The following is a 55,967-nucleotide window of genomic DNA, read 5'->3' on the forward strand; positions in this document are numbered from 1 at the left end:
CGTTGTCGCCGCTCAGCCTGGAAAGGTGGGCCATGCACGGCCCGGTCTGGCGTGGAGTCGGCCGTGCTGCCGACGGCGAAGGGGTTCAGCTGCCAGGGCGTGAGCATCTTGCGCAAGGCCTGCGCCGGAAGGCGAATGATGCAGATCAGCCCTTCGCGGTCCCACCGTTGTTCGATGGTGCCGGCCAGCTGCCACCGCACCGTGTTTTCGGCCACGCGAAGGCCGAAGGCGGGACGCGGTGGCGCAAGGACGGGCGGGCCTGCCCGTTCCCGCCATGTAAGGACCAGCCCGCCGCCCTCCCGCTGCCAGGCGAGAACAACCCGTCCTTGCTCCACCGATAGCGCACCGTGATGGCGCGCATTCGTCATCAGCTCGTGCAGAACCTGCGCAAGGGGTTGCACCACCTGGACCGAGAGGATGACGGCACGGTCCGTGCGCCATCACCTGCCCGGCACAGCCGCAGGGTTCCAAGGCGTCCTGCACGAGGTCGCGCAGCTCGACCCCGCTCCACCGGCCACGGGACAACAGCGTATGTGCCCGGGCCAGCACCGTCACCCGGCCCTGCGCCGCCGCGATCACGCGCTCCGGCCGGTCGCCGCGAGTCATCCGCAACAGCGACTGCACCACGGTCAGCACGTTGCGGGCCCGGTGATCCACTTCCCGCGCCAGATGCCGCTCCCGCTCCGCTGCGTGCTGCAGCTGAGTCACATCCATGACAATGCCGCTGAGCCGTGTCGCCTGCCCGGTAACGTCCCGTTGCACCACCGCACCCTGGCTTTGCAGCCAGCGCTCTTCGCCATCGGGACCGGTGACGCGGTACTGCACCTCGTAAAGCCCCGGTCCGTTGGGATCGAGTGCGATCTCCAAGGCAGCCCGCACCAGAGCCCGGTCTTCGGCAACAATGGCTTCAACCAACTGGCTGCGGGAGGCGAGCACCGATTCAGGAAGGTTGTAGAGGGCCGCCCTCCCGGCGGAACCGGTCAGGCTATCGGTGAGGCGGTCCCATTCCCAGGTTGCAAGCCGGGCAGCGCTGACGGCGCGGGCCAGTCTCGCCTCGCTTTGCGCCAGCTCCTCGTCCCGCCGCAGCAGATCGCATTGCGCTTCCATCAAGGCCTGCCCCACTGATCGCAGCTCCAGCACGGGGAGGTCCGGTGCCGTCACCCGGCCAGTTCGGCCCAGCTCCCGCGCCGCGCGTGCCAGGGCCTGGACCGGCTCTGCGATGCGGCGCGCGAACAGCATGGCAAGCCCCAGCGCAAGAGCGGCCAGAGCCGCGGCCAGGATGGCGAACCACAAAAGCGACCGGCGAAGCGGCGCTTCGGAAATGCGCGTCGGAACCATGACCCCTACATGCCAGCCATGGCTGGGCAGTTGCATGTGGGCCAGCATGACTTCCTCGCCCGACAGGTTACGTGTCTTGCGAAAGCCAGGTCCCTCGGCATTGGCCAGCACGGCGGTCGGAGGGATCAAACGGCCAAGCGCTTCGGCGCCATGTTGCGAGCGGGCCAGAATACGCCGCCGGTCATCCACAAGGACCGCGATCCACCCCTCGGGGAGGCGTGCGCTGTGCAGGTGGTTCTCCAGCAAAGCAGGGTCGAGATTGAGGCTAAGGACCAGCGGCAGGGTACCGGATGGGGCAGCCGGCACGCTCAGCCGCAGCACGAAGCCGCTTCCCGAAGAGGCGGGCGAGAGGACAACCGGCGCAGGCGCGACAATGAACTCGGTGCCGGAAATGGGCGGGAACGTTGCATCGCCGGATCCCGCAAGCAGGACGCCGCGACGGTCTCGGAGCGTCACCTCGCCTTGCAGCAACACGCTGGCTTGGTGCGTCAAAGCGCCGAGCCGATCCAGATCGCCGTCGCGCAGCGCGGGCGTAGCGGCCACCACGCGCAGCATGGCAATGCGATGATCCAGATCCTGCTGTACAGCCCGAACAATGGCTTCCGCGTGATGCAGGGCTGTTTCGCGTAGGGCATCCTTGCGGCTGGTCACATAGGCCACGGCCAGAACAGCGGAGATGAGCAACACCGGCGCCAGAACAGCGGCGCAAAGCTGGCGAAGGTGGCAAGCGAGGCTAGGGCAGGCCGGCGGAGCCTTGCGATCGCTCAAATGCGCATCTGCGACGTCCGCTGACCATGACGTCAGATTTGCACTCCAGCGGCGTAGGCGTTTTGCCCTGCCTTCAATGTCGGGAGCCAGCGGCACCCCAGATCCTCCATTAGAGCCTTGCCATCTGCCGAAGCGGGGACGAGGGCAGCGGCTACGATCTGAATGCTGACCTTAGCCGATCATTACTGCAATCTTTCATAGAGGTTTTATCGGTAACACACTCGCGATGGTTGTCGTATCCATAGATCAACAATCAGACGGCGAGCCCAAATCAAGGATCTTGCGCTCGGCCTGCCTGGATAGCTGCCCGCATCTTTTCGATGGCTTTTGGAAAGCCATGAAACAACGCCGCGCCAACAAGAAAATGCCCAATGCTCACTTCAACTATTTGGGGAATGCCTGCGATATCACCTACGCTGTTGTAGTCCAGCCCATGCCCTGCGTGACAGGAGAGTCCGGCAGCCTCGGCAATTTCCGCTCCGCGGCGCAATCTCGATAGAAGGGGAGCCCGGGCCTCGAGCGCGGCATCCGCATAGCTGCCGGTGTGCAGTTCCACAGCCTGCGCCCCCAGCGCCGACGCGGCTTCAATCTGAGCCTCGTCCGGCTCCACGAAGATGGCTACTTCCGTTCCTGCCGCCTTCAGCCTGGCGATGGCTTCGCGGAGGAACGGGCCGGCGGCCCGAACATCGAGCCCGCCTTCGGTGGTCAGCTCGGCGCGTTTCTCCGGCACCAGACAACAGGCAGCCGGGCGCAGGGATGTGGCGATAGCCACCATTTCCTCGGTGGCCGCCATCTCGAAGTTCAGCCGCAATCCCGGCTCGGCACCCAGGCGCCGCACGTCGTTGTCACGGATGTGGCGACGATCCTCGCGCAGATGAATGGTGATGCCATCGGCGCCTGACTGAAGGCAGAGCCGTGCAGCGTCCAGCGGATCGGGAAAATGGCCGCCGCGTGCGTTCCGCAGCGTGGCGACATGATCAACATTCACCGAGAGGCGCATCAGGAAGGTCCCTGTGTAGCGTGATGATGGTGCCTGCGGTGCTGCGCGATGCCGGCAGCGAGACGCAGCGCCGCGATCAGGCTCCCCGGATCCGCGATGCCCTTTCCGGCGATGTTCAGCGCCGTGCCATGATCGGGGCTGGTGCGGACGATGGACAGTCCAAGTGTCACATTCACGCCGCCTGCCATGTCCAACGTCTTCACGGGGATAAGCGCCTGATCGTGGTACAGGCCCAGTGCCACATCATAGCCTTCGCGTGCGTGCGGCGTGAACATCGTGTCCGCCGGAAAGGGACCGCGTGCATCAATACCATCGGCTTGCAAAACCTCGATGGCGGGAGCAACGATGTCCCGATCTTCCGTTCCCATGGTCCCCTCCTCCCCGGCGTGGGGGTTGAGACCGGCCACGGCCAGACGGGGTGCGGGGATGCCGAAATCCTGCCGCAGCCCTGCGGCGGCGGCCCGCGCGATGCGGATGATCAATGCCTGATCCAGCCGTTCGATTGCTTCCCGCAGCGAGCAGTGAATTGTGACCGGCACCGTGCGCAACCCCGCGGCCGCGAGCAGCATCACTGGCGGCCCTTCGCCCGGCGCCAGGTCAGCCAGAAACTCTGTGTGGCCCGGGTAAGGAAAACCGGCTGCCTTGAGCGTTGCTTTCTGGATGGGGTTCGTTACCACGGCTCCGGCACGGCCTTCCACCGTCAGTGCCACGGCCTGCCTGATGGCATCAATCGTGGCGGAAGCGTTGGCCGCATCGGGAAATCCGGGCCGGGCCGGGCGAGCCAACAACAGCGGCATGATTGGCAAGGCCCGCGGAAACACCAGCGGCACATCCTCGGGCCCTTCCACGGCCTGCCAGGGGATGCCAGGCAGCAGACCAGGATCCCCGATCAGAAAAAAGGGTGGGCCATTCTGGCGAAGGGCGGACCAGGCCTTGGCTGCAATCTCGCCGCCAATGCCGGCAGGCTCGCCCATGGTGAGGGCCAGGGGCGGCAATGCGCGTTGGAAAGGAGAGGGATCGGTCATCACCCTTCTTTAAACTAGGCCGAGATGAAGGGGAGCGCCGACATGCCCAGCCTCAGCGCAGTCCTGCGAAAGTATCGCACGCAGCCAGCTCGCCACGTTCCAGCCCGGTGCGGAACCAGCGGACCCGTTCGGCCGAGGAGCCGTGCGTAAAGCTTTCGGGCTGCACATGGCCCTGCGATCGGCGCTGCAGCCGGTCGTCTCCAACGGCGGCGGCGGCATTCAGCCCTTCCTCGATGTCGCCGCGTTCCAGGATGCCACGCGCGTCGTGCGCCTGCCGTGCCCAAAGCCCGGCCATGCAATCGGCCTGCAGTTCCACCCGCACCTGAATGTTGTTGGCCTGCGCCTGGTTCTGCGCCTGCTGCTGCAGGTTGCGCGTCAGCTCCAGGATGCCAAGCTGGTTCTGCACATGATGACCGACCTCATGCGCGATGATGTATGCAGCGGCGAAGTCGCCGTTGGCGCCCAATCGCTGCTGGAGTTGCCCCATGAAGTCGAGGTCGATGTATACACGCTGGTCTGCCGGGCAGTAGAAAGGTCCCACCTGAGCTTGGGCTGCGCCGCAGCCGGATGTGGTGCCGCCGCTGTAGAGCACCAGCGGCGGCTCGCGGTAAGTGCGGCCCAGCTTCTGGAACTCGGCATGCCACACCTGTTCGGTATCACCCAACACCAGCGCGGCGAACCGACGGCCGGCATCATCCGCCGGAACCTGCCCTTGCTGCTGCTGCTGCGGCGGCTGCTGGTTCACACTGCCATCGTCCAGCAGCACGGAGGGGTCAACTCCAAGGAACAGGCAGATCAACAGGATCGCGACGCCCCCGAGGCCGCCCACGGCGATGCCTCCGCCACGCCGACCCATCCGCGTGCCGCGCCGGTCCTCGATGTTGCGGCTTTCCCGTCCACCCAAGCGCATAGCGCAGTGCCCTCCCGGCCTCTTGCTGGCACAGCCCCCCTTTCAGGCGACTCTTCTTGCCCGCTCGCAGGCTTCCAGGCCACGGTCAAGCGGGGGCACGGCGTTTGATGGCATCATCCCACGATCGTGTTCGCCGCTTCGTGCTTTCGGCTGTCCCGCCTCTGCGCGGAGGCCGTCTCGCACCATCGGGCGCACGACAAGATCTTAGCCCCCAAAGCAGGCCAGTTCTGTGGATGCGGCCTTCTTCGATGACTGAGCACGCCTAGGTCGACCAGCCACCCGGCGTAGATCGCTGTTTGCCGAGTTGCATGACACCCTTGTTCAATGCCGGCCTTGTTCCGCGCTGTTCCTCCGTGATCGCCGTGCACTGACGGTGATCGAATGTCCAGCCTTTCGCACCTGCCAAGAGCGATGTGTCGAGCCCCCTGCGCGCCATGCAAGAGGCTGGCTTGTTGGACGCTGCTCGGGGAGGGCCCGGCTACGCGCCGGGGTTGCTGCTGTTCGAATTGGGCCGGTGCTATCGACGCGCAACTCAGCTGGCTAGCGGCCGGGCAGCAATGTGCCGCACCTGCAGGTGACTGGGTGGCTCTGGCAGCTTCCGCGAGGGTGCGGAGGTAATCGGCCTGGACGTTCAGGAAAATCCGCCATTGGATCGGATCGGGGCGGCTGTGGGCCTGCGTCTGCCGGACGCCCCTTCAGCCACCGACCGCCCAGGCGAATGGCCTGCTAACCTTTTGAAGAAAACTTGTCGCATCGGCTCTGCGGCCATTGCGGACGAAACGAACTTTGGGGCCGTCAGCTCCATGGCAGGCGATGACGAGCCGCTGCTGTGTGTGGTGTATCCGGCGGCAGCAGTGGATGTGCAAGCAATGCAGCGCATCGCCGATGCGCTGCCGGCCGAGGCATGGTGGATAACAAAGTCTAGGCCGTTCTGCGGCTTGATGGCCCCGTTCCAGGGCTCGACGGCGTAGCGAGCCCACAGCCGAGCATGACCAGTTGCAGCGCAGTTTGTGTGGCTGCCTGTCGATCCTCCTCCGTGAGCGCAGGCCGGGCCAGCACCGCTTCCACCTGGACGCAGACATTGGCGTGGGTTTGCGTCATCGCCCAGATTGCAAAGAAAAGATGAGCGGGATGACCGGCCGCATCCGCCCCTGATCCATCCAGCCCTGCAGCACCGCCGATTTCTCGGCCGCCCGTCTTCGCAGGGGACCTGCCAGGTGGCTGCGCAGGTACTGTGCCCCCGTGCAGCACTTCATTGGCGGAGACCCGCGAGGCCAGCGGACGGATCCAGGACATTGCATCTTGTCCCGGATGTAGGATTCGAGCGCAAAGGCAGGATCGGCCTCTGGCCGGATCGGCGCGGTGGCCGAGAGCCAGAGCGACAGGATGTTATCCAGCAACTCGGTGTAAAGGGCTTCCTTGGTGCCGAAGTAGCAGTGCAAAATGGCTTTGGGCAATCCGGCGGCGGCCGCTATGGCCGCCATGTTGGCGCCCCGGAAATCCGCCTGGGCGAAGACACCCTCCGCTGCGTTCAGGATCTGCGCGAGACGCTGCTGGGCGCGACGGCGAGGCGCAGGCTCGCAAGGCATGTCGTTTGCCGATTTCCGAGGCATTCACACACCTCTTCGTTATTCCTTCGACGATCTCCCGCCACGTTCAACATTGTTGACCGATCGTTCAGGATTCTTCTAGCGTCAAGAGCCGTGGCGCCAAGCCCGGTCGTCCGAGAAGGCCCCGCCACCAATGAATGGCTTGAATCGACTGCGCGACGGCAAGGCCGGTGTTCCGCGCCCGATCATCCTTACCTCCCATCCGCAACGCCGTTCCGCCACAAAGCCTTCGCTCCGCTGGGGGGAGGCCGACCCACAGCAACGCGGCCCGGTCATCGCCACCCTGGCCGACCCGGCACTCCGCAATGCCATCGGCACCCACGCCGGCTCCTACGCCCTGTACCGCGCCTTGGCCGTGGCCTCCGGCCAGTTGCGCGCCGATCACCGTCCGGATTTTCGTGATACCCGTCCCGCGGCGGGCATCGGCCCCTTTGCGGCCTGGAGCGATGCGTCAAAGATTGTCTCGCTGGATCCCTGGGGCCATCTGGCGCCAGAGATCTTCGCCACGGACATTGCTGCCGGTCACGACATCCGCCCCAGCATCGCCGTCACCCGCGCGCACATCAATATGCCGGAATTGGCGCAAGCTCTACGTGAAGGACGGCTGCTTCCAGACGGCGAGGTGTTGCTGCCCAACGGCGATGTGCGCGTCACCAAGATCGCCATCGAGCCTGTCTGGTACCTGCCTGGCATCGCCGCCCGCTTCGGCATCGGCGAGACCGAGTTGCGCCGCGATCTGTTTGAGCAGACTGGCGGCATGTTCCCAGAGCTTGTCACTCGCCCGGACTTGCGGGTGTTCCTGCCGCCCATCGGCGGCATGACGGTGTACCTTTTCGGCGACACCGACCGGCTCGGCTCTGAGGAGACGCAGATCGCCTGCCGCATCCACGATGAATGCAATGGATCGGACGTGTTCGGCTCGGACATCTGCACCTGCCGCCCTTATCTCGCGCATGGCATCGAAGCCTGCATCGGCATGGCGCAAGAAGGCGGCCTGGGCGTCATTGTCTACAATCGGAAGGAAGGGCGCGCGCTGGGCGAGGTGACCAAGTTCCTGGTCTACAACGCGCGTAAGCGGCAGGTGGGCGGCGACCGTGCAGAACAGTACTTCCAGCGCACTGAATGCGTGGCCGGCGTTCAGGACATGCGCTTCCAAGAGCTGATGCCGGATGTTCTGCACTGGCTGGGCATCCGCCGCATCGACCGCCTCGTTTCCATGAGCAACATGAAGTTCGCTCCCATCATCGACAGCGGCATCCAGGTGGTTGCGCGCGTTCCCATCCCTGATGCGCTGATCCCGGCCGACGCCCGCGTCGAAATGGATGCCAAGAAGGCGGCCGGCTACTTCACCGACGCGGTGCCCGATGCCGCGGAGCTCGCCCTGATCAAGGGGCGGGCGCTTTGACCAGCGCCCCCGCCGTTGCGCTGCTGCGCCGCCCGGAAACCGTGCGCGACCGCTGCCAGCGATTTCTGCGCTTGGCGGAAGAGGATGCGCTGCCGCACTTCATGTTGCGGCCGGAGCGGCTCGCCGGGGCCGCTGAGTACGTCACCGACACGATCCGGCGGAACTATCCAGAGCTGCAGATTCCATACCATTCCCGCTGGCGGCACTTCGCTGCCGGCCAAGTCGATCGCTGGTCAGCACTACAGCAAAAGCTGGAAGGGCTTGGCGAAGGGGAAATGGCGCGGCGGCGGATTGATCTCTGCGTGGTTTCCGTGCTGCTGGATGCCGGTGCCGGGCCGGACTGGCGGTTCACCGAAGCCGATGGCATGCAGCTTGGCCGGTCCGAAGGGCTCGCGGTCGCGAGCCTGCACGGTTTCGCCGCAGGGCTTTTCTCGTCCGATCCCAGAGATCCGTTGCGGGTCGATGCCGCGGCACTTTCAAGTATGAGTGTCGAGGCGTTGGGCGCTGCCTTTCAGGTCGGCCCGTCCAACCCGTTGACCGGGCTGGACGGGCGCGTCGTGCTGATGCGCAACCTGGGAGCGGCCCTGACGGCACGTCCCGACATTTTCGGCAGCGATCCGGCGCGGCCGGGGCGCCTCCTGGATCACCTCGACCGCCAGGCGGCTTCCGGTGGTCTGCCGGCCGCCAGCATCCTGGTTGCCGTGCTGGAAGGGCTTGCACCGGTATGGCCCTCGCGCATCACCCTGGAAGGCCAGAATCTTGGCGACGTCTGGCGTCATCCCCTTGCGGCGCCGGAGGGACCGGCGGAAGGCCTGCTGCCCTTCCACAAGCTGTCCCAGTGGCTCAGCTACTCCCTGGCCGAGGTGCTGGAGGAGGCCGGTCGGCCAGTTCTGGCAGTGGACGCGTTGACCGGCCTTGCCGAGTACCGGAATGGCGGCCTGTTCATCGATCTGGGCGTGCTGCGCCTGCGCGACCCCGCGCTTGCGACTCAGCCTCTCGCCATGGACCACCATGCGATCATTGAATGGCGTGCGCTCACCGTGGCACTGCTGGACCAGCTTGCCGTGCTGGTGCGTCAGGATTTGGGGCTGGACGCCATGAGCCTGCCCCTCGCCCGTGTGCTGGAAGGAGGGAGCTGGGCCGCCGGGCGCCGCATCGCGCATACTCTCAGGCCGGATGGCGGTCCTCCGCTGCGACTGATCAGCGATGGCACCGTATTCTGAGGAGACGCCCATGCCCGATATCGCGATGCCACCCAGCCTGACCGTGATCCGTCATCCCCTGGTGCAGCACAAGCTGACTTTGCTGCGGCAGAAGCAGACCTCCACCGGCGAGTTCCGCCGGCTGGCGCGTGAGATCAGTCTGCTCATGGCTTATGAGCTGACACGCGATCTCCCGCTGGAGAGCCTCGCAATCGAGACGCCGCTCGAGCCCATGCAGGCTCCCATCCTGTCAGGCAAGAAGCTTTGCATCGTGTCCATCCTGCGGGCCGGCGACGGCATCCTGGAAGGAATGCTGGATCTCGTTCCCTCGGCACGGGTAGGCCATATCGGCTTGTACCGCGATCCCGACACGCTGGTCCCGGTTGAGTACTACCTGAAGCTGCCGGAGGATGTGGCGGATCGCTTGGTGATCGTGGTCGATCCCATGTTGGCCACCGGACATTCCGCCGCTGCCGCCCTAACTCGGCTGAAGGAAGCCGGGGCCGAGCAGTTGCGCTTCGCTTGCCTGCTGGCGGCACCGGAGGGTGTAGAGGTGCTGACCGGTGCCCATCCGGAAGTACCGGTCTTCACCTGCTCCGTGGATCGCGAGCTGGATGAGCATGCCTATATCCGGCCAGGCCTGGGCGATGCAGGAGATCGTCTCTACGGCACCAAATAGGACATCCGGCGCAACGATCTCCACCGGCAGGATGCGGTGACCGGTGGCTTGCTTTAAGGGTGCCGGCATGCCCGCTGTGAAAGCCTTGCTGCGTCGTCGCTGGTTCGGCCTCCTCCTGCTGCCGGTTCTGGTGGTGGGGGGCGGCGTGGGTGCATCAGCCTGGCTGCAGGGACGGGACATCCTGCTGAGCGCCGAGCCCCCCCGCCGTGCCACGCGGGTGGAGCTGCCGGCGCGGGAAAGCGTCATGGCCTTACGCCTGCGGTTGCCCTTCGACCTGCTGCAGAACGCTGCCGGCCGCGTGTTGCCCGCCGAGTTCCGCCAGCAGGGCGAGGGCAGCGGCATGCGATATGACCTCGCGGTCCGCCGTGCCGAGCCTGTCGTGCTGGAGGAGGTGGACGGCCGCTTGCGGGCGACGGTCGACATCACGGTGAATGGCTCGGCCGGGCTGAGCGGCAGCCTGGCGGGCCTCCTCTCGTTGGGGGTCAAGAACATCGACGCTGCGGCACGAGTCACTGCCGATCTTGGCCTTTCTCTCGATGAGGGGTGGTGCCCGGCGGTGGAGATGGTCCTGGACTACCGTTGGACCCGCAAGCCGCGCCTCGAGATCATCGGAGGTGTCTGGATCGGGATCGAGGAGCAGGTGCGCGCCCGTGTGGAGGAGGCGATGCGCACACTGCCAGCGCAGCTGCGGAGCGCCATCCCTTGTGATCAGGTGCGGGAGGCGGCGCTTGAGTTGTGGCAGCCGCAGACCATCGTGGTGCAGCTGCCGGCCGCCCCGCCCCTGCATATCGGCATCACCCCCGAGGCGATCGGCCTGTCCGAGCTGGCGGTCCGGCCGCAGGATATCCGCGTCGTGCTGGCGCTGCGGGCCCGCACTACGGTTTCGTCCGATCCGCCCCGCCCGGCACCGCCCCGCTTCCTGCCGCCCCTGCGCCAGGTGCCGGATCGCGGGGGGCGGATGCGGCTCTCCATTCCGGTGCGCGCCGGCTACGACATGATCCGGGACTGGCTGATGACCGAGCTCGGTTCGCGCGACCTGCCATTCGAAACCCCCCTTGGCTTGGTCACGCTGCGCATTCGGGACCTGTTCATCTACCCGTCCGACCCCGCCATCGCCGTGGCAGTGACCTTCAGCGCCGAGCTGCCCGGTTTTTGGCCAGACACCACGGGGCGGGTGGTGTTTTCGGGCCGGCCGGTGCTGGAGGGAGGCGGCAGCCGCATCCGGCTGGAGGATCTGCGTTTCGCCCGAAATCTCGACAGCGCCCTGTGGTCGGTGGTCACACTGGCGCTGGAGCCGCAGATCCGGGCGGCGCTGAGCGACCTGGCCGTTTATGATCTGCGGGACATCATGAACGAGGCGGTTTCCGAACTGCGGCGACGGCTTGCCGACCCTGCCTTCACCGGCGGATTGCGGGTGTCGCTATCCGAACCAACGCTGCGGCTGGAAAGGGTGGCACCGGAGAATGATGCCCTGACCGTGCTGGGCGCCCTGGAGGCGGGGATCGATGCCGAGGTGACGGCGCTGCCCTTCTGAGTGGCCGGCATGCCCCGTCGGCGTCGGAACGCACGCGAAAATATCCCGCTTTCGCCCCATTCTGCGGCACTGAGAGATGCCCTAGCATCGGACCATGTTCGAAATAGCCATCGTGCTCCTTCTTGTTCTGGTCAACGGCGTCTTCTCCCTGTCCGAGTTGGCCGTGGTTTCCGCCCGCAGGCCGCGGCTGCGGGCCATGGCGGCGGAAGGCCGGGCCGGGGCGGCCGCCGCCTTGCGACTGGCCGAGGATCCGGGCCGCTTTCTGTCCACCGTGCAGATCGGCATCACCCTGGTGGGCGTGCTGGCGGGCGCCTTCTCGGGCTCAACGCTGGGAGGGCAGCTTTCCTTAGCACTGCTGGAGGCTGGCGTTCCGTTGCGCTTCGCCGACCCACTCGGCTTTGGCCTGGTGGTTGCGTTGGTCACCTACCTGTCCATTGTGGTGGGGGAATTGGTGCCGAAGCGCCTCGCCCTGCGCAATGCCGAGGCACTCGCCTGCTTGGTGGCGCCCCTGATGCGCATGGTGTCCAGGATTGCCGCCCCCGTCGTCTGGCTGCTCGACACCTCGACCACCTATATCTTCCGTCTTCTGGGCCAAGGCGCGGAACAGGATGAGCGTGTCACCGAGGATGACGTCCATAGCCTGGTGGCCGAAGCCGAGCAGTCCGGCGCCATCGAGGGGACGGAGCGCGAGATGATCACCGGGGTGTTGCGACTCGGCGACCGGCCGGTACGCGGAATCATGACCCACCGCAACGAGGTGGACTGGATCGACCTCAACGCACCGGAGGAAGCGACGCATGCGCTCCTGATGCGGACCCAGCATTCCCGGTTGCCGGTCGGCGAGAGCACGGTGGATGCCCTGATCGGCGTGGTACAGACGCGGGAGCTTCTGGCGGCGCATCTGTCCGGCCGCCCCTTCGACATCCGCGCCGCTATGCGCCCCGCACCCGTGATCCCCGATGCCGCAGATGCCCTGGATGCGCTGGATGTTCTGCGCCAGCACGAGGTTCCGATGGCTCTGGTGCATGACGAGTACGGCCATTTCGAGGGGATCGTCACGCCGGCCGACATGCTGGAGGCCATCACCGGAAGCTTCCGTGCCGATGAGGGCGATGGCGAGCCCGGCGCCGTGGAGCGCGCCGATGGCAGCTGGCTGCTCGCCGGCTGGCTGCCAGCGGACGAGATGGCAGACCGGCTTGGCATCAAGCTGCCGGAGCCGCGCAGCTATCATACCCTGGCGGGCTTCCTGCTCGCCGGCTTCGGCCGCATCCCGGCAGTGGGCGAGTTCCGCACGCTTCTGGGCTGGCGGTTCGAGGTCATGGACCTGGATGGCCGACGCATCGACAAGGTGCTGGCCGCACCGGTCGCCGCCGTGCCGCTGCTTGGACGCCCCGGGCGCGGCACGTTGCCGGGCTGATCAGGAGGCGGCGGCATGATCGGTCGGCGGAGCAGAACTTCGCCGGCCGCCGGGCATCCTCATTAAGGGTCATAATCCGGTCACTACATGATGCGATAACGTTTGTTGTCCGCCGGCCGGGGCCAGGGCGGACCGCTCGCGACATGCCCCTCAGATTTCTCTTCCATGCAAATGCTTCAAGTTTACGCCCGGGTTCTTGGCCTGCTTCGCCCGGAATGGCGCCGCTGCGCCGTGATGCTGCCCTGCGGCCTGGCCATCGCAGGGATCGGCTTCCTGGAGCCTGTGCTGTTCGGCTGGGTGGTCGATCTGCTGTTCCGCGCCTCCGGTCTGACTTCAGGACAGCTCTGGGCTGAAGCGGCCTCCTTGCTCGGCCTCTGGGCGATGGTGGGGCTGACCGGCATTGCCGCCGGCATGGCGGTTGCGCTGATGGCCGACCGCATGGCGCACCGTGCCCGCATGCGGGAGATGGGCCACTTTTTCAGCCACGCCCTGACGCTGCCCGCCGCCTTTCATGGCCGTGTTCATTCCGGTGCCTTGATGCGCATCCTGACCACGGGAACAGAGTCGCTCTTCCAGCTCTGGCTGGGCTTCTTTCGCGACCATTTCACCGGCTTCATCAGCCTGCTCGTGCTGTTGCCGATGACCATGGCGCTGAACTGGCGTCTTTCGCTGGCCTTGGTCGCGCTGGTTCTGCTGTTCGGCGGTCTGACTGCGCTGGTGATCGGCCGCACCCAGGATTTGCAGCAAGGCGCCGAGGCCTGCCACACGCGGCTCGCTGCGACAGCCCAGGACGCCTTCGCCAACATTGCCGTGGTGCAGGCCTTCACCCGCCTGGCCGCGGAGCGCCACAGCTTCGCCGCCCTGCAGGGCGAGGCCCTGTCCCGGCAGTATCCCGTGCTGAACTGGTGGGCGCTGCTTTCGATCCTGACACGCAGCGCCAGCACCCTGGCCATCCTTGCCATCGTTGTGTTCGGCACCTGGCTTCACCTGAACGGCCAGGCGAGCGTCGGGGACATCGTGTCCTTCATGGGTTTTGCTGCGCTGCTGATTGGCCGGCTGGAGCAGATGGTCTGGTTCGTTTCCAAGTTGTTCGCCCAGGCACCGGTTCTTGCGGAATTCTTCGCCGTTCTGGATGCCGGCAGCGCCGTTCCCGAAGCGACAGGCGCCATGACACTGGCTCCCGGCGCGGGCGAAGTGATGTTCGAGGACGTTTCCTTCGCCTACCCCAACGGCGCTGCAATCCTGTCTGCCGTCAGCTTCACCGCCCGGCCTGGCCAGGTGGTTGCCCTGGTTGGTGCCACCGGCGCCGGAAAATCCACTGCCATGAGCCTGCTGCAACGCGGTTGGGATCCGACCGCCGGCCGCATCCTCATCGACGGGCAGGATCTGCGAAGCCTGAGGCTGGACAGCCTGCGCGGGGCGATTGGCGTCGTGTTTCAGGACAGCCTGCTGTTCAACCGCTCCATTCGCGAGAACCTGCTGGTCGGCAGGCCCGATGCCACCGAGGCGGAGATCGAGCAGGCCTGCCGCCTGGCCGAGGCACATGACTTCATCCTGCGCCAGCCCCAGGGATATGACACGCTGATCGGCGAGCGTGGCGGCACTTTGTCGGGAGGGCAGAAGCAGCGCTTGGCTATTGCCCGTGCCCTGCTGAAGAACCCACCCATCCTGATCCTGGACGAAGCCACCTCAGCTCTTGATGCCGCGACCGAGCTCAAGGTGACCCGGGCGCTGAAGGCGCTGATGGCCGGGCGCACTACCTTCGTGATCGCGCATCGCCTGTCCACCATCCGGGATGCGGATGAGATCCTGGTGTTCGAGGGCGGCCGGATTGCCGAGCGTGGCGCCTTTGAGGCCCTGGCATCCGCGGGCGGCGTGTTCGCCGGCTTGGTGGAGAGCCAGATGGCGCCGACTATGACTACCGTGGTGCCCCTACCCCGGGCCGCCTGAAGCGCGGCCTCTCCCATCCGCCCGCGGTTGCGTGCTGCGGCGGAAGGCGGGACAAACCGGCTTTCGCAGCCGCAAAGGAGCCGCCCTGCCATGTCCCTGGTCCCGACCTTCGCGACTGCGCCCAGCTTTCTGGGCGCCCCCTGGCGGGCATCGGACCCTGCCTCGACCGGCTTCACCGTGGCCGGCATTCCGCTCGACATTGGCACCACCAACCGCGCCGGCGCCCGTTCCGGCCCCGCGGCCATCCGTCAGGCCAGCCGCATGCTGGTGGATGGCGCGCACCCCACCCGCTGGACAGACCCGCAGGATTGGCCGCTCACCGATGCGGGCGATTTTGCCATCGCACTGGGCGACATCGAGTCCAGCCTGAGACAGATCGAAGCCCAGGCCAGCGCCATTCCGCACCTGGTGGCGCTCGGCGGCGAGCACGGCATCACCCTTGCGCTGCTTCGCGCCCTGTCGAAGCGTCTCGGCGCCAAGCTGGCCCTGGTGCATTTCGACGCGCATGTGGACACCTGGCCGGACAATTTCGGTCAGACCTACGGCCATGGGTCGGTATTCTTCCATGCCATCCGCGAAGGCATCGTGGATGCCCGGCGCATGGTGCAGATCGGCATTCGCTCTCCGGTTCAGCGGGACGTCTGGGACTGGACGCTGAACCAAGGCGTCACTGTCCTCAGCGGGCAGGAGGTGCAGGAGATGGGCCCTGAATCTGTGGCCCAGAAGATCCGTGCCGTGGTGGGTGACGCACCGGCCTACCTGTCGTTCGACATCGATGCGTTGGACCCTGCCCATGCCCCAGGGACCGGCACGCCGGAGATCGGCGGGCTGGCCAGCTGGCAGGCGCAGGCCATTCTGCGCCGGCTGGACGGCATTGCCTTTCGGGGCATGGATATCGTGGAGGTCGCGCCTGCCTTCGACACGGCGGAAGTCACGGCCTTAGCCGCTGCGACGATCGCCTGGGAGTACTTGGCTATGATGGTGGCGCAGGGTGAGGTGCGGCCGGCGGGCTGAGAGCCGCCGGCCGCACCGATCTCCGCGCGGCGGAGAAGAACAGCTCACCCCCGCACGGGGCCGGCCGGGACGATGCCGGGCACAGCCCCAGAGGGGGAACGATCCTCGACCACCGCGCGGCGCGAGGGAGAGGCCGGTCCGCCGGTCAGGCGGCGGCCACCTCCTCCGCGTATCCCGGGGTTTCCAGCAGGGGTGCGTCGTGCACCTCGGCCAGAAGAACGCGGTCGAAGCCGTTGAACGCCGTGCGCAAACAGCCGCCATAGGCGCCGAGCTGGCCAATCTCGATCCAGTCGCCTTCCCGGATATCCTCGGGCAGCAGGAACGGACCGCGCATGTAGTCGGCGCTGTCGCAGCTCGGGCCGAAGAAGCTGAACTCCTGCAGCGCATCGCTGGGCTGCGGCTGGCCCGGACGGATCAGCCGCACGGGAAAGCGGAAGCCCGGCACGCCGGCATCCGACAGGCTGCCATACACACCGTCATTCACATACAGCGCGTCCCCCCGCCTCATCTCCACCTGCACCACTACAGAGGCGCCGCCGGCGACCAGGGCACGGCCCGGCTCCGCCCAGAGGCGAGCCTGCGGCAGCCCGAGCTTTGCGAAGCCATCGGCAATGGCCGTGAAGTAGTCGCCCAACGGCGGCGGAGTGACATCGGGGTAGGAGACGGGGAAGCCGCCACCCACATCGACCACATCCACCACAACATCGGCGTCACGGATCACCGATCCGGCCAGCTCCAGCGCACGGGAATAAGCGGCAGGCTCCAGGCACTGCGATCCGACATGGAAGCTCACGCCCAGCTTCACGGCATGGCGGCGGGCTTCGCGCAGCAGCATCGCGCCTTCCGCCGCCGTGGCACCGAACTTGCCGGACAGGTCGTAGACCGCCGAACCCTTGGGCGTCGCCAGCCGCACCACCAATCCCAGATCGGCAGCATGGTTCGTCTCCTGCAGGATCTTGTGCAGCTCCTCCAGGCTGTCGAGCACAAAGTCGCGAACGCCATGGCGGGAATAGGCCTCGGCAATGGCGGCACGCGACTTCACGGGATGCATGAAGTGGATCTGCGCCTTGGGAAACATCTGCCGCACCAGACGGACCTCGCCCGCAGAGGCGCAGTCGAAGTGGCGCACTCCACCGGCCCAGAGCGCGCGCAGCACGGAAGGCTCAGGGTTGCATTTCACCGCATAGAGCACATCGCCGGGAAAGCTGCCGACAAAGCGGCGCGCGGCTCCGGCCAGCGTGGCGGGGCGCAGGCAGTGCATCGGCTCGGAGGGACGGTCGGTGGCCACAACCTCATCCACGCGTGGCAGGGTCAGGGCACGCTCTGCGGCAGGACGGCGGCGCAGCGGCGCGACAGCGCCACGGAAGCGGGTCTGGGACATCGGGCAACTCGCAACATCGCGGGGGAGGGGCGCCGGAGCGCAGGTGGAACGGCCGAGGCGAAGAGCCTCAGGCGATACTGGCGATGGCTGATGGTGCCATGCTGCGGAGAACGGACATTACGGCTTCCCTTCAGGACACCGGCCCACAGGCTGACCGGCTCGACCAAAAAGGACGCGTTACGTCGTTGCTTAGCCCCAACCGGGGCTCACGGCACGTGCGGTTGCGTCGTGCCGAGGATATAAGTCATGGATCAGGAAAAATCACGGGCAATTTGTGCCCAAGCCACGCGATCATCCGGCCACCGGGTTGCCCCACGCGCATGGCGGCCGGGATTTTTCAGCTGGACAGGATTTCGGTTGGGCAGAGCGCGCCAACTTCAAGACCGTTCCAGTTGCGCAGCACCGGCCTGACGAATGGCTCCAGCGTTGCCTCGGCACCGGGCAGGAACCGCAGCAGCAAGGCAGCAATGGCTACCTCTGCGGCGCGCGTGGCACCGTCGCCGCATTTCACCGCGATACCGAGGCCGACCGTGGGAAGGGCAGCGCAGAACACCCCTTCCGCGCCAACCTTCACGAAGGCCTGCTCACCCAGACCGGACATCACCGTTGTATCGAAGCGCTCGGAGCCGGCGACCATGAAGGGGTGAGCCGCCACGGCCTTCCGGAGGCGGCGGGCGGCGGCGGCACGTCCCGGAGCAAGGCCCGTGCCGGTTCCGATCCGTGCAAATCCCTGCGCCAGTGCGCGGAGCGGGATGGCATAGGCCGGGATCGAGCAGCCATCGATGCCGTGGCTTCCCTCCGCGAGCGCGAAGCCGGTGACGCCTTCCAGAGTGGCTTTCACCTCCCGCTGCACCCGGTGAGCAGGGGATATGTAGCCGCGCGGCTCCTCATCCAGGCCGCAGGCCAGGCAGACAAATCCTGCGTGCTTGCCGGAACAGTTGTTGTGCAGTGCGCTGGGCTCGGCGCCGGACACCGCCAGGGCCCGTCCGGCCCCAGCATGGCTGGGCCAGTGGCTGCCGCATTCGAGGCAGGACTCGTCCCGGCCTACGGCGGCCAGCATCCGCGCGGCCACCGCCACATGCCGCGCTTCCCCTCCATGCGAGGCGCAGGCCAGGGCCAGCGCCTCATCATCAAGTCCGAAGCGGTCCGCTGCACCGCTTTCCACCAGCGGCAGGGCCTGGATCACCTTGATGGCCGAGCGCGGAAAGACCGGCGCATCGATCGCGCCGCCGGAATGCACCGTCATGCCATCCGCATCCATGACCACAAAGGCGCCAGCGTGGCGGGACTCCACCCTGGCACCGCGCACCACCTCCACCAGCACCGGATCTCCCATGCCGCTCCCTCCCGCTGTTCAGCTCCCAAGCATCACGCCTGACGCGTCACACGGCAACCAGGCAGCACGGATGAGCCACCAGCAGGTCGAGCGCGGCCTCAGGCTCCAGGCGACGGAGCGTTTCCCGGGGCAACCCATCTTCTGCTGCCGCCTGGAAGCGGCGGCGTGCGGCTTCGCGCTGGACGAGCGTCGCCTCGTCGCGCCGCGCCTCCACATGGGCGATCCATCGCGCACGGTCCCGCACCCGCACGGGATCGTCCGCGGTGGGCATGGCACGCGCGCGTTCGAGGCTGATTTCGGGTGTCAGGGTCCGCTCGACATAACGGGCCAGGATCGGGTCGCGAGCGCGCAGTTCCACATCAGCGCCCGCAACAAGGCCAGAGGGATGATAGGCGAAGGCGCTGTCGATCCGCTCCAGCGCCGCGGCGGGTTCCTTGAAGGGAAACTCCGCCTTCTGAGGAGCGCCATCGGGCACTGCCAGGCGGGTGATGCCGTGGTCGTTCAGCGCTTCCAGCACCCGCACCGGGTCGGCGGAAAGAAACACTTCCTTGCGGGCGGGCCAGAAATCATACGCGCTGTATTCCCCGAAGCGACCGCCGGCATGAAAGAGATAGATCTCCGGGTAACGGGCGGGCATGGCACGACGTGCCGGATCGCTTTCGTAATAGGCCAGCACAGCCGCCTGGATCAGCAGGTTGGCGCCAAGCGCGCCAAGCATCTCCGTCACCACAATGCCGAAGCGGTCATGCCGTCCCCAGGCAGGGAAAAGCTCAGGCCATCTGGCCAACCGCCCTTCGATACCGATCGAGAAGTGTTCGGGTTTGAGATCAAAGGCTGTGTGCATTGCGCGATGTTTCCAGCGGCGCTGCCCGCGTTCTGCGCGTCATTGCGCGGAAGGACGGTAGGCGGCGGCACCGACCAAGCCGGTGTGCGGACGGATCACCTGGATCACCGGGATCGGCCGCAACACGGCCTCGAACCGGCCCTTGCCGTGCAGGCCGGATAACAAGGCCTCCACATCCAGCAAGGAACCGAGGCCGCGGCAAAGGCCGCCCATCACATAGATGCCGCCTTCGGCCAACAAGGCGAGGGCCAGGCTGCCGGCCGTTGCACCCAGGATGGCGCAGAAGTGCCTCACCGCCTCATGGGCGAGTGGCTCCCCGTTCCGCGCCGCCTCCGCCACATCCTCGGGATCATCCCAGGCCACGGCGACGCCCTGAATCTCGCCCATTATCCTGGCGATGGCGAGCAAGCCGGGACCGGAGGCCAGCCGCTCTGCCGAGACATGCCCGTGCCGCGCGCGTAACCGCTCCAGCAGCGCGTCCTGCATCGAGTCTTGCGGCGCAAAGGAGATGTGCCCGCCCTCACTGGGCAGGATGCGCGGGCCGGTAGGGCCGGGCTGCACGAAGGCGACACCGAGGCCGGTGCCAGGGCCTATCACCACGGCCGGTGCGTTCTCCCGCGCTTCACCCGGCTTCAGGATGCGCAGATCCTCGCCGGACAGCGCCGGAATGCTTGCGGCTTGGGCGACGAAATCGTTGATCACGATCAGGCGGCGCAGGCCAAGCGCCGCTTCGGCGTCGCGGATGGAGAAATGCCAGTCATTGTTGGTGAAGCGGATCGCGTCGCCACGCACCGGCGTTGCCACGGCGAACACCGCCTCGTCCACCCTGCGGCCGCCCAGATAGCTTCGCGCCGCTTCCACCACCCCGGCATGGTCGGCAACGGGCAGCTTGCGCTCCTCTTCCGGTGGTCCGCCGGCGATGCTGAGGGCGAAGCGCGCATTGGTGCCGCCAAGGTCTCCCAGCAGACGGATCACGAGACTACCTCCGGCACCGCGGCAATGCGGCGGCGCAGTGCCAGCACGTCTTCCCGCGCGGGATGCGCCGTCCCGGCCTGGGACACGGCGGCGGCACCGGCGGCAACGCCCCAGGCAAACGCATCGTCGGCGGGGCGTCCATCGGCCAGCGCCATGGTCATGGCGGCCACGAAGCTGTCGCCGGCACCGACCGCGCCGCGCACCTCGACATCCAGGGCCGGCAGGCGCAGAGGACCCTCGGGGCGCGCCAACAGGGCGCCTCCGCTGCCCAAGGTCACCGCCAGCATCCGCACCTTGCCCGCCGAGACAACCTCCATGGCGGCCCGCTCCAGCGCGCCGGTGCCTCGCAGGTCGCGGCCCAACGCCTTCTCGAACTCGCCGAGGCTTGGCTTCAGAAGGGTTATCCCGCCTTCTTCCAGCGCCAAGCGCAGCGCCTCTCCGGAAGTGTCGAGCACATAGCTCAAGCCTTGCTGCCGCGCCTGGGCTGCCAGACGGGCGTAGAAATCCTGAGGCACGCCCAGGGGCAAACTGCCGCTGGCCACGAGCCATCCGTCACTGACCTCCCGAGCCACCTCCAGTGCCGCGGTCCATTCCGCCTCGCTGACCCGGGGACCTTCGGCGACAAAGCGGTATTCCTGCCCGGTGGTCCTCTCCAGCACGGTCTGGCTGATGCGGGTACGGCCAGCGATGGACAGGGTCCGGCGCGGCACGCCCGCTTCGTCCAGAAGCTGTTCCAGGAACCGCCCGGTGACGCCGCCGGCCAGGATGATGGCGAGGGTGTCGCCACCCAGCTCGCGCACCACCCGAGCGACATTGACCCCGCCGCCGCCCGGATCCTGCCGCTCCGCCACGGTGCGGATCTTGCGCACCGGATGAACCGATTCTGCCTCGCTTGCCAGATCGATGGTGGGGTTCAGGGTCAAGGTGGTAATGCGGGGCGGCATGCGGCATGTCTCCTCGGTGCTGAGGGAATTATGAGGGCTCGCCCCGGAAAGTTGCAGGGCGCGCGCGCCTGTTCAGCGCATCCGCTCGCGCCAAGCCGCCAGCGCACGCGCGCTGCGCCATTCGATGTCGGAACGATTATCGGTCAGTGGTGCCAGCCCGGCACTCAGCGCCATCGTGTCCTGCAGCGTGGCGGCCATTCTGGCGGCGGGGCCAGCCGCCGGGGGCGGAGCCGCCTGCAGGCGCCGCCGGACCTGCTCAGCCGTTATCGGATCATTCCAGGCCAGCAGGATCGCGTTGCCGCTGTCCGCGCGCGCCATCAGCACCGCTGGAAAGACCTGGCGCAGCGTGGCTGCGATGGGCGCCGTGATGCCCCCGCCATCGCCGGTATCGAAGGCATTGACGGCCAGCACGCCTCCGGGCCTCAGGCGCTGCGACAGCAGGGAGAAGAACTCTTCCGTCGCTACATGCGGGGGCATCTGCGCCGTTGCGTAAAGATCGCTGACGATGATGTCGTATCGCGTGGCATCCGCCTGCATGGCACGCCGTGCATCGTCATGGCGGACCGGGATGTTGAGCCCGAAATCGCGCCGGGCGACCGCGGTGACGGCAGGATCGAGCTCCACGCCTTGGGCGTTCAGGCCAGGCCAGGCGCGTTGCGTGGCGCCGATCGCGGCACCGCCTGCCACGCCTAGAAACAGGGCCGAGCGGCCCTCCGCCAGGGCAGGCACGGCAGCCAGCAGGTCCCAGTAGGACCCGGCAAGGGTGCCGTCGTGCCGCTGCATGGATTGCACGGCCAGCGGCGAGTTCAACATCAGGTAGCGCGCGAAGTTGTCCTCCACCACCATGATGGTGTTGAACGGCGTTTCCTCGAAATGCGCGAAGCGAGCGGCACGCGCCTGCTCGCTGAACAGCCCCGGCAGCAGCGGCAGCAGCGCCAGCCCAAGCCGCCACGGCGCCAGCCCGGTGGCCAGCGCCGCCAGCCCGGCCAATGTCGCCGCCGAGGCGTAGCCCGCCACAAGCCCCATCTGCGGGATGGCGAAGAAGGCGGCAAAAAAGGTGCCGCCGATGCTGCCCAGGGCCTGACAGGCGGAAATTGCACCAGAGGCCGGGGCCGCGTGCCCGCGCTCCGCCAGCCGCGCCACGCAGAGCGGCGACACGGCGGCCAAACAGAAGGCAGGCGGACCGATCAGCAGGCAGGAGGCGCCCACTGCCCCCGAAACAGGCCCCAACGCCTGTTCGGCAGCGGCGGTGACGGCGCGGCCGATCCAGGGCGTCAGCGCTGCACAGAAGGCGGCCAGCCCCAGCAGGGAAGGCAGGGCACCCCGCCCCCATCCCTGGGCACCCAGCCTCCCTCCAAACCAGTAGCCAGCCGACATGAAGGCGAGCGCGGTACCGATGATGGCGCCCCATTGAAACAGGGTTTGGCCGAAAACCGGCGCCATCAGCCGCCCGTCCAGCATCTCCAGCGACATGACCGACCATCCGGCCGCAAAGGCGGCGAAGGCCATGGCCAGAGTGTCACGATGCGGCATGACGGCCTCCTCGGGGCGTGTGGGCCGTTTGCCATGCCGCATTGCTGCCGTCCGGCCAAGGGGAGGGGTTGATTTTCCCTCGGCGGCGGATGCGGTTATGCCTCTGCCGCATCCTGTTTCCCCATCCCGCGAGGCCCGAGATGTCCGAGACGCTCATCCCCGAAGCCGCGGCTGGCGATGCCGCCTTTCGCCATCTGCTGGAGGCGCCCGATTCTCCCTTGGCCGGGCTGGAGCGCCTGTCCGGCATCATGGCGGCGCGGATCGGCGAGTTGCAGGCTGCCCTGGCGACCGAGCGCGGCCGGGCGCTGGAGCTGGAGCGGCAGCTCGGCCTGGCCGAAGCGCGGCTGGCGGTGGAAGCGATGCATTCGGCCGGACTGGCGGCCCAGGCTGCGCACCTTTTGGGCCTGGGTACGGCAGCGCCGGAAGCGGCCGAGCCCAGCGGCGAAACTTATGTCGACGGCACACCAAAAAGCCGTCTGGCCCTGATCTACGAAGCCGCCTTTGACGCCCAGGGTCGCGACATGGGCATCGATGCCCCGGAGCGGTTTCGCGACGGCTGAGAGCGATCCTGCGAGAACAAACAGGGTCTTGAACTTCATCCACAGTTTTCGTGGATGAGGCTGTGGATAACCCAGGGGTCTTCCTGTGGAAGCGGTGCGCCGATGACAGCATCTTCGCTGCGCCACAAAGGCGGATCGTCGACGCGCCCGCGCGCCTGGGTCAGACCGTTGCGTCCTCGGCACGCATTGGCCGATAGGTGGTGGCTGCAAGCAGTTCCTGGCTGTAGGGCTGGCTCGCCTCCCCCCTGCGCAATTGTTGCACGGTCAGCTCCTCCACGATGCGGCCGCCATTCATGATGGCCAGTCGGTCGCAAAGGTGGGCCACGACCGCCAGATCATGGCTGACCATGATGTAAGTGAGGCGACGTTCGGTTCGCAGTCGCTGCAGCAAGTTCAGGATCTCAGCCTGAACCGACACGTCCAGGGCGCTGGTGGGTTCATCCAGCAACAGGATCTCCGGTTCCAGGATCAGGCACCGGGCGATGGCAACACGCTGCCGCTGGCCTCCCGAGAGCTGATGCGGGTAGCGGAACCGGTAGGCGGGGCCGAGCCCCACCGCGGCAAGCGCCTCGTCCACGCGCTCCTGCCGCTGTCCGAGCCCATGGATCGCCAGAGGTTCCAGCAGGACCTGGTTGACCATCTTGCGGGGGTGCAACGACGCATAAGGATCCTGGAACACCATCTGCGTGTGCCGGAAGAACGGCTTGTCCCGGCCATGCGACAATACGGTGCCGTTGAGCAGGATGTCGCCGGTGTACTCAGGGTTCAGACCGGAAATGGCGCGCAGCACCGTGGATTTGCCCGAGCCCGATTCACCGATCAGTCCATAGGCTTCGCCACGTGCCACCTTGAACGACACGTCCTGAACTGCGCGGTTGGCGCGTGCGCCGTGGCCGAATGTGACATTAAGGGCGGCGATGTCCAGCACGGGCGGGCTTGGGGCTGTCACGCCAAGGAGCCCAGCCGGTAAGCCGGGCCGTCACGCCAGGCAGGATCACGGGTCGGCACCGCCAGCTCGGTCACCGGTTCCTCCAGTCGCGGCAGGCTGCGCAGCAGTGCCTGGGTGTAGGGGTGGCGTGCTTGGTGAAGGTCGCGGGCATGCAGCTCCTCGACGATGCGGCCGGCATACATCACCAGCACCCGATCGCAGAATTCCGCGACCAGGTTCAGGTCATGGCTGATGAAAATCAGCGCGGCGCCGCGTTGGCTGACCAGCTCATCGAGAATGGCCAGAACCTGCCGCCGCACCGTGGCATCCAGGGCGGAGGTGGGCTCATCGGCGACGATCAGGTCCGGGCCGGTGACCAGCATCATGGCAATCATGATGCGCTGACCCATGCCACCGGAAACTTCGTGCGGAAACAGGTCGTACACGCGGGTCGGCTCGCGGATATGCACCGCCTCCAGCATCGCCATAGCCTTCGCGCGCGCCTCGGCCTTGCCGACGCGCTGATGTAGCCGGCAAGCCTCGGCGATCTGCGCACCGACGCGCATCAGCGGGTTCAGCGAGTATTTCGGATCCTGCATGATCATCGAAATGCGAGCGCCACGGATGCGGCGCATCTGCCGCTCGGTCGCTGCATTGAGGTCGATCCCGGCGAAACCCAGACGGGCTGCCTTCACCTCGGCCGTCTTCGGTGCCAGCTTCAGCAGCGCGCGTCCGGTCATGGACTTGCCGGAGCCGCTTTCCCCGACAAGGCCGAGCTTTTCACGGCCGACGTCGAAGGATACGCCGCGTACTGCCTCGACTGCGCCGTGGGGTGAAGGAAAGGCAACGCGAAGGTCGCGGACCTGAAGGAGCGGCTCAGCCATGGCGAGGATCCAGCACGTCGCGCAGCCCATCACCGAACAGGTTGAAGGCCAGGCTGGTCAGAAGAATGGCTGTGCCGGGAATGGCGGCGATCCACCAGCTTGTCATGACGAATTGCCGCCCCGTGGACAGCATCGCGCCCCATTCCGGGCTTGGGGGCTGAGCGCCGAGGCCGAGAAAGCCGAGCCCAGCGGCGGTCAGGATAATCGCCGCCATATTCAGGGTGATACGGACGATCACTGATGGGATGCACATTGGCATGACATGGTTGACGATGATGCGCAGCCGCGAGGCGCCTTGCAGCCGCACGGCCGCAATGTAGTCCGATTTGCGCACAGTCAGCGTTTCGGCGCGCGCCAGCCGTGCAATGGGCGGCCAGGCGGCGAGCGATATGGCGATGATGGCGTTCTCGATGCCAGGACCCAGTGCCGCAACAAAGGCGAGCGCCAGGATCAGGCTCGGGAAGGACAGAAAGATGTCCACGAGCCGCATCAGGATGGTATCGGTCCAGCCACCCAGATAGCCAGCCGTGGCACCGATCACGAGGCCCAGCGGTCCGGCGATCAACGCAGCCAGAAAGGCGATGTAGAGGGTGATCCGCGCGCCGAAGATGAGGCGGCTGAAGATGTCGCGGCCGAGATCGTCGGTTCCCAGCCAATTCACGGCCGAAGGCGGCAGCAGACGCTGCGACAGATCCTGGGCATAGATATCGTGGGTCGCGATCAGGGGCGCGAAGACGGCAATGGTGATCAGGATCAGCAGCATGATGCCGCCGGCCAGCGCCGGTGGGTTGGATCGCAAACGGCGCCAGCCAAGCCACGTGGCCTGCATGCGCGCCTGAAAGGGCGAGGCGGGAACCGGCGCGCGCAGCCACGTGCCGAGGGATGTGGAGCCGGGCATCAGCGGGTCCGCGGATCGAAGATGCGGTAGAGCAGGTCGGACAGCAGGTTCAATCCGACAAAGATGACGCCCACCAGCAGGGTACAGCCAACAACAGCATTCATGTCTCCGCCAAGCAGCGCATTGGTGAGGTAACGGCCGAAGCCTGGCCAGGCGAACACGGTTTCCGTCAGCACCGCGCCCTCCAGCAAGAACGCATAGGCCAGCGCGACAACGGTGACCACCTGCACGGCAACGTTGCGGAAGGCGTGCACCCATACGGTGCGTGTCCAGGACAGTCCCTTCACCCGCGCTGCGATGACGTATTCCTGAGCCAGCTGCTCCAGCATGAAGCTCCGCGTCATTCGGCTGATGTAGGCCATCCCGCCGAAGCCGAGGATGGAGGCGGGAAGGATGATGTGGCCGAAAACATTGCGGAAAATCTCCCACTGTCCAGCCATGGCGGTATCGAGTAGCAGCAGGTCGGTCACCGGCTCGATATCCCATTGGTAAGCAGTGTCGATGCGTCCCGGTCCCCCAACCCAGCCCAGTGTGGCGTAGAACAGCACCAGCCCCATCAGCCCGAGCCAGAAATTCGGCATGGAGTAACCCAGAAGCCCGAACACGCGGACGAAGTAGTCTATGGCGGAATCGCGATAGGCGGCGGCCAGCACACCCAAGGGAATGCCGAGCCCGGTCGCGATGATGATGCCTACCGTCGCCAGTTCAATGGTCGCCGGGAAAACGCGGCCGATATCCGTCAGCACCGGCTGCCCTGTGGTCAAGGCCGTGCCGAAATCGAGCCGAACCACGTCCCAGACATACCGGGCGAACTGGATGTAGAGCGGTTGGTCGAGGCCAAGTTGCTGCCGCATCGCCTCATAGGCTTCCTGCGTGGCGTTGTCGCCCAAGATCGCGGCGACCGGATCAAGCGGCAGCAGTCGGCCAATAAAAAAGGTCAGGGCCATCAGCCCGAACAAGGTCACGGCGACCGAGATAATCAGCCGCGCCGTGTTGCTTACCCAGCCGGGAAGCGCAGCGGTCCCGCCGCGCCTGCTCCGGCGTGCGGGCATCGCCGCCGCATCCGCCATGGAGGCGCTACTCCTTGCCAGCCAGTTCGTAGTAGCTCTGGAATCCGTGCCACGTCCAGTTCCGCAACGTGTTGCGGATGCCGGCCAGGTGCACGCTCTGGAACATCACTGCCACCGGGCCGCGCTGCATCATCTCGTGCTGTAATTCGTGGTACAAGGCTACCCGTTTGTCCTCGTCGCGTTCCAGCAGGGCCGCCTCCACCTTCCTGTTAACGTCTTCGGAATAGAAGGAATGGCGCCACGACGGATACTGAGTCAGCTTCGCCTCAGCACGGTTGTCGGGGTTGGCCATCTGCCGCGATGCATTCCCCTGAGCATCGGGAATGCCGGTCTGCCACGCGGCGATCACCGTCTCGAACTCCCGTCCGCGATGGCGCGCGAAGAGCTGCGCGTTGGCCATCTGTTCCAGTTTGATGCGCACACCGACCTTGGCGGCATTGGCCTGGATATGCTGCGCGATAGGCGCGGCATAGGGCAGGGTGCTGAAGATCATGCTGGTTTCGAAGCCGTTCGGATAGCCGGCCTCGGTCAGAAGCTGCTTCGCCTTGTCGGTGTCGAGGCTGAAGGGCTGGCCCTCCTTCTCATCCAGCGCACCGAAGGCGCCGAGCTGAACCAGACTGGCCCGCGGCACGCCATTATATGCCATCACCGTTCTGCCCAGCCCGGCATAGTCGATCAGGTAGCGCATGGCGAGGCGCACCTTCTCGTGGGAGAAGGCGGGATGGGCATTGTTGAAGGCCCAATACACGATCTGCGGCTTCAGCGTGCGGGCCAGCGTGATGCCGGGGATTTTCTCGATGGCCTGCATGTCCTCGGGCGTCAGGTCGCGAGCAATGTCGACATCGCCCTTCTCCAGCAGCAAACGCTGGGTTCCAGCCTCGGCCACGTGGCGGATGATGATGCGCCGCAGCTTGGGCCCCTCGCGCCAGTATTTCTCATTGGCTTCCAGCACCACGCTTTCCCCGGCATTCCATTGCCGAAGTCGGTAGGGGCCGACACAGGCTGTGCGGTTGGTAAGGTACTTGTTGCCGAGATCGCCATTCACCTCGTTTGCGGTGAGGGTCTTGCGATCCAGCATGACGGCGACGCGGTTGGCTGCGATGGCCTGGAGGATGAGGCCGGTCGGGTAAGGCTTGTCCAGCTTCAGCACCAGCGTCCGCTCATCCGGCGCTGTGATCATCTGCTCCACATTGGCCTTGGTGAAGCCATACTCGGTAAGGGAGGCGGCGTTGCCGAAGCCGAGCTTCACAACACGCTGCATGGACCAGGCCAGATCCTGCGCCGAGCCCTTGCTGCCGGACGGAAACACCAGATTGTCGCGAAGATGGAAGGTGATCTGCCGCCCATCCTCAGAAACGTCCCAACGTTCGGCCAGCGCCGGAACGACCTTCGCCTCGTCCTTGGGGTCGAAGCTGGCCAGCGGGTCGCAGGTGTTCTGCATCAGCTCGCTGGTGACGACCTCGCCGATCTGCGCGGGATCGAAGGTCGAGATCGCATCGATGTTCCAGGCCATGACCAGGGCATTTCCCGGCGTGGCGGCCTGCACGCCGCCGCAAAGGGCGGCGCCGGCCAGCAAAGCAAGGGCCAGACGACCTGCGGCACGACGACGATGGGAGAGGCGGTTCTTCATGGTGATTCCTCGCCGGTATGGTCTTTCCGGCGAGCGTAGCTCGCAATTCGCGTGCCATCCATGGGAAGCTTGCACCGGCGCTGGCGCGAATGCACGGAGCGGATTATCGCGAAGGGAAGATCAGGAGATCATGTCCATGGCCCTCCCGCATTCCCCCCTCGTCCAGTCCATTCCCGCCGGCGCGCCGGGGGAGGCAGATCCGGGCGGCTGGCCGTGCTGGGAGAATCCAGAGGCGGCGGGCTGGTCGACGGCGTCACTCCAGGCTGCCCTGGATCTCGCTTCGGGCCTGGACAGCGCGGCGTTGCTGGTGGTGGTAAAAGGGCGGGTGCTTCTGTCCGCCGGGCGCGTTGCCGCGCGGTTCAACACCCATTCCATCCGGAAGAGCCTGCTTTCGGCCCTGATCGGCATTCATGTCGAGGCGGGCCGGATCGACCTCGACGCGACGCTCGGCGAACTCGGCATCGACGACAAGCAGGGGCTGACGGAGAAGGAGAAGCTGGCAACCATCTATGATCTGCTCTGCGCGCGCTCAGGCGTTTACCATCCCAGCGGCTACGAATCACCCTGGATGCTGTCGATCAAGCCTGCCCGCCACAGCGCCGGGCCTGGCACCACCTGGTGCTACAACAACTGGGACTTCAATGCGTTGGGAAGCATCTTCCGGCAGTTGACGGGCGCAGACATCTTTTCTGACTTCGTCGCACGAATCGGGACGCCCTGTGGCCTGCAGGATTTCCGCCCGGAGCAGGATGGCAGCTACGTGGAGCTGCCCGAATCGCATCACCCTGCCTATCCTTTCCGCATGACTGCGCGGGATCTCGCCAGAGTAGGGCAGCTCTTCCTGGATGGCGGCAGGGCCGGCGGAAAGCAGGTGGTGCCGCGCAACTGGGTACGCAGCAGCGTTCTCCCGCTTTCGGATGCAGGGCCCCGCGGCGCCTACGGATACATGTGGTGGGTGGCCAGGGAGGGCGCGATGTTCCCGGGGGTCGTCATGCCGCCAAGGGCCTATGCCGCCTTCGGGACGCGAGGCCACAAGCTCCTGGTGCTGCCGACCCTGGACGCCGTGGTGGTTCACCGCGTGGATACCGACCAAGCGGGCACCGCTGTGTCCAACTTGCAGTTTGGCCGCATCCTTTCCCGCCTCCTGGACGCCGCGCCACGCGAGAACGGCATCCCCACGGCCTAGCGGTTCTGGATCGATCCGCTACGCGGATGCATAGTGCCGGAGGCGAGCCGGAAAGCCGGAATCGCCGCTTGAAACGAATTGCAAGGGCGTGCCGTATTGCAGATCACCCAGGAGCAGATCCGCCTGGCCGAAGCCCATGGCTGCCGGTTTGCCCCGGCTTCCCCGGCCCAGGCGCAGACCTTCGCCATGCAACGCCGCATCTTCTGGCACGAGGGCCAGCCTTGGGTCGCTCAGCGCGGCGATGGCTTCTACGAAACCGCGGCCACTCTTCAATCGCTGTTGAACTCCGCGGCACCCGCGGTTGCCAGCGTCGGCCAGCCGATCGAGCCGGAAGTCGCTTCCATCGAGCCGGCACCGCTGCCGGACATGCAGCCCGCAGTTGCAGGCGCGATGCCGCCATCTTCCCTGCGGGCACAGACCGCCGAGATGGTGACGGCGTTGCTTGCCAAGCGGCAGGTCGGAGCCCAGGACCTACCGGCCCTGATCCGGGCTGTTCATGGCTGCCTGACCCGGCTTCATCGGGCAGGGTAAGCTGACCGGTGCCTGGGCTTGAGCCTACCGCTTGCGCAAGGATCCTGCAGGGCGGTGCTGCCTGGCTAACGCCGCTGTCGCTTGCCGCAATCAGCAGCCTGCCGGAGCGTTGGGCGCCATGGGCTGCCTGGCGCAGATGGGACCGGGAAACTTCAAACCAAATCCCCCCGTGTCCCCTGGGTGCCGGGTGCAGAGGGGGATTCGACGAAAGCACCTGACCGACGCTCTGCGGGCTATAGCGGACTGGCAGGGGACTTGAGGGCAATGCCACTTCCTACGTGCCGCAGCAGAGGGCAGGCTGTCCTGTCACGTGCCGGAATGATGCGAAACCACGCATCCCGCCGAGCGAGAATGCTTGGTTCGAAGCGAGGCGCAGATGAGTGTTCCGCGTCCAATCGGTCATGCCGAACGTCTTCGGCCTCGATCGGTAAGGCCTGAAGGCAGCCTTGCACACGTACCACACCCGCCGCCCTAGCATGCTGCAGGTAGCGGGTCAGCCCTGGCATCATCTGCTGTCATCACCGTCGTGGAACGACCGCGCGAGGGGCATCTCTAGCTGCCCAGCTTCTATGTTATAAGCGGAATTATGTAAATTACGGGTAGGCAAAGCGTGTGAAAGGCACGGGCTCACCAGCAGGATGACCTCCCGGCGATGAAACAGCCTGCCGCATTCACCCAGTGCGATTGAAACGAAACACCCGGCTCCGTTGTGACACCAGCAGCAACTCGTCTGGCCTGGATAGCCAGAGCGCGAATCGGATGCGCGATGGACCGGCGACCCGTTCCGCCAGAGCCTTTCCTGGGCCAAGAGGACGAAGGGCCGCCACACTGCCCGGCAGCCCGGGGAGGACCAGCTCCGTGCCGTTCATGCCTTCGCGGACCTCAAGCGCCACCTCGCTGCCGAAGGCGGTTCCTGCCCAACGTCCCAGAAGACCTCGATCGAGGCGCGCCGTCGGATCGACCTTCCGCAGAAGGCAGGTGCGATGGCCCAGCATCCCGCTCAATCCTTCCGGCGTGGCCTTCAGCTGGAAAGGCTGGTGGGATTGCAAGCCGATGGCGTCTCCGCTCTCATGCTGCCAAAGTGGCTCCTGCGCACCCATCAGAAGGATGGCGTCGCCGCTGCAATCCACCCAGAACGGTCCCTCCTCCTCGGCATAAAGGCCGGGTGGCAGACTTGCGGCACAAGGCAAGGCGGTTCCAGTAAGCGTCGCCAGCACCGACAATGCGATCCTATAGGCAGATGCCTCGTCCCGGTTGCTCAGCACGACCACGCCGATCCGCAGATCGGGCGCCAGCAGCAGGTGATTCTTGTATCCGGGCAAGGAACCACCATGCCCCCAAAGGGCGGGACCAGGAAGGGCAACGCGCGAGAGGCCGAGCCCGTAGCCCGTTTCACGTCCGTCACTGAGCCTGCCCGATTCGGTGAGCCGGGGCCAAAGTCCCTCCAGACTGCCCTTTTCCTCCATCAGGTGCTGCGACCACCGCATCAGCGCCTCGGCGGAAGCGGCGAGGCCACCGGAAGCGGAAAAGTTCAGGCCGTAGCGGCCCCGGCGCCAGCCCTGCCCCGGATCATGCCAGTACCCGCCAGCCAGTCCCGGCACGGCATCGGAAGAATCCTCGGGGTAAAACAGGTCGTGATTCGGGAAGTGCCGCGCCAGCAATGATCCAAAGGGCGCCTGTAAGGCCGATTCCGCCAGCCGGTAGCCCGTGTTGCTGTAAGCGATGCTTTCGCCAGGCGTGAAGTTCACGTCCGGCAGGCCGCGCGCCAGAGCCAGCAAAGCCGTGCGGCTGAAATCGGCAGTGGCTGGAATGCCGAGCAGGCCAAAGCTATCGGCCAGGTCGGGCAAGCCGCCGGTCATGTCCAGCGCCCGGCGCAGGGGCACCGCCGCGAGGCCGGGCGCCAGCCCCGGCACCATTGTGCCGAGGGGCGCATGCATCGGCATGCCCTCCTTCAGCGCCACGGCGCAGAAGATGTGCTTGGTGATCGATGCGAGCCGCACCGGCGTCGCCGGTGTGAAGGGCAGACCATGATCCAGGCTGGCAAGGCCGCGCGCCTCCAAGAAGCGTGGACCGATGGAGTCGAAACCCAGCACCACTCCACCCGGCTCGTGTTCTTCCCAGCCGGCAACCATTTCCGCCGCCCGCGTCGCCGCCGCCTGCCATGGAAGAGCCATGTGCCTGTTTCCTCGTCCTGGTCCATCCGCCGACCATGGTGGACCGGCTTCGCCTGCGCGGCAGGATAGGCTATGCTCACGTCCCCGCGAGGTGAACCCCGCGACAGGAGTGAATGCATGGCCAGGATCCTTCCCGTAGCCTCTTTCGATGGCGTGGTGTTCGGCGCCACGGGTGACCTGACCATGCGCAAACTGCTGCCGGCGCTGTTTCACCGTTTTCGTGACAGGCAGTTCCCCGACAGCAGCCGCATCATCGCCGTGGCACGCACCGAGCTGGATACGGAGGGTTACCGGAAGCGGGCGGAGGCAGCGCTGCGCCAGCATGTCGATGCCGCCAGCCTGGACGAGGACATGCTGACCGCATTCCTGGATCTGCTGCGGTATCACCTGGTCGATGCGCTCGGTGAACAGGGCTGGCCTGAACTGGTGGCGAGCCTGAATGAACGGCCGGATCAGGTGCGGGCCTACTACCTGGCAACGTCACCCGACCTGTACGGCACCATCTGCCAAAGGCTGGCGCAGCATGGCGGCATCACGCCCCAATCCCGCGTGGTCCTGGAGAAGCCGATCGGCCGTGACCTGGCTTCCGCCCAGGCCATCAACAACGCTGTCGGCGCGGTGCTGCCGGAAAAGCAGATCTTTCGTATCGACCATTATCTCGGCAAGGAGACGGTGCAGAACCTCATGGCGCTGCGCTTCGCCAACCCGATCTTCGAGCGGTTGTGGCATGCCGACACCATTGACCATGTGCAGATCACCGTAGCCGAGACGGTCGGCGTCGAGGGCCGCGGCGGCTATTACAATGGTTCGGGCGCGTTGCGCGACATGGTGCAGAACCACATGCTGCAGCTTCTCTGCCTGTTGGCGATGGAGAGCCCCATCTCGCTCGACACGGACGCCGTGCGGGATGAGAAGCTCAAGGTCCTGCGGGCCCTGCAACGGGTCGATCCGCATGAAGTTAACGGCTGCACCGTCCGGGGGCAGTATTCGGCCGGCATCGCGGATGGCCGCCCGGTCCCCGGCTACCTCGCCGATCTCGGCGCGGAGAGCAGCAACACCGAAACCTTCGTGGCGCTCAAGATGCAGGTCAATTCATGGCGCTGGGCCGGGGTTCCCTTCTACCTGCGCACCGGCAAACGGTTGCCCCGCAAGGTGAGCGAGATCGTGGTGCAGTTCCGCACCCCGCCCTTCTCGATCTACCCACGCGACCAGCATGAATTGCAGCCGAACCGGCTGCTGATCCGCCTGCAGCCGGCGGAAGGCATGCGACTGGAGATGATGACCAAGGAGCCGGGACCGGGCGGCCTGCATCTTCGCCCGACCGGGCTCGACATCTCCTTCGAGAAAGCCTTCGGCCAGCGCTACCCGGACGCCTATGAGCGGCTGCTGATGGATGTGGTGCGCGGCAACACCACATTGTTCATGCGGCGCGACGAGGTGGAGGCAGCCTGGAGTTGGGTTGAGCCGATCCTGCAGGGCTGGAATGACCGTCGTGACACGCCGCGGCCTTATCTGGCCGGCAGCTGGGGACCAACCGCCGCGATCGCCATGATCGAGCGCGATGGCCGGACCTGGTATGAGAGCTTTGACTGAGTGCCTCCATTAGCCCTCGATGACCTTCGACGCCGCCGGGACGCTTTCGGGCTGGTCGTCTTTCAGTTCCACTCCGGTGATCCGCAGCCGCAGCGCTTCCCGCATCAGCCAGGCCAGCTTCTCGGCCGCGAGGGCCGGCGGCAGCCCGCCGGAGCTGTGGATGTTGGAAATGCAGTTTCGCTCTGAGTCTCGCCGGCCGATGCGGGGGGCGTGGGTCAGGTAGACGCCCAGGCTATCGGCCACCGACAGGCCGGGCCGTTCGCCGATCAGCACTGCGCAGAGGCTGGCGCCTAGCGCTTCACCGATCTCGTCTCCCAGCGCCACACGTGCTTGGGTGGCGATGACCACAGGCGCGATGCGCCAGCCCGGCAGGGCAGCGCGCGCGCCCTGCAACACCGGCAAGCCATGGTTCCGGAGGGCTGAGGCGGAAAGGCCGTCCGCCAGAACGAAAACGGCATCCCACTCGCCGCGCTGCAGCCTCGCCGCGCAGTCCGGAGCGAGCCGCCGCCCGAGATCGGGCCGCCGCAGAAAGGTGCCACGGTCCACCGCCCGGCTCTGCACAAGAACATGCGGCTCTGCCAGTTTACCCAACAGTGCTCCGATGTCCAGTTGGGCATGCACCGCATCCCGCGCCCGTGCATGGGCGAGCTGAAAGTCGAGCACCGCGCCAAGCGGCGGTGCGTCCCCGGTGCGGCCCAGGCCGATCCGGGCCGGGGTAAAGCCGCGCAGCGCCACCCATGGATCGACAATCGGATCATGCATTACCGGATTTCCCCGCCAGAAGGCGCCGCATGGTGGCGTGCTGCGGGTTCAGCGCACGGATGCGGCCTTGCCGGTCCACCATGTCCATGCGCTCCAGCCAGGTCTCGAATTCGGGCGCGGCGCGCAGCCCGAGCGTAGACCGCAGGTAAAGCGCGTCATGGAAGGCGCCGCTCTGGTAGCCCAGCATCACATCATCGCCGCCCGGCACCGTGATAACGAAGTTGACCCCCGCAACGCCCAGCAAGGTCGCGAGGGTGTCCATGTCATCCTGGTCGGCCTCCGCATGATTGGTGTAGCAAACATCGATCCCCATGGGCACGCCGAGAAGCTTGGCGCAGAAATGATCCTCCAGTCCCGCGCGGATGATCTGCTTGCCGTCAAACAGGTATTCCGGGCCGATGAAGCCGACCACGCTGTTCACCAGCAGCGGGCGGAAGGTCCGCGCCACGGCATAGGCGCGGGCCTCCACCGTCTGCTGGTCGATGCCGTGATGCGCATCGGCCGACAGCGCCGCCCCCTGCCCTGTTTCGAAGTACATGACGTTGTTGCCGATGGTGCCACGGTTCAGCGCCAGCGCGGCTTCCTGCGCTTCCCGCAGAACAGACAGGCTGACGCCAAAGCCGGCATTGGCCGCCTCGGTGCCGGCGATGGACTGGAACACCAGATCCACCGGCGCGCCGTGCTCCATGATGCGGATGGCGTTGGTGACGTGCGTCAGCACGCAGCTCTGCGTCGGGATGTGGTGGCGTTCCCGCAGATCGTCGAGCATTTCCAGCAACCGGATGCCGTTGGCGACGCTGTCCGTGGCCGGGTTCACTCCGATCACAGCGTCGCCGGTGCCATAGAACAGCCCGTCCAGCGTCGCCGCCGCGATGCCTCGCGGATCATCCGCGGGATGGTTGGGCTGCAGCCGGGTCGACAGGCGTCCAGGCAGGCCGATGGTGGAACGGAAGGCCGTAACAACACGGCATTTCCGCGCTACGGCGATCAGGTCCTGGTTGCGCATCAGCTTGCTGACAGCCGCCGCCATCTCCGGCGTCAGGCCAGGCGCCAAGCCCGCCAACAACTCGGTTGATGCCTGATGGGACAGCAGCCAGTCGCGCAAAGCACCGACCGTCATCGACCGTACGGGCCCGAAAGCGGCATCGTCGTGGCCGTCGTGGATCAGTCGGGTGACTTCATCCACCTCGTAGGGAACAAGTGGCTCCTCCAGGAAGCGGATCAGCGGCACGTCCGCCAGCACCGACCGGGCGGCGATCCGCTGGGCATCGCTTTCGGCCGCCAGTCCGGCGAGTTCATCGCCTGAGCGACGCGGCGAGGCCTTCGCCAGTACGTCCCGCAGGTCTGCGAAACGGTGCCTTTCACCGTGAAAGTCGCTGACATACTGCCCCAACCCCGCCTCCCGACGCTGCTGCCGTTCCTGCCACGGGGCTGCAACTTGACGGGCCCCGCGGCCCCTCCTACGGATTCCGGCCACCACCAGCGGCCCGCCAGGGGCCTTCGGGGAGGAATCCAGCATGCAGTATGTCATTGAAACGCCGGTGCCGACCACCGTGCCGGTCGAGGGTGAGGCGGGTGTCTTCCCCGTGCGCCGCATCTGGTGCGTCGGCCGCAACTATGCCGACCATGCGCGCGAAATGGGCCATGACCCGGACCGTGAGCCGCCCTTCTTCTTCTCCAAGCCCGCAACGGCCGTCGTGCCCGGAGGCGGCACCATCCCCTTTCCCACCCAGACCGAAGACTTCCATCACGAGATTGAGCTGGTGGTGGCTATCGGCAAGGGCGGCAAGAACATTACCGAGGCCGAGGCACTCAACCACGTTTACGGCTACGCCATCGGCCTCGACATGACCCGACGCGACATTCAGGCCGTGGCCAAGAAGATGGGCCGTCCCTGGGAATTGTCGAAGGGCTTCGACCAGTCTGCGCCGCTGAGCCCGATTGTCCCGGCATCGAAGATCGGCCATCCGACCCAAGGCAAGATCGAGGTGACGGTGAATGGCAAGGTTCAGCAGACCGGCGACATGAACCAGATGATCTGGTCCGTGCCCGAAAGCATTGCCTTCCTCTCGAACTACGTTGAGCTGCTGCCGGGCGACCTGATCATGACCGGAACGCCGGCTGGCGTCAGCGCCGTAAAGCCTGGCGACGCACTGCACGGCACCTGCGAGGGTGTGGGCGAGATCCGCGTCACCTATAGCAAGTGATGCGGACGGCACGGCGGCGACCGCCGTGCCGCTCCCCTGTCAACCCAGAAGCAGGGTTGGCAGGAAGCTGACGATGCCGGGAACGGCAACCAGCAGGAACACAAACGCCACCATGATCAGCAGGTAGGGCAATGCCATCTTGGCAATGGCCGAGAGCGGTTCCTTCGTCAGACCCTGGATCACGAAGAGGTTGAAGCCGACCGGCGGCGTGATCTGCGCCATCTCCACGGCAATGACGAGGTAGATGCCGAACCACAACTTGTCGAAGCCCGCCGCCAGAACCAGCGGCAGCACGACCGGCAGGGTCATGACGATCATCGAGAAGCCGTCAAGAAAGCAGCCCAGTACCAGGTAAAGCAGGGTCAGGGCCACGATCAGCATCAGGGGCGAGAGGCCCCATCCCGTGACGACCTCGGCCACCTGCCGCGGCACGCCCAGCACCGCGGCCACGTTGCCGAGGATCGAGGCGCCAAGCACGATCAGGCCGATCATGCCGCAGGTCTGCGCCGCGCCCAGGCCTACCGCCTTCAAGGTCGGCCAGCTCAGCTCCCCCTGCAGACCGGTGACCAGCACTGCGCCCAGCACGCCCACGGCCGCGGCCTCGGACGGGGTCGCGATGCCAGCATACATCGAGCCCAGCACGCAGAGGATCAGGAACAGGGTCGGCGCCAGCTCGCGCAGAGCCGCCAGGCGCTGCCCGATGCTCATGTTCCGCTCCTCCGCGCTGCGTTCGGGCAGCAAGGAAGGATTCATGGTGCTGTGGATCATCACCCAGGCGGCAAAGCAACCGGCCAGAAGCAGGCCCGGCACCACACCGGCGGTGAACAGCCGCAAAACCGATTCATCCGCCAGCACGCCGTAGATGATCATCACCGAGGATGGCGGGATCAGGAAGCCGAGCGTGCCGGCGCCGGCCAGGCTGCCGATGGCGATCCGCTTGTCATAGCCACGGCCGCGCAGCTCGTTCAGCGCGATCCGGCCGACCACCTGCGTCGTGGCAGCGGAAGAACCCGAGATAGCAGCGAAGATGGTGCAGCCCAGGATGTTGACATGCAGCAGCCGTCCGGGCAGCAGCGCCGCCCAGGGCGAGAGCCCGTTGAACAACGAGCGGGACAGGTTTGTGCGGAACAGGAACTCTCCCATCAGGATGAACAAGGGGAGGGCCACCAGTTCCGGGGTCGTCAGGATGTTGAAGGTGTACTGCGCCAGCAGCCGGTCTACGGGCAGGCTGCGGAAAGTGTAGAGCAGAACAATCGAGGTACCGATCAGCGCGATGCCGACCCAGACCCCCGCTGCCAGCATGCCGAACAGCGCACCGAACAGTGCGCCCATCATCGTGGTCATTCGGACACACTCCCCGCTTTCAGGGTCTCATCCTCGGTGGCTTGGCCAAGCACCAGCCGCAACAGCCGAACCCCCATCTGCAGGGCCAGCAGAATGGCACCCGTCGCCAGCAGCGCGTCCGGGATCCACAGCGGCGTAAGGCTCCCACTGGATAATTGCCCGTTGTTCCACGCCCGCAGGGTGAAGTTGAACAGCGACCACGCCAGAAAGCCCGAGACCAGCAAGCCCACCAGCGTCGCCGCCAGCTCCAGGATATGCGTCAGGGCCGGACCGGTGCGCGCCAGCAGGATGGAGACCCGGATATGCGATCCGGCCCGCAGCCCCGCCGCGGCGCCGAACATGAACACCGCTCCCATCAGGTACGCGCTGTACTCCCAGGCAATGGTGATTTCGCCACCCCAGTCGGCAGAGAACTTGCCCATGATGCTGCGTCCGACGCCCGCCAGGATCAGCAGCAGCAGGGCCACCAGACAGAGCGCTGCAAAAACGCCGCTGGCCGCGGCGATCCGGTCCGAGGCACGAAGCAGCGCCTGCGCGGCACCTGCCTCCCGCTCCACGCGGCCGGTGTGCAAGGTATCGCTCCGCAATGCTCAGGCCCTCCCGAGTTCGCGCAGATAGGCTTCAACGATCGGCCGGGCCGCCGGGGCACGCTTGATGAAGTCGTCCTTGATGCTGGCTGTGCGTCGGCGCATCTCGGCCATGATCGCCGGATCAACGTCAAGCACCTGCAATCCGCCCTCGGACAACCGCTTCACGCTGTTGGTGTCGTCGGCGGCAGATACGTCCCAGAATTCCGGCTGCAGGCGCTTCGCCACTTCTTCGATCTTCGCCCGGTCACCGGCCGCAAGCCGGTTCCAGTTGTCCAGGTTGACGCTGACCAGCTGCGACGAGAAGGTGTGGTTGGTGCGATAGGCGACCTTCAGGAACTCCCAGAAGCGCCCGTCCACGCCGGAGGTGGCCGATGTGCACACCCCGTCGATGCGACCCGAGGCCAGGGCCGGCACGACTTCGCCCCAGGGCATCATGGTGCCCGCCGCGCCGAGCAAGTTGCACATGTCGGCCGTATTCTTGTCGGAGGCGCGGATCCGGACGCCCCGCAGCCCGTCGATCGATGTGATCGGCGTCTTGAGATGCGTGTACTGCGTCGGCCAGGGAACGATGTAGAGGAACTTCTGGTTGTTCGCCTTGGCTACTCGCTCGTACTCGGGCATCAGGTACTTGTGCAAAACCTTCAGCTCTTCATAGCTGCCGCACAGGAAGGAAATTCCCTCGATCCCCATGGTCGGCGCCTCGCCGATCTGCTGGTTGTTGAGGATGTCGGCCATGGGCACCAGCCCGTCGCGCACTGCGCCCAGAAGTTCAGGCCCCTTGAAGCCCAGCGCTCCGCCGGCATGCACGTTGATGGTGACCGCGTTGCCGGTAGCCTTGGCCACCTCCGCGGCGAAGCGCTGCGCGTTCTTGGTATGGTAGTTCCCGTCCGGCCAAACGGTGGCCAGATCGAACTGTGTGGCGGCCCTGGCCGAACGGATCAGTGCCGGAACGGCCAGGGCGCCGAGGGCGGCGGTCATCAAGATGCGACGCGTCGTCATGTGTTGTCTCCTGTGGATCCTCGTGGCACCGGCCTTCCCGCCGGCACCATCCCTTGCCTTATTCTGCGGCTTCCGCGGCGCCGTAGAGCTTCCGCGCCGCCTCGTCCGAAACCAGTCCATCGCGTCGGTCGGCCATCAGCCTGGCCGCGTCGCGCCGCCGGGGGTCGCCCAGACCGCCGCCGCCCGGCGTCAGCACCACCAGCCGGTCTCCCGGCGGAATGACCTGCAGGCCTTTGCCACGCATCACCGCGCCAGAGGCCAGGCCGACATAACCGGCGGCACCGTCACCTCCGCCATCGCGGCCACGCGGCGGGTAGGCGATGCGATCAAAGGCCGCCAGCAACTCGAATGGGGCATCGTCATTGTTGGCGATCTCCATCGCCTGACCAAGCCCGCCGCGGCTGGCGCCGGCGCCGCCACTATCGGCGCGGAACTCCTTGCGCCAGAACATCAGGGGGGATTGGATCTCGGCGATTTCGACCGGCGTGCCCATCACGCCCGACGGGAACGCCGTCGCGGAAAGCCCGTCCTGCCCGGGCCGCCCGCCGGTGCCGCCGTTGGTGGTAATGGCCAACGCGAAGACGGGGTGTGCCTTGCCCGGATCCCGCCGCTCGCCGCGCACTGTGATGTTCCACAGGCAGGAGGTTCCCTCGGCCGGAATCTTGTCGGGGATGGCCTGCCGCAGGCAGCCGAACACCATGTCGGGCAGCATCTGCCCCAGCACGTGCCGCGACGAGACCGGCGCCGGCTTCGGTGCGTTCAACACCGCGCCAAGCGGAGCGGAGACGGTCAGGGGCGCCAATGAACCCGCATTGTTCGGGATGTTGGATGCGACAACGCAGCCCAGCCCAAACACGGTGTAGGCCGTGGTGTAGGAGATGGGCACGTTGATGCCGCGACGCACCATCTCCGAGGTGCCTTCGTAGTCGACATGAATGCCGTTGTCGGAAATAGTCAGCCTGGATTGCAGCGTCAGCGGATGGTCGTAGCCATCCACTGTCATGCTGTAGGACCAGCTCCCCTTCGGCAGCTTCGCAACCTCGGCCAGCACCGCCGCGCGGGACTTCTCGATGATGTGCTCGGCCAGCGGGTCGAGGCTGTCGATACCGAACTCCTCCATCATGGCGGACAGTGCCTTGACCCCCACGTCGTTGCAGGCTGCGAGGGAATAGGTGTCACCCTCGGTGTCGACCGGCAGTCGCGTATTGGCGCGGATCATCGCCATCAGGGTCTCATTGACCTGTCCCTGGTCGATGAGCTTCAGCATCGGGATGTACAAGCCTTCCATGTAGACATCCGAGGCTTCCGGCCCATTGCCCAGACCGCCAATGTCCATCAGGTGGCTGGTGCAGGAGAAAAGCCCGACCAGCTTGCCCTTGTGAAAAGCGGGCGTGGTGATGACAAAGTCGTTCAGATGCCCGGTGCCCATCCAGGGATCGTTGGTGATGTAGGCGTCGCCTTCCTTCATGGTCTCAACAGGGAAGTGGCGAATAAAGTGCTTCACCGCCTCGGCCATGGAATTCACATGGCCGGGTGTGCCGGTCACCGCCTGCGCCAGCATCCGGCCCTTCAGGTCGAAGATGCCTGCGGAGATATCGCCGCATTCGCGAACGATGGGGCTGAAGGCTGTGCGGATCAGCACCTGGGCCTGCTCGCCGACCACCGCGATCAGCCGGTTCCACATGATCTGCAGGTCGATGAGGCCGACCTTGGGGGTGTTCTCGGTGACGTGGGCGCTCATGCTGCCTTCTGCTCCATGACGATGCAGCCGGCGCCGTCGATATGTGCATCGAAGCTGCCGGAGATGTAGGTGGTCGTTTCGTCCTCGGCGATCAGTGCAGGACCCGCAACCCGGGCACCGGGCGCCATGGCCTCGCGCCGGTAGAGCGGCACTTCGATGCGCCTCTCCGCACGCCCGTCGAACATGGAACGAAAGCCGGCAGGCTCCGGTGCGGTGGCCGCAGCGACGGAGGGCGTGACTTCAGGTCTGTGCGGCTCCGTGGACACCAGAACCGACCAGTTCAGCACCTCGATCGCCGCGGAGGGAATGGCGCGGGAGAACTGTGCCGCATACTCGGCCTCAAAGATTCGGCGCAGTTCCACGACATCGCCGCTGGAAAGGGTCCGGGTCGGCAGCGGGACGGTGATTTCGTGGCCCTGCCCGACATAGCGCATGAAGGCCATGCGTCGCTCGAACAGCGGCGCGCCCTGCGCGCCCGGCTCGACGAGGGCGCGGGCCGCTTCGCTCATTTCGCCGAAGAGCGCCGAGATCGAGGCAGCATTGAAATCCTCGTCCAGCCGCGCGGGGCGGGAGCGCACGATCTCGTAGGCCACGGGGGCAGCGAGGAAGCCTACCGCAGACCCCACCCCGGCATTCGGCGGCACGAGGACACGCGGCACGCCGATCTTCTCCGCGACACGGGCGGCATGCAGCGGGGCGGCGCCACCGAAGGCGATCATGGTGTGTTGGCCGATCACGGCGCCACGTTCAGCGGCGTGAACGCGCGCAGCGCTCGCCATGTTTTCACAGACCATCTCGTAGACGGCAAAGGCCGCCATTTCCGGCGACAGGCCAAGCTTGCCGCCGATCTCGCGGTCCAGTGCCTGCAGTGCGAGCTCGGGCTTCAGGTCCATGCTGCCGCCGGCGAATCCTTCCGGCTTGATGAGACCGAGCGCCACGTCGGCGTCAGTCACGGCTGGCCGCTCCCCGCCCAGTCCGTAGCAGGCGGGGCCTGGCACGGATGACGCACTTTCCGGTCCCACCGTTACCCGCTGCAAGGCATCGACCTGCGCGATGGATCCGCCGCCGGCGCCGATCTCCACCATCTCGATCACAGGGATGCGCAGCGGCAGGCCGGAACCTTTCAGGAAGCGCGCAGTCCGGTCCACCTCGAAGAAGCGGGAGGTGGCTGGCTCGCCCTTCTCGATCAAGCAGACCTTGGCGGTGGTGCCGCCCATGTCGAAGGACAGCACCTTCTGCTCGTCGGCCCGCAGCGCGACCTGCGCCGCGAAGATGGCTCCGCCCGCCGGTCCCGATTCCACCAGCCTGACCGGAAATCTTTGCGCTGTCTCGAGGGCCGTCAGTCCGCCACCCGACGTCACGAGATACGTCGCGCCGCGATAGCCACGCGCTGTCAGGGCCTCGCGCATCCGCCCCAGATAGCCTTGCATCAAGGGCTGCACATAAGCATTCGCCACAGCCGTGGAACTGCGCTCGTATTCGCGCACCTCCGGACAAACCTCGCTGGCCAGGGTGATGGAAAGCTCCGGCATTGCTGCCGACAGGATGGCCGCCGCGCGCTCCTCATGCACAGGGTTGGCGTAGGCGTGCAGGAAGGCGATGGCCACTGCCTGCACCTCCAGCGCCCGCAATTGCGGCACCAGCGCGGCAACGGCCGTCTCGTCCAGCGCCAGCCGCACCAAGCCCTGTGCATCCATACGCTCGGGAACGGTGAAGCGGAGCTGGCGGGGCACCAGCGGCACCGGCTTCTCCAGCGTCAGGTCATACTGGTCATAGCGGCTTTCCGTGCCGATCTCGAGCACGTCGCGGAATCCCTGCGTTCCGATCAGCGCCGTGCGGGCACCGCGCCGCTCGATGATGGCGTTGGTGGCCAGGGTCGTTCCATGCACGAACACCCCCACATCCGCAAAATCTAGGCCGGCATCCTGGAGCACCAGCGCGACGCCGGCGAGCACGCCTTCCTCCGGCGCCGCTGGGGTAGTCAGCACCTTGCGGGTTCGACGGCTGCCTCCCGCATCCAGCACAACATCAGTGAAGGTGCCGCCGATATCGGCGGCCAATCGAACATTCGTAGTCGAAGGCAAGGCGCGTGCTCCCTATACCCGATCACCTGGCCTGTGCCACGGTATGAACCGCGGCTGGCCTGCCCGGTGTGGGCCGCCAGAATTCAAACCGCCGCTGACCGTGGACCGAACCGATCCGCTTCGCGGCCACCGGGTCTGGGCAATTGCCGTGCCAGGAGAGCCCCGGCCCCGGCACCCGGAGGAGGGAGAGCATGCGCGTCGCCGTTTTCAGCGCCAAGCCCTATGATCGGGAATTCCTTGAAGTCGCCAATCGGGCAGCAGGCTCGCCCCACCGCTTCGAGTGGATCGTGGCGCATCTCGACTCGCGCAGCGCTCTCCAGGCAGCCGGCGCCGAAGCGGCCTGCCTTTTCGTCAACGACCAGGCGGACGCGGCCGCCCTGGCGACGCTGCAAAGCCAGGGAACACGGCTGATTGCCCTGCGCTGCGCCGGCTTCAACAACGTGGATCTTTTGGCGGCCGCGGAACTGGGAATCGCCGTCGGCAGGGTGCCATCCTACGCGCCCGAGGCCGTGGCGGAGCATGCCGCGGCCCTGGTGCTGTCCCTGAGCCGCCGCATGCATCGCGCTTATGCCAGGGTCCGCGAGGGCAATTTTGCCCTGGACGGCTTGCTGGGGCTGGACTTGCACGGCCGTACGGTGGGCATCGTCGGCACAGGGCAGATCGGCCTTGCCTTCGCCCGCATCATGGCCGGTTTCGGATGCCGCATCCTGGCGCATGATCCCGCACCCGACAGTGGCGCGGCGGATCGTATCGGCCTGTCCTATGCTCCGCTGGCGGCTGTTTTCGCCGAAGCGGACATTCTCAGTCTGCACTGCCCGCTGATGCCGGAAACCCGTCGGCTGATCGATGCGGAGGCGCTGGCCCGGATGAAGCGGGGGGCCATGCTCATCAACACCAGCCGCGGCGCGATGCTGGATACGCAGGCGGTCATCGCGGCCCTGAAGTCCGGCCATCTCGGCCACCTGGGCCTTGACGTCTATGAGGAGGAGGCAGGCCTCTTCTTCGAGGATCTCTCGGCCAGTGTGCTGCAGGATGATGTTTTCGCCCGGCTGCTGACCTTTCCGAACGTGCTGATCACCGGGCATCAAGGGTTCTTTACCCGCGGCGCCATGCAAGCCATCGCTGAAACAACGATAGCCAACCTGCAGGCCTTTGTCTCCGGAGGGCAGCCACTTCACCCGGTGGCGCTGCCGGCCGGCGGCGGCATCAGGGGCGGTACAATTGAACCAAGCCGATAATACCGTTATGCACGCCACAACCGGCCCTGGCGGAGCCGCCGGGCACCGGCGCCGGCCTTGCGCCCCCGATCAGGAGGATCAGCCATGCCCGTCGCTCCGGCCCGTCACGACGTCTATGATCCCGACTTTGCTGAAAGGCGGGCGTCGCCTGCGGTGCTGCGGGGGCTGCGTGTCGTTCTATGCGGCCTGGCGAGCTTTGCCCTGACCTTTGTGGAGCTGGTGGCTGAGCTGGCCGGTCCGCTGCTGCTGCTCACAGGCGTGCTCTGGTGGTTGGGGCTGCAGGCCCTTGGCGCTCTGCGCCTCGAGCCCGAGATTCAACAATTCCTCGCCTATATGCCGCACCGGCTTTCCGCCGCCGGCTACGAGTTCACTCCCGCGAGCATGATCGGTCAGGGACTTGCGCTGCTGGCAGTTGTTGCCGCGTGCCGCACCCTGAACGGCATCATCGCGCGTGAAGGCGGGCCGCGAGGTTGATCCCGGGGCAGGTCCCTGCCTAAGACCGCCTTCCGAACCGAGCCGAGGCCGAGCCATGTCAGACATCCCGCCCGATCGCCTGTCAAGCAATCCCAAGAGCGCCTTTTACGATGCTGCGGTGCTGGAACGCGGCGTGGGCATCCGCTTCAAGGGTGTCGAGAAAACCAATGTCGACGAGTATTGCGTCAGTGAAGGCTGGGTGCGGGTGACAGTTGGGACGACGCTGGATCGCAAGGGGAACCCCATGACAATGAAGCTGCAGGGACCGGTCGAGCCGTATTTCCGGGACATTGCCACGGAGAACTGACAAGGCGCCGACCTCTGGCGGGACAGGAGAGTTCGGCGCATCCTGAGCGCCACGCCGGATGGAACACCCCATGTCCCCTCCCCCACTGCCCCGCTCTCTTTATGCGGCTTCCGTTGATGCGGAGGCTGTCTTTCCGCGCCTGGAAGGGGAGCACCGCGCACCTGTCGCCATCGTTGGAGGCGGCTTCACTGGCTTGTCCACCGCCCTGCACCTGGCCGAGCATGGGCTGGCAGCAACCCTGATTGATGCGGCCGAGCCTGGATGGGGCGCTTCCGGCCGGAATGGCGGCCAGGTCAATCCGGGCCTGAAGCCCGATCCGGATCAGGTCTTAGCCGATTGGGGAATGGAACTCGGCGCACGCATGGTGGCCTTGTCCTACGGCGCTCCGGACCATGTCTTCAGCCTGATCCGGCGTCACGGCATCGTCTGCGGGGCCGAGCAGGCCGGCACGCTGCGTGCCGCCATCCGTCGAGCCGATGCCGCCGCGGCCGAGCAACTCGTGGAGCAATGCCAGCAGCGCGGCATGCCGGTCCGTTATCTGGACGGCACCGCCATCGCCGCGTCCAGCGGCACGTCGCGTTACGCCGGCGCGTTGCTCGACCCACGCGGTGGGCACCTCGATCCCCTTGCCTATGCGCGCGGGATGGCGAAGGCGGCGGCGCGCATAGGCGCAAAAGTTTATGGCGGCAGCCCGGCCACCGCCCTAAAGCGTGAAGGAAGGTTGTGGCGCGTGACAACCGATAGCGGCAGCCTGTTAGCCGACCAAGTGGTGCTCGCCACGAATGGCTACACCGGCGATCTTTGGCCCGGTCTGCGGCAGGGCATCGTGCCTGTGTTCAGTGCCATCGCGGCGACCGAACCATTGCCGGATCGCCTGCTGCGCAGCATCCTGCCCGCACGAAGCGCTGTTTATGAAACCGGGCATGTCACCGTCTATTATCGAGTTGACCCCGGCAACCGGTTGCTGATGGGTGGACGAGGACCGCAACGGCCGATCGGCACCACCGCGCCCATACAGTACCTGTTGCGCTACGCCGAGAAGCTATGGCCGGGCCTCAAGGGGGTCGAGTGGCCGTATGGCTGGAACGGGCAGCTCGCCGTGACCGCCGATCATTATCCGCACTGCCACGAACTGGCGCCCGGCGTCCTCACTGCCATGGGCTACAATGGCCGGGGCGTCGCGATGGCCACGGCCATGGGGCACGAGCTGGCCCGGCGACTGCGCGGCGCTCCGCTGGAGGCGCTGGACATGCCGGTGACGCCACTGAAGCCGATCCGCCTCCATCGACTCTGGCGCCTTGGGGTCTGGGGCAAGGTAACGGAAGGCCGGATCCGCGACCGCCTTGGCCTTTGAATTGTCAGGCGACGCGGCGTATTTCACCGTCCAGCAGGTTCTGGTGGTGCACACGGTTCTTGCCGGCACCCTTGGCCCGGTACATGGCGTCATCAGCCGCCGCCATGGTCTCATCCATCGTCAGCAGACCTGCCAGTGCCGTGATGGCGCCCACCGAGGCCGTCACCGCCCATCCCTCCGCCACCATGGTCTCCGCAATGGCCGTGCAACACTGCTTGGCCATCGCGGCTCCCCCGACGCCGCGCACCAACAAGGCGAACTCATCCCCGCCAAGCCGAAAAGCGAGCTCGCCTTGGCTTAGCCCTGCTTGCAACGCCGCGGCTACACGGCGCAGAACGCGATCGCCCTCGGCATGGCCATGCTGGTCGTTGATCTGCTTGAAGCCGTCCAGATCCAGATAGATCAGCGAGAACACCCGGTTCCCCGGGGCGGTGACAACACTGGACAGCTCTCCCAGCATGGCCCGTCGATTTCCGAGCTCCGTCAAAGGATCGCTAAGCGCGGCGTCCTGCGCATCGCGGATCGCCTTGCGCAGTTCCAACGTGGTGACCACCGTTCCGGCGAGATGCGCCAGCGCCTCGCGTTGTTGCGGACTCATGTCACGTGGCTGCCGGTCAGCCACGCAAAGTGTGCCGAGTGCCAAGCCACCCGCCGTGATCAGGGGCGCTCCGGCATAGAAGCGAAGCTGCGCCTCGCCCAGCACTAAAGGGCTGTCACAGAAGCGGGGATCGCGGGCAGCATCCTCCACGATCAGCGGGTCCTGCTGAAGAATGGCATGAGCGCAGAAGGCCGCATCACGTGGGCAGGATGGCATGTCCAGGCCAAGCCGTGCCTTAAACCACTGGCGCTCGGCATCCACCAGCGAAACGGCTGCGATGGGGCAGCCAGTCAGCAGCACGGCGAGGCGAGCGATGTTGTCGAACGCAGTCTCGCAAGCTGTGTCGAGAATGCTGTAGCTCTGCAGTGCGGCGATGCGCTCGGCTTCGCGGGGATGAAGGGAGGCTGGCGGCAAGGCTGTCTTCCATTCCTCGGGAGCCGGGCCCTTTGTTCTACCTGTGGGTTATCACCACTCTGTGATCGCCTGGAGAGAAACTGGCACAGTCGTCATGCAATCCATATAAGAGAAATTCTACCGCAGTACCTACCGTAAACATTGAGTTAGCATTCGGTCGGCATGCTTGGATCCAGAATAACGGCACGCAAATCCATACCATGAGGCCACACCTGACCATCCAGCCGAAACGGCCCCTGGCGGATCATGTTGCCTTCCCCATCTCCGCCCTCGACTGGACGGCATTCGAATGAACAACGAGAAATCCCCGCGTGGCAGCGGCCAAGGCCGGCTCGTCATTGAACTCCGGGCGGGCGATCGCCTGCTGGTGAACGGCGCCTCGTTGCAGTTCAAGAACCGTACCAGCGTGCTGCTGTCCAACCATGTCCGGTTCCTGTTCGGCCGGCAGATCATGGCGGCGGAAGACGCAACGACGCCTGCCCGGCGGATCTACTTGGCCATGCAGGGGGCTTATGTGAGTGACGAATCGGAACGTGCTCCATTGACGCAAGCTGCCAAAGCACTGGCCGAGGCTTACATCGCGGCGACCACCGTTGAGCCGGTGCGGCAAACCCTGCGCCGGGCCATCGCAGAGATGGAGGCTGGCGATTACTGGAGCGCCATGCGTCAGGTCCGCGGCCTCTTCCCCCATGATGACGCGATGCTGGAACCGGAAAGCCACACTCCCTGATCTAAGTTCACTGAGTGTTGATATTTTCTTGAGGATCACGATTGCGTGAGATAGGACGGGGAAGTTCAAGGAACCCACCGGCCCGCCGGGCCCGCGAAAATCGCAAGGACTGGGCATGCATATCCTTCTCGCAAACGGACTCAGTGACACCACTGGCCTGGCCGACCTGCTCCGGCATGGGGGACATGGCTGCGACATTGCGGAGCCCTTCACGGATGCACCGCTGATTGCGCAGCACAGCTCCGCTTACGATTTCATTCTGATCCAGACCGGCAGCGTCATGCGACAGGCTGCGGCCATGGTACGCGACATCCGCCGTCGCGGGGTTACCACGCCCATCCTGGTGCTGAGCCCGCGCATCGCCGCGGAAGAAGAGCAGGCCGTGCTGGAAAGTGGCGCTGATCAGGTGCTGGCGGGCCCCGTGCTGGGCTCACTGCTGCAGGCACGCATGCAGGCGGTGCTGCGCCGTAGCCTCGGGCATGCCAGTCCGGAACTGCGTTGCGGCAACGTGCTGCTTGACCAGTCTCGCCGCACCGTGACGGTGGATGACCGGCCGGTCCGCATCACTTGCCGGGAATTCGATGTTCTGGAAATGCTGATGCTGCGCCCTGGCGTTATGTTGACCAAGGAATACTTCATGGTCCGGGCTTACGGCCTGGAGGAGGGTCCGGATCAGCGGATCCTCGACGTCTTCATCTGCAAGCTGCGGCGCAAGCTCGCGGCGGCTGGATCGGCCGAGATCGTGCGCACCATCTGGGGCCGGGGCTATGTGCTCGAGGAGCCGAACGAGCTTGAACTCGCCGCCGCCCGTGCCCATCTGGCCGCCGCCCAGCCGCGCCCTCGCCGCGCGCACCTGCTGAAGAACCGCGAGCCGGAACTGGCGATCGCCGTCTGACGTGCTGGTTCCGGCACCGAGCTCCGGATGGTGCCGGCTTGCCGATACCTGTTGGTGCCGTCACGCGGAAGGCGACAGCCCGGGCGTCCATTCGCTGCCGCGTGTTTCGCGCTGATGGAAGATCATGCCATGCCCTTTCAAACCACGAAGCAACGAGTCCGAAATGGCGCCCGGCACATCGTGAGCGGGCTCATCCCTCCTGCTCCGCATCATGCGGGGTGACGATCCTGACAGCGCTTGGCCGAAGATCCCGGCCTGTCGCCAAGCGGATCGCCGATTACCCCGGTTCTTGGGACCGGCCCGCAGCGGCATATGCGCAGCGATGCCTTCACCATCGGTGATGCCTGACAATGGCACCATCGGATTGTCGGCGGACCGATGCGCGCAGATCAACGGCTCGCGGCGGAGTTGATGATGGACGTCGCCCCGGATCTGCCGCTTTCCCGCCATGGCGAAGTGCCACACGGCCTGGCGTCCTGTCGAATGCCGATCGTTGCTACGGCCTTCCATTACCCGGCGGCCACCTGGACCCTTTACGGTCCGAACCCTGGTGGACGGCGTTGCTGGTCGCGTCCCCTGTTGGACGCATCCTCCCTTGAACCGGCCGATCGCGTCGGCTCCATTCCTCCCGGAGCTACCGTAAGCGGCATGGCACCGATGGAAGAAGGTGACGCGACGCAGGACCTGGCCTTGTACAAGAATGTCCAGATTACCCCTGGGTCATAAGGGACGCCGAGCCGAAAAATCGCTGGCCCCGGTTGCGTTGAAGGGCGGAAGGGCTGAAACCCCGCGTCACCGATCCGCTGCCTGGAGAGAACGCTTTGCTGGACCCGAACCGCCGCAGCTACCGGCCCCTGATCATGGGACGCCGGGCCGCTGTCGCCAGCAACCATCCGGCGGCGACCGAGGCCGGGCTGGCCATGCTGCGCCAGGGGGGCAACGCAGTGGATGCCGCGGCCGCCATTTCCTTGGCTCTTGGCGTGGTCGAGCCGCACATGTCGGGCCTTGGCGGCGACGGCTTCTACCATGTCTGGATGCGGCAGAGCGATCAGGGACGGGTCTATAATGGCTCTGGCCCCGCGCCTTCGGAGGCACAGGCGGCGCGCTACGGTGATTCTATCCCGGAGACAGGGCCGCTCAGCATTTCCACGCCGGGCAGCCTAGCCGGCGTGGCGGCCATGCATGCGGCCCACGGAGTTTTGCCCTGGAGCAGCATCTGCCAGCCTGCCCTGGAGCTGGCGCGTGACGGCTTCCCCGTCACCCACACCTTCCGGCGCTTCGCCCGCCAGGCGCGGACGCGCATCATGGCCGACGCACAGGCCGCCGTGACCTTTCTGCGCGATGGCGAGCCCCTGCCTCTCGGTGCGTTGTTGATCCAGCCGTCGCTGGCGGAAACCCTGTCGCTCATCGCGGCGGAAGGTGCGGAAAGCTTCTACCGTGGCCGCGCGGCGCAGCGCCTCGCCGCAGGTCTCGCGGCTGCGGGGGCGCTGGTGCAAGCGGCTGATCTGGCCGCCTGCCAGCCCGAGGCTCAGGATCCCATATCCGTCAGCTACCGCGGATACGAGATCCGCCAGACACCGCCCAACTCCACCGGCTTCGTGCTGTTGCAGGAGCTGAAGATCGTGGAGCGCTTCGATCTGGCCTCGCTGGGCGAAGGCAGTGCGGAGTTGCTGCATATTCTTGTGGAGGCCAAGAAGCATGCCTTCCTTGACCGTGAGCGGCACGCGGGCGATCCGCGCTTCCGCGATCTGCCGCTGGGCACGATCCTATCGGACGCTTATGCAGCGAACCTCGCGGCGAAGATCGACCTATCCCGCGCCGCCAGCATTCCGCTGAACCTGCCTGCGCCGAATGACGGCAACACGACCTATTTCTGCGTGATGGACGAGGCTGGCAATGCAATCTCGGCGATCCAGAGCCTGAACAGCCCTTTCGGCTCCGGCATCATCGCCGGCGAGAGCGGCGTGCTGATGAACAACCGCGCCACCACCTGGCATCTCGATTCGGCGCATGCCAATGCGATGCAGCCGGGCAAGCGCGTGCGCCACACCATGAACGCGCCCATGGTGTTCAAGGATGGGCAACCTTGGGCGCTGCTAGGGACGCCGGGTGCCGACAACCAGGTGCAAATCAACCTGCAGACGGTGGTGAGCCTGATCGATCTTGGGCTGGATCCGCAGCAGGTTGCCGAGGCTCCACGCTGGAGCAGCAGCCAGCCCGGTCAGGAAGCCAATTGGCCACATGGCGGCTCAGAGGCGCTGACGCTGGAGGAAGGCTTTCCAGGCGCTACGCTGGACGGGCTCCACGCGCGTGGCCACCAGTTGAAGTTTGTTCCCGCTTTGGAAGGACCTTGCTCCATGTCCTGCATTCGCATCCTGGAAAACGGCGTCCGCATGGCTGCCAGCGACCCCCGTCGTGATGGCTGGGCGGGAGCACTCTGATATGACACGGGATGCCGCCATTGCCGCCGCAACGTCCCTGATGGACGACGGACGCTTCCGCACCTTGATGGAACGCCGCATCGCCTTTCGCACCGAGAGCCAGGTGCCGGAAAGCATGCCATTGCTGCACGCCTATCTGACCGACGAGATCATTCCCTGCGTCGCGGCGATGGGCTTCAGCAGCCAAATTCTCGACAACCCTGTTGACGGCAAGGGCCCTTTCCTGATCGCCCGCCGCATCGAGGACGCGTCTCGCCCCACCATCCTGATCTACGGCCATGGCGACGTGACGCGCGGCCAAGATGCCGAATGGGCTCCGGGGCTGACGCCTTGGCGCATCACCGAAAGAGGCGATCGCTGGTACGGCCGCGGCACCGCCGACAACAAGGGTCAGCACAGCATCAATCTGGCGGCGCTGGAGCAGGTCCTTGCCACGCGCGACGGCCGACTAGGCTTCAACGTTACCCTGCTGCTGGAGATGGGAGAGGAAGTCGGCTCCCCGGGCCTTTCGGACATCTGCACGGCCTACAAGGAGCTCTTGGCCGCGGATGTGCTGATCGCCTCCGATGGGCCACGCCTCGCGGCGGACCGCCCAACGATGTTTCTGGGCTCGCGCGGCGCCTTCAACATCGAGCTGAAGGTCGATGCACGGGAACGCGGATACCATTCCGGCAATTGGGGCGGTGTGATCCTGAACCCGGCCACCCTGTTGTCCCACGCCATTGCCAGCATGGTGGATGCCAGGGGGCAGTTGTTGGTTGACGGTTTGCGGCCACCACCGATCCCTTCCTCTGTCCGTGAGGCACTCGCCGGGGTTGAAGTCGGCGGCGGCCCTTCCGATCCCGACATAGATCCCGAGTGGGGTGAGCCCGGCTTATCTCCAGCGGAACGGCTGTTCGCCTGGAACACGCTGGAAGTGCTGGCCTGCCAGAGCGGCGATGCCAATGCTCCGGTCAATGCCGTGCCGGCCTTTGCGAAGGCCGTGATCCAGCTTCGGTTTGTTGTTGGCACTGATCCCACGCAGATCCTTGGCCATCTGCGGGCCCATCTCGATCGCTGCGGCTTCGGTCAAGTACAGGCCAGCGCCACACGCCACGAAGCATCCCCGGCAACCCGCCTGGATCCTGATTCGGATTGGGTTCGCTGGGCCACGGCTTCGCTCAGGCGCAGCACGGATCAGGTGCCGGCTATTCTGCCGAACATCGGCGGCACCCTGCCGAACCATGTTTTCGCTGATATCCTCGGCCTGGCGACCTTGTGGGTGCCACATTCCTACGCAGCCTGTGCCCAGCATGCTCCGGATGAGCATATGCTGGTTCCATTAACACGCCAGGCCCTTGCCATGATGGCTGGGTTGTTCTGGGACCTCGGGGAGCCTGACCTTCCAACGGGCAGCGGATCCAGCCCGGCTCTTTAGCGAGCTTTCGTTTTTATTATGATACTCATTTTGATGTTGCAAAGGCTGACTGGTTTCAACGTGTTTCAGGATCACTGCTTTCCTTCAATGATCCAAAGAGTTGACTGCCAAGCTTCCGTTTTTGGCGCTCGCGCGTTGTTGTTCAACCTTTGCGTGTTGTCTCTTTATCAGGACCGAGGCTCGGCTATCCTTGCCATCGGTTCGCCCTATTTGCGGTCAGAAGGGATTTCCTGATGCCGGTTGTTTTGGTCCCTAGTTCCCTCCGCCGCTACACGGAGCAACAATCCCGGGTTTCTGTCTCGGGAGACACAGTGTTGGCCATCCTGGATGGGCTGACGGAGAAGGCGCCTGAAATGCGCAGCCATCTTTTCGCTGCCGACAAGCTGCGCCAGTTCGTCGTCGTTTCGAAGAACGGCCAGGATATCCGGCTGCTGCAAGGGCTGGAAACGCCCGTCAGCGGGGAAGACGAGATCCGCATCCTTGCCAGCATCGCCGGGGGCTGATCCCATGGCGCAGGATGCTTGTCTGCCTGAATTGAGCGATGCCGAGATCCGCCGCTTCGGCCGGCACCTGATCCTGCCCGAATTCGGGATCGAGGGTCAACGGAAGCTGAAGGCAGGCAGTGTCCTGCTGATTGGCGCCGGTGGCCTCGGCAGCCCGGCTTCGTTGTACCTGGCTGCGGCCGGCGTGGGACGGATTGGGCTGGTTGACCCCGATCGTGTGGAGGAAACCAATCTCCAGCGGCAGGTCGCACATGGCTATTCCACCCTGGGCCGGTACAAAACGGAAAGCGCCGCCGCACGCATGCTGGATCTGAACCCGGATCTGGTGCTGGAGCGGCACGACACTTACTTCAACATCGACAATGCCGTTGAGCTCGTGTCGCGTTACGACGTGGTGATCGACGGAACGGATAATTTTCCGACGCGCTATCTGGTCAACGACGTCTGCGCCAAGCTCGGCAAGCCGAACGTCTTCGGTGGCGTGCTGCGGTTCGACGGGCAGCTCAGCGTGTTCGACGCACGCTTCGGCCCCTGCTACCGCTGCCTTTTCCCCGAGCCGCCGCCTGTAGAACTGGCGCCAAATTGTGCCGAGGCCGGCGTGTTGGGAGTCCTGCCAGGCGTTATCGGCTCCCTTCAGGCCACCGAGGCCATCAAGCTGCTGACCGGCATCGGCACGCCGATGATCGGCCGGATGATGGTGTATGACGGCCTCGACATGACCTTCGACACCATTCGCATCGCCAAGGACCCGGCCTGCCCCTGTTGCAGCAAGGCGCCCTCGGAGATCGTGCTGCGTACCGAGCAGATGGTGTGCTCGGCGCCGCAGGTCGGCGGCAGCATCACGGCCGACGCTTTGAAAGATCGACTTGCGGCGGGTGAGGATGTTGCCCTGGTCGATGTTCGCAATCCACCGGAATGGCTCGCCGGCATCATCCCGGGTGCCCGGCTTGCCGATAAGCCTTCGATCGAGGCTGATCTTCGGGAGCTTCCGCTCGGTAGTTCACCGCAGCCGGGCAGTGCCCTCGCGGCGATTCCGCAGCGGGGTGAAGTCGTGTTCTACTGCCAAGGCGGGCTTCGCAGTGCGGCCGTGATCAGGGCGCTGGTGGCCAATGGTCATGATGCTAAGCGGCTCATCAATCTGGAAGGCGGAATTGCCGCCTGGACTGGCGAGGTCGCGGACCAATCCAGCAGCCGCAAGCTTGAGGAAGCGGCTGGCTGATTGCCGCCCCTCAGCGTGCCACTTCCTTGAACGCCGCGTGCCCTCCGGCACTGGTCTCGTCGGGACCTTGTGGAGTGGCCGCGGCTTACCAGTCTTTCATTGAACCGCTGCCCTGCGCGGCGAGATGAGCAAACGGATCCCTGCCTTATGCCGTCATCGACGAGTGCTGATCTCATCAGAACCATCGTGGAACTCTCGCCGACCTCGCCTGAAAAGATGGATTCCACCACGGCGTCGGCGCTTTGCCGTGCGACGCGGCGGCTGATGGAGACGATGCGGCAGGAGGGGCGGCTGTTGGAGAGCCCGATGGAGCTGGCGCTGACGCGCAGCG

The 55,967-nt window shown here is 65.9% G+C and carries 50 protein-coding genes; 23 read left to right on the forward strand and 27 right to left on the reverse strand.

Features of this window, described 5'->3' with window-relative positions; all coding sequences use genetic code 11:
- Positions 1-12: 12 nt before the first annotated feature.
- The 4 genes from ACFOD4_RS21145 to ypfJ all read right to left on the reverse strand — a co-directional run bounded on the left by ACFOD4_RS21145 (position 13) and on the right by ypfJ (position 5,041).
- The gene (locus tag ACFOD4_RS21145; RefSeq protein ID WP_379599698.1) at positions 13-2,106 is read right to left on the reverse strand and encodes an HWE histidine kinase domain-containing protein; all 2,094 of its coding nucleotides are present in this window, start codon (positions 2,104-2,106) and stop codon (positions 13-15) included.
- Positions 2,107-2,377: 271 nt separating this feature from the next.
- Positions 2,378-3,106 (reverse strand): pyridoxine 5'-phosphate synthase, encoded by a 729-nt coding sequence (locus ACFOD4_RS21150; RefSeq protein WP_379599699.1) that lies wholly within the window; start codon positions 3,104-3,106, stop codon positions 2,378-2,380.
- Positions 3,106-4,131 (reverse strand): 4-hydroxythreonine-4-phosphate dehydrogenase PdxA, encoded by a 1,026-nt coding sequence (pdxA, locus tag ACFOD4_RS21155; protein ID WP_379599700.1) that lies wholly within the window; start codon positions 4,129-4,131, stop codon positions 3,106-3,108. Before pdxA ends, ACFOD4_RS21150 begins: the two co-directional genes overlap by 1 nt.
- A gap of 52 nt (positions 4,132-4,183) precedes the next feature.
- Positions 4,184-5,041 carry a KPN_02809 family neutral zinc metallopeptidase gene (gene ypfJ / locus ACFOD4_RS21160; protein ID WP_379599701.1) on the reverse strand — a complete coding sequence of 286 codons (858 nt, stop codon included), beginning with the start codon at positions 5,039-5,041 and terminating at the stop codon, positions 4,184-4,186.
- A gap of 647 nt (positions 5,042-5,688) precedes the next feature.
- Between ypfJ and ACFOD4_RS21165 the strand changes: the two genes are divergently transcribed.
- Positions 5,689-6,012, forward strand: a complete 324-nt coding sequence (locus ACFOD4_RS21165) for a hypothetical protein (protein WP_379599886.1) — start codon at positions 5,689-5,691, stop codon at positions 6,010-6,012.
- Here ACFOD4_RS21165 and ACFOD4_RS21170 read toward each other — a convergent pair.
- Both ACFOD4_RS21170 and ACFOD4_RS21175 read right to left on the reverse strand, forming a co-directional pair.
- On the reverse strand, positions 5,963-6,142 hold the full coding sequence (locus ACFOD4_RS21170) for a hypothetical protein (RefSeq protein ID WP_379599702.1): 180 nt from the start codon (positions 6,140-6,142) through the stop codon (positions 5,963-5,965). The two genes, ACFOD4_RS21165 and ACFOD4_RS21170, sit on opposite strands and share 50 nt — an antisense overlap.
- Complete coding sequence (locus ACFOD4_RS21175) at positions 6,139-6,630, reverse strand: TetR family transcriptional regulator C-terminal domain-containing protein (protein ID WP_379599703.1); 492 nt, start codon at positions 6,628-6,630, stop codon at positions 6,139-6,141. Before ACFOD4_RS21175 ends, ACFOD4_RS21170 begins: the two co-directional genes overlap by 4 nt.
- A 154-nt stretch (positions 6,631-6,784) precedes the next feature.
- Here ACFOD4_RS21175 and ACFOD4_RS21180 point away from each other — a divergent pair, with 154 nt between their 5' ends.
- From ACFOD4_RS21180 to speB, 7 genes are all read left to right on the forward strand, one after another.
- Complete coding sequence (locus ACFOD4_RS21180) at positions 6,785-8,056, forward strand: GTP cyclohydrolase II (protein WP_379599704.1); 1,272 nt, start codon at positions 6,785-6,787, stop codon at positions 8,054-8,056.
- Positions 8,053-9,279 (forward strand): URC4/urg3 family protein, encoded by a 1,227-nt coding sequence (locus ACFOD4_RS21185; protein WP_379599705.1) that lies wholly within the window; start codon positions 8,053-8,055, stop codon positions 9,277-9,279. Before ACFOD4_RS21180 ends, ACFOD4_RS21185 begins: the two co-directional genes overlap by 4 nt.
- A gap of 10 nt (positions 9,280-9,289) precedes the next feature.
- Positions 9,290-9,937: a uracil phosphoribosyltransferase gene (gene upp, locus ACFOD4_RS21190; RefSeq protein WP_379599706.1), complete on the forward strand. Its 648-nt coding sequence runs from the start codon at positions 9,290-9,292 to the stop codon at positions 9,935-9,937.
- Between the two features lie 67 nt (positions 9,938-10,004).
- The gene (locus tag ACFOD4_RS21195; RefSeq protein ID WP_379599707.1) at positions 10,005-11,471 is read left to right on the forward strand and encodes a DUF4403 family protein; all 1,467 of its coding nucleotides are present in this window, start codon (positions 10,005-10,007) and stop codon (positions 11,469-11,471) included.
- 94 nt (positions 11,472-11,565) lie between these two features.
- On the forward strand, positions 11,566-12,888 hold the full coding sequence (locus ACFOD4_RS21200) for a hemolysin family protein (RefSeq protein ID WP_379599708.1): 1,323 nt from the start codon (positions 11,566-11,568) through the stop codon (positions 12,886-12,888).
- Positions 12,889-13,053: 165 nt separating this feature from the next.
- Positions 13,054-14,838 (forward strand): glucan ABC transporter ATP-binding protein/ permease, encoded by a 1,785-nt coding sequence (locus ACFOD4_RS21205; RefSeq protein ID WP_379599709.1) that lies wholly within the window; start codon positions 13,054-13,056, stop codon positions 14,836-14,838.
- Positions 14,839-14,928: 90 nt separating this feature from the next.
- Positions 14,929-15,852 (forward strand): agmatinase, encoded by a 924-nt coding sequence (speB, locus tag ACFOD4_RS21210; protein WP_379599710.1) that lies wholly within the window; start codon positions 14,929-14,931, stop codon positions 15,850-15,852.
- Between the two features lie 145 nt (positions 15,853-15,997).
- On the opposite strand, the gene ACFOD4_RS21215 is transcribed toward speB, so the two are convergent.
- The 6 genes from ACFOD4_RS21215 to ACFOD4_RS21240 form a co-directional block, all read right to left on the reverse strand.
- Positions 15,998-17,233 carry a type III PLP-dependent enzyme gene (locus ACFOD4_RS21215; protein ID WP_379599711.1) on the reverse strand — a complete coding sequence of 412 codons (1,236 nt, stop codon included), beginning with the start codon at positions 17,231-17,233 and terminating at the stop codon, positions 15,998-16,000.
- A gap of 337 nt (positions 17,234-17,570) precedes the next feature.
- Positions 17,571-18,569, reverse strand: a complete 999-nt coding sequence (locus ACFOD4_RS21220) for an asparaginase (protein ID WP_379599712.1) — start codon at positions 18,567-18,569, stop codon at positions 17,571-17,573.
- A 46-nt stretch (positions 18,570-18,615) separates the two neighbouring features.
- Entirely contained in the window at positions 18,616-19,413 is a 798-nt protein-coding gene (locus tag ACFOD4_RS21225; protein WP_379599713.1) for a hypothetical protein, read from the reverse strand.
- A 39-nt stretch (positions 19,414-19,452) separates the two neighbouring features.
- The gene (glk, locus tag ACFOD4_RS21230) at positions 19,453-20,388 is read right to left on the reverse strand and encodes a glucokinase (RefSeq protein ID WP_379599714.1); all 936 of its coding nucleotides are present in this window, start codon (positions 20,386-20,388) and stop codon (positions 19,453-19,455) included.
- Positions 20,385-21,332 (reverse strand): 1-phosphofructokinase family hexose kinase, encoded by a 948-nt coding sequence (locus ACFOD4_RS21235; RefSeq protein WP_379599715.1) that lies wholly within the window; start codon positions 21,330-21,332, stop codon positions 20,385-20,387. The genes glk and ACFOD4_RS21235 overlap by 4 nt, the downstream gene beginning before the upstream one ends.
- 72 nt (positions 21,333-21,404) lie before the next feature.
- Positions 21,405-22,865: a fused MFS/spermidine synthase gene (locus ACFOD4_RS21240; RefSeq protein ID WP_379599716.1), complete on the reverse strand. Its 1,461-nt coding sequence runs from the start codon at positions 22,863-22,865 to the stop codon at positions 21,405-21,407.
- Between the two features lie 140 nt (positions 22,866-23,005).
- Between ACFOD4_RS21240 and ACFOD4_RS21245 the strand changes: the two genes are divergently transcribed.
- Entirely contained in the window at positions 23,006-23,425 is a 420-nt protein-coding gene (locus ACFOD4_RS21245) for a hypothetical protein (protein WP_379599717.1), read from the forward strand.
- A 160-nt stretch (positions 23,426-23,585) separates the two neighbouring features.
- On the opposite strand, the gene ACFOD4_RS21250 is transcribed toward ACFOD4_RS21245, so the two are convergent.
- From ACFOD4_RS21250 to ACFOD4_RS21270, 5 genes are read right to left on the reverse strand one after another with little or no spacing between them, the layout of a single operon-like run.
- Complete coding sequence (locus ACFOD4_RS21250; protein WP_379599718.1) at positions 23,586-24,374, reverse strand: ABC transporter ATP-binding protein; 789 nt, start codon at positions 24,372-24,374, stop codon at positions 23,586-23,588.
- Positions 24,371-25,237: an ABC transporter ATP-binding protein gene (locus ACFOD4_RS21255; protein ID WP_379599719.1), complete on the reverse strand. Its 867-nt coding sequence runs from the start codon at positions 25,235-25,237 to the stop codon at positions 24,371-24,373. The genes ACFOD4_RS21250 and ACFOD4_RS21255 overlap by 4 nt, the downstream gene beginning before the upstream one ends.
- Positions 25,230-26,135 (reverse strand): ABC transporter permease, encoded by a 906-nt coding sequence (locus ACFOD4_RS21260; protein ID WP_379599720.1) that lies wholly within the window; start codon positions 26,133-26,135, stop codon positions 25,230-25,232. Before ACFOD4_RS21260 ends, ACFOD4_RS21255 begins: the two co-directional genes overlap by 8 nt.
- Positions 26,135-27,187, reverse strand: coding sequence for an ABC transporter permease (locus ACFOD4_RS21265; protein ID WP_379599721.1), 1,053 nt, complete (start codon positions 27,185-27,187; stop codon positions 26,135-26,137). The genes ACFOD4_RS21260 and ACFOD4_RS21265 overlap by 1 nt, the downstream gene beginning before the upstream one ends.
- Before the next feature lie 25 nt (positions 27,188-27,212).
- Positions 27,213-28,835 carry an ABC transporter substrate-binding protein gene (locus ACFOD4_RS21270; protein ID WP_379599722.1) on the reverse strand — a complete coding sequence of 541 codons (1,623 nt, stop codon included), beginning with the start codon at positions 28,833-28,835 and terminating at the stop codon, positions 27,213-27,215.
- Between the two features lie 136 nt (positions 28,836-28,971).
- Here ACFOD4_RS21270 and ACFOD4_RS21275 point away from each other — a divergent pair, with 136 nt between their 5' ends.
- Positions 28,972-30,021: a serine hydrolase domain-containing protein gene (locus ACFOD4_RS21275; RefSeq protein WP_379599723.1), complete on the forward strand. Its 1,050-nt coding sequence runs from the start codon at positions 28,972-28,974 to the stop codon at positions 30,019-30,021.
- Between the two features lie 96 nt (positions 30,022-30,117).
- Complete coding sequence (locus tag ACFOD4_RS21280; protein WP_379599724.1) at positions 30,118-30,552, forward strand: hypothetical protein; 435 nt, start codon at positions 30,118-30,120, stop codon at positions 30,550-30,552.
- Positions 30,553-31,223: 671 nt separating this feature from the next.
- Here the strand turns inward: ACFOD4_RS21280 and ACFOD4_RS21285 are convergent.
- Complete coding sequence (locus tag ACFOD4_RS21285; RefSeq protein ID WP_379599725.1) at positions 31,224-32,726, reverse strand: serine hydrolase domain-containing protein; 1,503 nt, start codon at positions 32,724-32,726, stop codon at positions 31,224-31,226.
- 117 nt (positions 32,727-32,843) lie between these two features.
- Here ACFOD4_RS21285 and zwf point away from each other — a divergent pair, with 117 nt between their 5' ends.
- Positions 32,844-34,319: a glucose-6-phosphate dehydrogenase gene (gene zwf, locus ACFOD4_RS21290; RefSeq protein WP_379599726.1), complete on the forward strand. Its 1,476-nt coding sequence runs from the start codon at positions 32,844-32,846 to the stop codon at positions 34,317-34,319.
- A gap of 9 nt (positions 34,320-34,328) precedes the next feature.
- Here the strand turns inward: zwf and eutC are convergent, their stop codons facing one another.
- Together eutC and ACFOD4_RS21300 are read right to left on the reverse strand one after the other, a co-directional pair.
- Positions 34,329-35,081 carry an ethanolamine ammonia-lyase subunit EutC gene (eutC, locus tag ACFOD4_RS21295; protein WP_379599727.1) on the reverse strand — a complete coding sequence of 251 codons (753 nt, stop codon included), beginning with the start codon at positions 35,079-35,081 and terminating at the stop codon, positions 34,329-34,331.
- Positions 35,074-36,600, reverse strand: a complete 1,527-nt coding sequence (locus tag ACFOD4_RS21300) for an ethanolamine ammonia-lyase subunit EutB (protein ID WP_456316917.1) — start codon at positions 36,598-36,600, stop codon at positions 35,074-35,076. Before ACFOD4_RS21300 ends, eutC begins: the two co-directional genes overlap by 8 nt.
- Here ACFOD4_RS21300 and ACFOD4_RS21305 point away from each other — a divergent pair.
- Positions 36,599-37,288 (forward strand): fumarylacetoacetate hydrolase family protein, encoded by a 690-nt coding sequence (locus tag ACFOD4_RS21305; RefSeq protein WP_379599728.1) that lies wholly within the window; start codon positions 36,599-36,601, stop codon positions 37,286-37,288. The genes ACFOD4_RS21300 and ACFOD4_RS21305 overlap by 2 nt on opposite strands.
- A gap of 39 nt (positions 37,289-37,327) precedes the next feature.
- On the opposite strand, the gene ACFOD4_RS21310 is transcribed toward ACFOD4_RS21305, so the two are convergent.
- From ACFOD4_RS21310 to ACFOD4_RS21330, 5 genes are read right to left on the reverse strand one after another with little or no spacing between them, the layout of a single operon-like run.
- Positions 37,328-38,632: a TRAP transporter large permease gene (locus tag ACFOD4_RS21310; protein WP_379599729.1), complete on the reverse strand. Its 1,305-nt coding sequence runs from the start codon at positions 38,630-38,632 to the stop codon at positions 37,328-37,330.
- Complete coding sequence (locus ACFOD4_RS21315) at positions 38,629-39,204, reverse strand: TRAP transporter small permease subunit (protein ID WP_379599730.1); 576 nt, start codon at positions 39,202-39,204, stop codon at positions 38,629-38,631. Before ACFOD4_RS21315 ends, ACFOD4_RS21310 begins: the two co-directional genes overlap by 4 nt.
- 18 nt (positions 39,205-39,222) lie before the next feature.
- Positions 39,223-40,221: a TRAP transporter substrate-binding protein gene (locus ACFOD4_RS21320; RefSeq protein ID WP_379599731.1), complete on the reverse strand. Its 999-nt coding sequence runs from the start codon at positions 40,219-40,221 to the stop codon at positions 39,223-39,225.
- Between the two features lie 58 nt (positions 40,222-40,279).
- Complete coding sequence (locus ACFOD4_RS21325; RefSeq protein WP_379599732.1) at positions 40,280-41,962, reverse strand: hydantoinase B/oxoprolinase family protein; 1,683 nt, start codon at positions 41,960-41,962, stop codon at positions 40,280-40,282.
- The gene (locus ACFOD4_RS21330) at positions 41,959-44,046 is read right to left on the reverse strand and encodes a hydantoinase/oxoprolinase family protein (RefSeq protein ID WP_379599733.1); all 2,088 of its coding nucleotides are present in this window, start codon (positions 44,044-44,046) and stop codon (positions 41,959-41,961) included. Before ACFOD4_RS21330 ends, ACFOD4_RS21325 begins: the two co-directional genes overlap by 4 nt.
- Before the next feature lie 191 nt (positions 44,047-44,237).
- On the opposite strand from ACFOD4_RS21330, the gene ACFOD4_RS21335 reads away from it, so the two are divergent.
- From ACFOD4_RS21335 to ACFOD4_RS21350, 4 genes are all read left to right on the forward strand, one after another.
- Positions 44,238-45,284, forward strand: a complete 1,047-nt coding sequence (locus ACFOD4_RS21335; protein ID WP_379599734.1) for a 2-hydroxyacid dehydrogenase — start codon at positions 44,238-44,240, stop codon at positions 45,282-45,284.
- A gap of 84 nt (positions 45,285-45,368) precedes the next feature.
- Complete coding sequence (locus ACFOD4_RS21340; RefSeq protein WP_379599735.1) at positions 45,369-45,758, forward strand: hypothetical protein; 390 nt, start codon at positions 45,369-45,371, stop codon at positions 45,756-45,758.
- A gap of 55 nt (positions 45,759-45,813) precedes the next feature.
- The gene (locus ACFOD4_RS21345; protein WP_379599736.1) at positions 45,814-46,065 is read left to right on the forward strand and encodes a DUF3297 family protein; all 252 of its coding nucleotides are present in this window, start codon (positions 45,814-45,816) and stop codon (positions 46,063-46,065) included.
- A 70-nt stretch (positions 46,066-46,135) separates the two neighbouring features.
- Positions 46,136-47,419, forward strand: coding sequence for an NAD(P)/FAD-dependent oxidoreductase (locus ACFOD4_RS21350; RefSeq protein WP_379599737.1), 1,284 nt, complete (start codon positions 46,136-46,138; stop codon positions 47,417-47,419).
- Between the two features lie 4 nt (positions 47,420-47,423).
- On the opposite strand, the gene ACFOD4_RS21355 is transcribed toward ACFOD4_RS21350, so the two are convergent.
- Complete coding sequence (locus ACFOD4_RS21355) at positions 47,424-48,431, reverse strand: sensor domain-containing diguanylate cyclase (protein WP_379599738.1); 1,008 nt, start codon at positions 48,429-48,431, stop codon at positions 47,424-47,426.
- Between the two features lie 289 nt (positions 48,432-48,720).
- On the opposite strand from ACFOD4_RS21355, the gene ACFOD4_RS21360 reads away from it, so the two are divergent.
- The 6 genes from ACFOD4_RS21360 to moeB all read left to right on the forward strand — a co-directional run bounded on the left by ACFOD4_RS21360 (position 48,721) and on the right by moeB (position 55,636).
- Positions 48,721-49,161 carry a flagellar biosynthesis repressor FlbT gene (locus ACFOD4_RS21360; RefSeq protein WP_379599739.1) on the forward strand — a complete coding sequence of 147 codons (441 nt, stop codon included), beginning with the start codon at positions 48,721-48,723 and terminating at the stop codon, positions 49,159-49,161.
- Between the two features lie 115 nt (positions 49,162-49,276).
- Positions 49,277-50,056 (forward strand): winged helix-turn-helix domain-containing protein, encoded by a 780-nt coding sequence (locus tag ACFOD4_RS21365; RefSeq protein WP_379599740.1) that lies wholly within the window; start codon positions 49,277-49,279, stop codon positions 50,054-50,056.
- 821 nt (positions 50,057-50,877) lie between these two features.
- Positions 50,878-52,497: a gamma-glutamyltransferase gene (ggt, locus tag ACFOD4_RS21370; RefSeq protein ID WP_379599741.1), complete on the forward strand. Its 1,620-nt coding sequence runs from the start codon at positions 50,878-50,880 to the stop codon at positions 52,495-52,497.
- Position 52,498: 1 nt separating this feature from the next.
- Positions 52,499-53,914, forward strand: coding sequence for a M20 family metallopeptidase (locus tag ACFOD4_RS21375; RefSeq protein WP_379599742.1), 1,416 nt, complete (start codon positions 52,499-52,501; stop codon positions 53,912-53,914).
- 233 nt (positions 53,915-54,147) lie between these two features.
- Positions 54,148-54,417, forward strand: coding sequence for a MoaD/ThiS family protein (locus ACFOD4_RS21380; RefSeq protein ID WP_379599743.1), 270 nt, complete (start codon positions 54,148-54,150; stop codon positions 54,415-54,417).
- A gap of 4 nt (positions 54,418-54,421) precedes the next feature.
- Positions 54,422-55,636 (forward strand): molybdopterin-synthase adenylyltransferase MoeB, encoded by a 1,215-nt coding sequence (gene moeB / locus ACFOD4_RS21385; RefSeq protein ID WP_379599744.1) that lies wholly within the window; start codon positions 54,422-54,424, stop codon positions 55,634-55,636.
- Here the strand turns inward: moeB and ACFOD4_RS21390 are convergent.
- On the reverse strand, positions 55,531-55,967 hold a 437-nt coding region (locus ACFOD4_RS21390), incomplete at its 5' end, for a hypothetical protein (protein WP_379599745.1). The genes moeB and ACFOD4_RS21390 overlap by 106 nt on opposite strands.

This window comes from Teichococcus globiformis, assembly GCF_042646265.1.
Taxonomy (GTDB): Bacteria; Pseudomonadota; Alphaproteobacteria; order Acetobacterales; family Acetobacteraceae; genus Pseudoroseomonas; species Pseudoroseomonas globiformis.

Coding starts and splice junctions, on each gene's coding strand:
- ACFOD4_RS21200 (WP_379599708.1), top strand. CDS start 11,566: ATGTTCGAAATAGCCATCGTGCTCCTTCTTGTTCTGGTCAACGGCGTC.
- ypfJ (WP_379599701.1), bottom strand. CDS start 5,041: ATGCGCTTGGGTGGACGGGAAAGCCGCAACATCGAGGACCGGCGCGGC.
- ACFOD4_RS21240 (WP_379599716.1), bottom strand. CDS start 22,865: ATGCCGCATCGTGACACTCTGGCCATGGCCTTCGCCGCCTTTGCGGCC.
- pdxA (WP_379599700.1), bottom strand. CDS start 4,131: ATGACCGATCCCTCTCCTTTCCAACGCGCATTGCCGCCCCTGGCCCTC.
- ACFOD4_RS21365 (WP_379599740.1), top strand. CDS start 49,277: ATGCATATCCTTCTCGCAAACGGACTCAGTGACACCACTGGCCTGGCC.
- ACFOD4_RS21245 (WP_379599717.1), top strand. CDS start 23,006: ATGTCCGAGACGCTCATCCCCGAAGCCGCGGCTGGCGATGCCGCCTTT.
- ACFOD4_RS21205 (WP_379599709.1), top strand. CDS start 13,054: ATGCAAATGCTTCAAGTTTACGCCCGGGTTCTTGGCCTGCTTCGCCCG.
- ACFOD4_RS21265 (WP_379599721.1), bottom strand. CDS start 27,187: ATGCCCGCACGCCGGAGCAGGCGCGGCGGGACCGCTGCGCTTCCCGGC.
- ACFOD4_RS21380 (WP_379599743.1), top strand. CDS start 54,148: ATGCCGGTTGTTTTGGTCCCTAGTTCCCTCCGCCGCTACACGGAGCAA.
- ACFOD4_RS21285 (WP_379599725.1), bottom strand. CDS start 32,726: ATGGCTCTTCCATGGCAGGCGGCGGCGACGCGGGCGGCGGAAATGGTT.
- ACFOD4_RS21375 (WP_379599742.1), top strand. CDS start 52,499: ATGACACGGGATGCCGCCATTGCCGCCGCAACGTCCCTGATGGACGAC.
- ACFOD4_RS21345 (WP_379599736.1), top strand. CDS start 45,814: ATGTCAGACATCCCGCCCGATCGCCTGTCAAGCAATCCCAAGAGCGCC.
- ACFOD4_RS21235 (WP_379599715.1), bottom strand. CDS start 21,332: ATGCCGCCCCGCATTACCACCTTGACCCTGAACCCCACCATCGATCTG.
- eutC (WP_379599727.1), bottom strand. CDS start 35,081: ATGCATGATCCGATTGTCGATCCATGGGTGGCGCTGCGCGGCTTTACC.
- speB (WP_379599710.1), top strand. CDS start 14,929: ATGTCCCTGGTCCCGACCTTCGCGACTGCGCCCAGCTTTCTGGGCGCC.
- ACFOD4_RS21170 (WP_379599702.1), bottom strand. CDS start 6,142: ATGACGCAAACCCACGCCAATGTCTGCGTCCAGGTGGAAGCGGTGCTG.
- ACFOD4_RS21350 (WP_379599737.1), top strand. CDS start 46,136: ATGTCCCCTCCCCCACTGCCCCGCTCTCTTTATGCGGCTTCCGTTGAT.
- moeB (WP_379599744.1), top strand. CDS start 54,422: ATGGCGCAGGATGCTTGTCTGCCTGAATTGAGCGATGCCGAGATCCGC.
- ACFOD4_RS21340 (WP_379599735.1), top strand. CDS start 45,369: ATGCCCGTCGCTCCGGCCCGTCACGACGTCTATGATCCCGACTTTGCT.
- ACFOD4_RS21335 (WP_379599734.1), top strand. CDS start 44,238: ATGCGCGTCGCCGTTTTCAGCGCCAAGCCCTATGATCGGGAATTCCTT.
- ACFOD4_RS21195 (WP_379599707.1), top strand. CDS start 10,005: ATGCCCGCTGTGAAAGCCTTGCTGCGTCGTCGCTGGTTCGGCCTCCTC.
- ACFOD4_RS21180 (WP_379599704.1), top strand. CDS start 6,785: ATGAATGGCTTGAATCGACTGCGCGACGGCAAGGCCGGTGTTCCGCGC.
- zwf (WP_379599726.1), top strand. CDS start 32,844: ATGGCCAGGATCCTTCCCGTAGCCTCTTTCGATGGCGTGGTGTTCGGC.
- ACFOD4_RS21275 (WP_379599723.1), top strand. CDS start 28,972: ATGGCCCTCCCGCATTCCCCCCTCGTCCAGTCCATTCCCGCCGGCGCG.
- ACFOD4_RS21150 (WP_379599699.1), bottom strand. CDS start 3,106: ATGCGCCTCTCGGTGAATGTTGATCATGTCGCCACGCTGCGGAACGCA.
- ACFOD4_RS21270 (WP_379599722.1), bottom strand. CDS start 28,835: ATGAAGAACCGCCTCTCCCATCGTCGTCGTGCCGCAGGTCGTCTGGCC.
- ACFOD4_RS21260 (WP_379599720.1), bottom strand. CDS start 26,135: ATGCCCGGCTCCACATCCCTCGGCACGTGGCTGCGCGCGCCGGTTCCC.
- ACFOD4_RS21310 (WP_379599729.1), bottom strand. CDS start 38,632: ATGACCACGATGATGGGCGCACTGTTCGGTGCGCTGTTCGGCATGCTG.
- ACFOD4_RS21305 (WP_379599728.1), top strand. CDS start 36,599: ATGCAGTATGTCATTGAAACGCCGGTGCCGACCACCGTGCCGGTCGAG.
- ACFOD4_RS21220 (WP_379599712.1), bottom strand. CDS start 18,569: ATGGGAGATCCGGTGCTGGTGGAGGTGGTGCGCGGTGCCAGGGTGGAG.
- ACFOD4_RS21360 (WP_379599739.1), top strand. CDS start 48,721: ATGAACAACGAGAAATCCCCGCGTGGCAGCGGCCAAGGCCGGCTCGTC.
- ACFOD4_RS21215 (WP_379599711.1), bottom strand. CDS start 17,233: ATGTCCCAGACCCGCTTCCGTGGCGCTGTCGCGCCGCTGCGCCGCCGT.
- ACFOD4_RS21300 (WP_456316917.1), bottom strand. CDS start 36,600: ATGCTGGATTCCTCCCCGAAGGCCCCTGGCGGGCCGCTGGTGGTGGCC.
- ACFOD4_RS21325 (WP_379599732.1), bottom strand. CDS start 41,962: ATGAGCGCCCACGTCACCGAGAACACCCCCAAGGTCGGCCTCATCGAC.
- upp (WP_379599706.1), top strand. CDS start 9,290: ATGCCCGATATCGCGATGCCACCCAGCCTGACCGTGATCCGTCATCCC.
- ACFOD4_RS21225 (WP_379599713.1), bottom strand. CDS start 19,413: ATGCACACAGCCTTTGATCTCAAACCCGAACACTTCTCGATCGGTATC.
- ACFOD4_RS21255 (WP_379599719.1), bottom strand. CDS start 25,237: ATGGCTGAGCCGCTCCTTCAGGTCCGCGACCTTCGCGTTGCCTTTCCT.
- ACFOD4_RS21320 (WP_379599731.1), bottom strand. CDS start 40,221: ATGACGACGCGTCGCATCTTGATGACCGCCGCCCTCGGCGCCCTGGCC.
- ACFOD4_RS21175 (WP_379599703.1), bottom strand. CDS start 6,630: ATGCCTTGCGAGCCTGCGCCTCGCCGTCGCGCCCAGCAGCGTCTCGCG.